Origin of the sequence: Pseudanabaena sp. SR411, from assembly GCF_002251945.1 — a bacterium.
Taxonomy (GTDB): Bacteria; Cyanobacteriota; Cyanobacteriia; order Pseudanabaenales; family Pseudanabaenaceae; genus Pseudanabaena.
The window spans coordinates 1-57,671 of sequence record NZ_NDHW01000027.1; the positions used below are offsets into that span (position 1 = coordinate 1).

Sequence of the window (57,671 nt, forward strand, 5' to 3'; positions counted from 1 at the left end):
GACACACAATACCAACACTAAAAAGATGAATATAAGCAAAGAATTGCTAGATGAATTGTTGCAAGAATGTAAAACTCCACCCGACCTATTCGGAGAAGGAGGAATTCTGAAGCAACTGACCACCGTCTAGGTGGAAAGAGCATTGGAAGCAGAACTATCAACTCATCTAGGCGACGAAAAGCACGAACTCAAACCAGCAGGACAAACCAACAGTCGCAATGGCTATAGCCAGAAAAAGCTCCAAGGCGAATTTGGCATAGCAGAAATCGCAGTCCCCCGCGATCGCCAAGGGGAGTTTGAACCGCAGATGGTGAAGAAAGGACAAAGCCGATTGTCAGGACTAGATGAAAAGATCATTGCCCTCTACGCACGAGGCAAGAGTGTCAGGGATATTCAAGCCCAGTTGCAAGAAATGTATGGTGTCGAAGTAGCACCAACACTTATTTCCAATGTCACTGATGCAGTGATCGATGAGGTAAAACAATGCGCCCTATCGCCCTCTTGATGCAGTCTATCCGATTTGAGTCCTACCCTTGCCTCAATCCAATAGGACTGTTGCGTTCAATAATATTATTTGTCCATCCTTTTGACTCTGAGGGGGGGAGGTTCTCGCCTACACGAGTGTAAACCTCATCTCCCTCGATGGTTACATCTGCCTTACTTTTTACGGGATCATTGTATCTCAGCGTAACCGTCAATATTCCCATTGTCACAAGCCTTATTCTACCGTTGCATATTGTCATTAAGTGAAACTTATTGCAAACAAGTCTATCTCGAAAACCATTGCATAGAAAGTGTTTCAGAGATGGGGGTAAAAGCAAGTTACATCTGCCCCTTCGGGGACGGCTGGACTCCATTGCTGAGTTTGGGTTGCCAATTTTTGCTCCCATCTCATGATGCGTGTGTGGGATTTGTTCAGAACTCTCCCACTGACCCTGATTCCCATCCCCTCTGTTCTTATCTTCAGTGCAAAGGAAACTATACTTGTTGGTGTTTTCAGCCTTGACATTGGTGTTCCTGTTCGTTCGTTGAATCGTTTGCCGCATCCTTTGCATAAATAATTCTGGATGGCGTTTCCGTCTTGGTGGTAATCCTTGACATTCTTGACTGTCTTTCCGCTTTGGCAGTGGGGACATTCCATACCTTTCTCCTTGACTCTGCCTCTTTCTTTTACATCTCACGTCTTAACTGACCAAGGTCTATTTATGAATCCGATTCATCATTTCCTATTTCTGCTATATCTACAGCATTCCTTGGCAAAATATCTCCTCCCATAACTTTAAGAAGTCCAGATAGATATTGGTTCATGGAGAAAACGTTGGTATAAACTGCCACTTTAGCTAACTCATCCGACCAATCTAATTGCCCTAGACCTACGCTAGTTTTAAAGCGAATTTCTCCATCTGACATATCCATCTCAAAGTTTCCAATCAGCATGCCATAGTTGGCTAGCATGATAAATTCAGAAACAGCTAGGCGATTTTCAGGAGTAGTTTTTACTGGACAAACAGAATAAAACACAAAAAGACGATTTTCTTCTTGGACTTGGGCAATACATGCCCAATCAGCCGTTGCCCCTTTAAAAGGTAGCCGAATCGCATGAATATTTTTGAAGGGTTTATGATACCAACCATCCTCTTCAAAAAAGCGAATCATACTGTCGTAAAGTGAAATCATTTTTCTTCTCTTTAAAAAAATTCTTAGCGATTCTCAGATATTTTGCAACTACAAGAAAACAGAAAATAGCCATTGGTTATAGATCGGACATCGCTTAGACCTCTTCATAGACTACTTTGACACGCCCTTCTTTGTCATCTATAGGAGCTTCTGCATACTTGTTTTCTAAATCAGTCAGAGTAGAACCTACTTTAGTTGCAAATTTATCTTCCACGCTTATGACTTTCAAAGTTACGTTTGGTGGGAATAGTACCTCACGCTCGGATAAAGTGTTCGATATGGCAGAAATGTCCACTCCCGACTTAACGTTTCTTATCTCCATAGCCAGCCATTTACCTGCTTTTGTACTATAGGCTTGATAAGGTCGTTTAGAAGTACTGATAAACTGTGAGTAATGTTCATTTTGTTTAAATTTACCTTCTAAAATCTTTTGCCTTTCCGTTTTAGGCTTTTTAATAAGATCGTTCACATATCTCGAATTGAGTCCTCCATGTTCGCCGCGATAAACAGAACCACCTTCATAAGGCTGCATCTTCCGTAAGCCCGAAACAGCTAAACTGACTAATGCTTTTGCTTCTTCTGGAACTTGTTTCATAAACTCTTTATTCTTAGAATTATTAAGGATTTTATTCATCATTGTATAGAAGCCATCTTGGGCATAAGCATTAATGGCTTCTAACTCTTGAGGCATTGGCTTCCCTTCAACTTGCCGCAGTAAATTATCCATTGGAGTGCCTGGCTTGAGAGCTTCGAGCATAGAAGTGTCTATATTGTCTATGAAATCATCTTGGTCTTTTGTATAGGTTGGACTATTGCGAATATTTTCTTGTTCGGTATCTTTAAGTTTTTTCGCCATTTTCTCTTGCAATGGCGAAAGTGTTTTCTTTTCACGCAAATCGGGGATATTGCTTACATCCCCACCTAGCGTTTCGATGATCTCTCTATTGTCAATCGTGTAACTCTTAAGGTCGCTTTTTAGGTCTGCCTTCAACGGGCTAGAAAGTGTTCCGTATATACCCGTATCAGGAATATCCACTTTGCTTAAATCTCGATCTAAATCAGATTTCTTCGCTCTAAAGTCTTTGCTTTGCCAATCATCAGTTGTGCCGGTCAAAAGAGTTTTTATCTTGTTTAATTCTTTCTTCTTTTCTTCCAATTCTCGTTGGGCTTTTTGAGCGCTGACTTTATCTAGCTTTTTACCTAAGCTAGCGTCTTTGGTCGCCTTTTGAATGTAAGAATCAATAAAGTTCTCCATCTTCTTCTGGATAACAGACTTTTTGTCATCAGGAGCATTTGCTAATTGATCTAAAATATAGAACTTGGCTGATGCCAAATCTAACTTTAGATATTCAGATTCTACCTTGAGCAATCGATCTGCTTCGTTCTTTAGTTCGATAAGTTTTTTGCGCCTTGGACTATTCTCCCATTGCGTTTTTGTTTTTTGAAATGCAAGCGAGCCTGGTTTTTTATCGTTTATCCAGACATCCACTAGACGCTTGATTTCTTCAAGAGTTTCTATCTTTGGATTCTGATGGTACTCATCAACTTTTGCAAGAATAGCTGGATACTTATGGCTACGCTTTCCTGCGTCCCCACCTACCTTAGTGATATCTTCTTTAGTGATCGTTAACTCTTGCATCGAATCTTTGACTTGTTTATCTCCAGGGAAATCTCCCAGAGTAGCTGTATTAGTAATATCGTCTTCTGACAAAGGGTCTAGAGTTGTATAGCCAATCGGCAGGTCATCAGGATAGTCTGTCAAACCTCCTTGGGTCTTAGCGACATGCATGATCTCATGGTAGCTGTGATCGTTATTTACGATCATCTGTCCTAAAGCAGCTAATCTTAATAGTTTTCGCTCCGACTCATCCATATTAAGATGCTTAGCGATATGGAAATACATATCTGTAGATCCAGATAAGCCAGATACTACTCGTCGAAGTTGATCCTGTTCTTTTGCTTTTTGTTTCGGGTTGACTTTATAATACTCACTTCCAGGTATAAACCTCCTATCTTTTTTTCCATTAACTTCTTGTTCTTTAGCAGCCTTCTGTTCTCTTTCTGACAAAGGAACCCCTAATTCTTTAAGGTATTCTCCTGTAATTGATTTTTGCTTCGGATCTTTATTTCCTTCTCTAGCCTGATTATTTACAGAATCTCTTCGTTTTAAGATCGCTTGGGAAGGATGTTCTCTCCCTAACTCTTCTATTGATTTACCCATTTCTTCAGACTGAATTTCTTCCCCTAAAGGTATTTTGGGATCTTTTCTTATAGCGTTTAATGCCTCGGCAATAGCAAAACGTGCTTGGTATACCATCCCCATTTTTTCGCGCAAGTTACCGCTTATGATTGCCTGATTAACATCTTCTAATAAAACCCCACCCAATTCTTCACCTTTAGAGAGAGCAAACGCCTTGTCAACTTTTTCTTCATCAAACCCAGCGGCTATCATTGCTACTTGCATCTTGCCTAGCATAATATTGGCTCCATCCATTGCATGTTTGTTTTTATATAATCCTGCTCCTAACTTTATTTCGAAATTCTTTTGATAGTCAGCATAGCTAGCATAATCTGCTTTTACAGCAGCCTTTGCTATGTCTGAATTTTTCTGAAACTGGGCTTTAAATTCGCCTTTGCGCTGAATCATTTTAGGTTGAAGCCTAGAGGGCACTTCTTTGATTTTTTGGATCTGGCTATTACTTTCTAATCTAGATGTTTTGTTACTGGTTGGATGCTGCAACTTCTCATGGATGTGGGGCGATCGCTGCACATCCCCCCCATTCTGCTGAACCACATGGGTTAGCTCATGAGTAATCAACTCCTGTCCCTCTTTACTACTAGGGTTATAAGTTCCTTTCCGAAAGAACACATCTTGCCCTGTCGTAAAGGCTTTCGATTGAATTGATTGATTTAATTGGTCAGATTGCGAATCTGTATGTATCTTTACATCGCTGAAGTCTGCTCCCATCGCCTGACCAATCTTGTCTTGCAGATTGTGATCTAGAGACTGACCACTACCTCGCGCACTCTGAATCGATGACTCTAAATCAGTTGAGGCTTCTCCCCCACCCAGATTTTCACGTCTCTGCACAAAAGACTTCATTTGCAATTCATCCTCTTCTTCCATTGAATCCTGTCGTTGGATTGAAGAGATTGGTTTCATTTGCAATTCATCCTCTTCTTCCATTGAATCCTGTCGTTGGACAGATTGATCCTGAGTTGGCGAATTTATCTGCTGAACGACTTTAGATGCAGTGGCATCTGCTTCCTGCTCATACTTATCATTTAGCTCACCAATACTCAGCTTGGCTTGGATCGTCGCCATCCTCTTAGCTTGAAGTGGCTTCAAGCGATTTATTGGTTTTGCTTGGACTGGCGTACCAGACGGCTCAATGCTGCCCTGATTTATTATTTTTTCAAGAAGATTATCACCGTTTCTAGATGACCGAGAGATAGCATCTTCATCAAAATCCATTTGAAGTGGTGCGAAATCTCTAGTTTGTAAAAATGAAGTTGTGGGTTGGACTGAAGTCGTCGATTGGGAAGGCTTTTTTGCGAAATCGGATATACGCGACATGTCACTAACCCCTCAATTTACTTACTCAGAAACTGCTTATATTTGATAATGCATATTTTCGCATAATCAAAAAAAATTAACGACAGTTTTGATTGTTTACTGCCCCATCTTGTAGGGTTGTGTTACATAACTTCGCATTTGTTAAATTTGTGTTGATTAATGACGCATTTTCAAGATATGCATCAACTAAGTTGCCTTCGCTGAGATTGGCTCCCTCTAGATTGGCAAAACCTAGCTTGGCGTTTGTCAAATTTGCTTTGAGTAAATTTGCACCTTCAAGATCGACAAATTGACGGACTGAAGTAAAGGGATCAACATAGCCATCAGCATAGGTATCGGTGAGGTTCGACTCTTGAAGGTTACTTTGCCTAAAGGAAGCTTCGAGTAAATGGGTATTACTAAGGTTTGCGCCCTGCAAATTTGCTTGACTGAAGTTGGCAAGGCGGAGATCGGCATAACTAAGATCAGAGTAGGTAAGATTTGCTTCTTGTAAATTTGCCCCTCTGAGATCAACACTGCGAAGATTTGCCCCTTGGAGGTTGGCTTTATTTAGATCTGCGCCAATGAGTTTCAGCCCATTCAAATCTGTATTTTGTAAATTACAGCCCTGACAGCGATTGGTTTCGATCAGACGTTGACGATTGAGCGCTTGGATGCGATCGCTACTAGGATCAGCCAAAGCAGACGAGGGCAACGCGATCGCCATAGCTACAAAAAATCCCGAAAATAACACCTTAGCCATAATGCTCATTTCCTGAACCTGATTGAGTAATAGCATCCATCGAAAATATAATGATAAATTAATGTGGATATGAAAAGCTGTCATTACATTCTGCTATGTATTCTGTGATGGCTGGTTCTAAATCTGTGATTGAAAACTTGGGAGTGCCAGTGATTTTGCGTTCTTTCTTTCAGTCAGTCAAGCAAGGTAAACGCTTTTGGTTGCTCATGATTGTGCTGCTAAACTTGCCGATCGCCTCTGTATTTATTGCACCAAAGGCGATCGCCCAAGAAAAGTTACAGGACTTTGACTATTGGGCTTCACTTTGCAGTTCATTGGTCAAGTCGCGTAAATATAAGGAGGCAGTTGAGGCTTGCAATCAGGCGATTACGTTGAATACTAATGAGCCGATCGCGTGGCTAGAACGTGGTGATGCGATGGTTGGTTTAGCAATGTATACCGAAGCAGTCGTGTCCTATGATCGCTTTATTAAGTTGCAACCAGACAATTCAGGAGCCTTAGCCAAACGCTGTGGCGCTTTGAATGAGTTAGAACGCTATGAAGACGCGATCGCCTCCTGTGAACTGGCTTTACGTCTTGATCAAAACTGGGCTGATGCCTCACCCGCAATGGTGTGGTATATCCAAGGGGCATTGTTAAAACGGGCGGGAAAACTTGCCGAGGCTCTAGAATCCCTTGAACTAGCAATTCGATCAAATCCTAATTATTCCCTTGCCCTAACGGAGCGTTGCGATATTTTTGTCTCTTTGGATCGGGCTGCCGATGCGCTCCAAGACTGCGATCGCGCGATCAAGGTAAATGCTAATTGGGGTCATGCTACACCTGCGATCGCTTGGAAAACTAAGGGGAAAGTCCAGAATCAGTTAAAACGCTTTGATGAAGCCCTTTTTTCCTACGATAAGGCTGTGGCGATCGAGCCAACCAATGCTCAGGCTTGGGCTGAGCAAGGGATGATTTTATGGAGATTGGGACGTTATGCTGAAGCTTTGGCTTCACAAGAGTGGGCACTTAAAGCAAAAGAGAAATATTCCCTCGCCTTGGCTAATTCCTGTGCAGCACTCAACCAACTTCGCCAATATAAAGAGGCTCTAGCAGCCTGTAACTCAGCGCTCCAAGAAGGTGATCAACAGTGGGACTATCTGGGTCCTGCTTGGGCATGGGATCAGCGAGCTAATGCTCTTAATGGGTTAGGCAAGTATGAAGAGGCTCTTGCATCAGCAAATCGGGCGATCGCACTTCAGCCCAGTCAAGCTAGCTTTTGGGGCAATCGAGCCGCTACTCTTTGGGCGTTAGGACGTTTTGACTTAGCACTTTCCTCGACGAACCAAGCGATCGCCCTTAATCAAAATTCATCCACAGCATGGTTCAATCATGGACGCATTCTGGCTTCCCTAGGACGTACCGAAGAAGCTTTAAAAGCCTATGACAAAGCGATCGAAGGCGATGCCAATATTGGTAGTCAAATCTTTCTTGCTGATATTTGGACAAATAAATCAGCTTTACTATGGCGGCTGAATCGTTTTCAGGAATCCTTTATGGCAAGTCAACAAGCATTGGGGATTAATCCTAAATCAGACACAGCGTGGTTTAATCGTGGTTTGGCTCTCATGTCGCTTGGACGCAATGCTGAAGCTGCTAATGCCTATAGTCGGGCGATCGCAATTGATGTCAAAAATTCAGACTATTGGACAGGTCGAGGATTAGCTTTACTGGCGCTAAACAGTAATGCTGATGCGCTAGTTGCCTTTGAACAAGCTTTGAAACTTAATCCTAGTCAAACTCAAGCCACAATCAACAAGGCGATCGCGATCGAGCGTTTAAAACCTAAGCCAGTAAAGCCATAGCGTATAGAGGAGGCGCGGCCCCCTCTATACCTGTGATCGCAACGCGCTATAAGTTAAATACCGGGGATTTCTGAAAGGTGACACTTTAATTCTTCAACCTCAAAGTTGGTCATTTGTTGCCACTCTTCGATCGTGAAGTCATAACCTTCGGCTTTTGCCATTTCCACAAAACTTTCAAGGTCGGGCGCTTGATTTAGCTTTGCTTTGAGGAATGAATCTGTTTTGGCGGCTCGATAGAGACGAGCCACTTGCTCTCTTGCCATAACCTTGATTAGGAGTAAAGTGGTGGGATATGCTTTGGACAAGAATGTATAAACAATGCAAACTTTGCCACAAATCACACCCGTGTAATTGATAATAGTCTAGCAAGAATAAGGCAAGCAATCTATGTCAAGGAAAGCTCCAAATATTTGGCAAAAATTATGGAAACGCATCACTGACGTTTGGGGGCAGTTTCTTAGCACTATCGATGGGCTGATTGGTAATAAGTTTGTTGAATTTTTAAACAAAACTGTTCCCACGCCCTTACGATTTCTAATTCCTTTTCTTAAGGATGATTTAGGCATTGAGCCACCTTCAATTACTTCTTTTAAAGGTATTGGGTTACCTGAAAAATACGAGACTAAAGAAGTTTTAAAAGAAATTGCAGTTGATCAAAGGGTAGGGACGATTTGGCAAATTAAGCCACAATTTCTACGTTATCAATGTCAAGAATCGAATCCATTTCGGTGTGAATATCCCCACGAAACCGTGGTCGATAATCCTAATAATAAATATTGTAAAAAATGTCAATTCCCAGCCAGCTTACCAACTGAAGTCAAGATTCGTGGTAGAAGCGGTGTTTATGAAATCGATGGCTATATTGGCATTCGCGGTACTGGTCGCATTTATAGAGCTACCAACCTAACCGATGGGGAATCATTTTTATTGAAAGAATATGTAATTCCTAAAAAATATTTTAACGAGCAGGAAACCAGAGCTTGCAAACGTAACTTTGAAGCCTCGTCAGAATTGAAACTCTCAGATGGGAGGAGACAGGACTCGCGGTTGATTACACCAATAGAAGCGATCGCGGATGCTCGTGAAGAGCGTTGTTATGTGATTCTGCAAAAAAACGACGAAGCGATCGCTCTAGCTGAATACTTAGCTATCTATGGCGCGATGAGTAATTGGCAGGTGAAATCTTTTCTCAATCAAGCTTTACAAACCCTTGAGTCATTACATTCACAGAAATATCGATTGCGTTCTGGTGTGGTGACTTCCGATTTACCTCATGGGAACTTAACGTTTTATAGCATTGCGATCAGACCAGATTTTCAGGGATTTACGGTCTATCTCAATGATATGGCGCTTTGGGAAGATCGCTTTTATCCACCCGATGTACAAACGCCTGCCTATTCTATCAATCGCGATTTGGAAGACTTGGGCTATATCGCTTTCTATCTCTTAAAAGGCGGGGTCATCGATTTAGAAAATCGTACTTGTTTAAATCCCCATGACCTAAATCATTGGGGCGATCAAGTTAATTTAGGGCTGAAAAAGTTTATTCAAAACTTAATCGGTTTTGGTGAAACTAGTTATAACAGCGCGGAAGTGGCGAGGCGAGCATTATTGCGTATACATATCTATCGCGAGGCTCTATTAGAGTTTATTGATCAAGAGGAAGTTGCGCCAGTTAAAAAGAATTGGTGGGGGTGGCTTACCAAAAAAGTAATTGCGATCGCGATCGGGGTGATTCTCTTATTACTACTGCTTTTCTTGCTATATTTCTGGTTAACCCAACCACCCAAAGCTGCCAACCTCAATTTCCCTTGCTGTATTAATCAAATATCTGATATTCCCGAAGGTAATTTTACTTATACGGCTGATAAGAATGGCACTTGGAATTACACGCTTTTACAAAATAATTTGATTGCTAAGGGTTCCACGCTCGAAGAAGAATTACAAAAACGTCAGCCAAAACTAAAACTTAGCTATCAGCCTGTAGATCTTGATAAAAGTATTGATAAAGGTGTCGATAAGACTTCCAATCAATTTCCGATCGCTCAATTACAATCTAACCAAGCTGATTTTGCTATTTCTAGTGTGCCTGATAATCTTGGTGGTAGCTTTATAACTCAAGATATTGCCTACGATGGCTTAACCGTGTTTGTCGCTTTTAGTTATGCCCAACGCAATAACAGCTTACCAACTGCACTGCAAGGTAAACTCACCTTTGCCAAATTACGCCAACTTTACACAGGGGAAATTATTAATTGGCGACAGTTGGGGGGACCAAACTTGCCTGTGAAACTTTATATGCCCCTAGATGAGGAGTCGGTCAGAATTTTTGAGAAACGGGTGCTAAAAGATGAAACTGCGATCGCCGCTTTTCGACAACTTGCTCAAGAAGGAAATAATGGCATTACCTCATTATCTATTTTTGATTCACTGCGACAGGTAATTCAAGACTTTGAGGATCGTAGTATTGGCAGTATTTCCTTTGGCTCAATTAGCCAAGTTTTTGGACAATGTTCAGTCTATCCACTCACACTAGCCGATGACAATAAATCCTTTGTTGCACCTCTAGTTTGGCAAACTGGTCGAGCAATTACTCCCGATGTTGATCTTTGTAATGAAAAAGGTAGCTATAACCAAAACTACAGCGATTTTATAAATCAAGTTTATCCCCTTGCCTATCCAATTTCAGTAGTTTATCCCCGCGATAACCGCCGACTACCGATCGCTGAACGTTTTGTCTCGATTATGAGAACCGAGGAAGCTCAAAATTTACTGAAACAAACTGGGCTAATCCCTCTAAAATTCCCGATTAAGTAGCAAATGAAAGGCGGCGCAAAGCGCCGACTTTTGTCCTTTTGGCAAAATAGCGGCAATTTATGAATTGCCGCTATTTTGTGGATTTTAATAAACTTGACTAGAGCTATAGCAGTCCTATATCATTTGTGGATTTTTTTGGTTTGTGGAAGGACACCCCATCGGGGTGTCCTTCCACAAACCATTTAGGATTGCTATATACTGTAGATGATGTATAAATTTAAAATATACATTTTATACGTTTACACATACATGGCAAAACGTTTATGCCAAATCACTCTGAAGAAGCAAAAGAACGTGCCGAACTTGCCAAGTTTGCTGCCAAAGTGTTACAGGAACCTTTACAGCTTAGGTTACTAAGCGAGAAGGTTCACGAACTCCTTAGCAATGATTTGCGACAACAGAAAGAACGGGTGGGTCGAAATTATGAGGGTAGGTTATGACCAGTAGTGGATTTACAAGAGCCGAGTCCTACGTCACCACCAATCATTTCTATGTAGAAATGTCGCCTGATTCGACGATTGTGGCATGTTTTACAGAATGTGGGGGCTTGAGTGCCAAGGTAAAGTACGACACCTATTTTGAGGGTGGCAATAATAATCAGCAAAAAATCCTCTTAGGTCATGCGGAGTTTTCTGAAGTTACCCTTAAACGTGGGGTAACAGATGATCTAAGCTTTTGGAATTGGTTTACAGCTACGACATCACGGCGACGCAATATTCGCATCTTGCTATTTAACCAAGCGGGTGAAACGAGGCAATGCTGGACTCTAATCGGTGCGGTTCCTGTTAGTTGGCAAGCTCCATCCTTGCAAGCTGATGGTAATGCTGTGGCGATCGAGGAGTTGTCATTAGCGATCGAAGGACTCACAGTCGCGACGACAGGTGGTGGAGCTGCTACTGTAGTGACAAGAGATGCAACAAATGGTTCTTTCCCTAGTTCTTAAGCTGTGACTGAAAATACCTCAATTCCTTTTGATGCTAGTAGTGATGATTTATCTGATGATATTCCATTAGGTAATTACACGCCTTTGCTTGTGCCACCGTCTCTGGGACAGTCATTTTTACAGCCAAAATTCATCTATCCTTTGGGAGCAGTCTCATTATTAAATCCCGATAATTTAGCGGCTGAAAATGATTTTGAGCCACTGAATAATTCCTTTGAAGACTCTCCTTTTTTCGATCAACCTTTACAATCAAATTCTCTAACTGCGGGTGATGGTCAGACCACAAATCAACCTGATATCCAAACAAAGGCTATTGTTTCTAAAAACAACCTACAGAGACAAGTACAGACTAAGCGATCGCCAATTGATTCTCCTAAAAGCGACTCAATTCAAAGGCAAACTCTAGATTCTTCTCAAGCACAGTCCCTTAATTCTCCACTGAATTTATCAAGTCAAGAATTTAGTGTCAATCCCTCAATAGACCATGATTTTCAGTCAAGTTTGGATGCAAATATATCAGAAAATACATCTATTCAAAGATCTGATGATTTATCAATTATCGACAGTACTAATTCAAACAGCGATCGCCCTGAGCAAATTCAAAGAACTTTTGATCGTTCTTCAGCAAATCTCCAAAATCCACAATTACCGTTAAATTCTAATTCGCCTGTTTTAGAAACAAGTATTGAGCAAAGTAATCAAAGTAATCAAGACAAGTTAGTTCAAAGGCAGACAGATACAGCTAATTTAGCTTTTGCAAATAATAATCTTTTAGAAGGCGATCGCCCTAATCAAACAGAATCTAATTTATTTACGGTTGATACTAATCAATCTCCTGTAGTACAAAGACAATCTGAAATTTCTAATACAGACAATATTTCTCAGGGCGATCACGCTCAGCAAATTCAGCCATCAATTGATTTATCTACTTCTGATATCACTCTGACAAGTGATAATATTCAGCAAATACAAAGATATCCTGCCACGGATAATATATCTCAGGGTAATCGCCTTGAGAAGATTCCAAAAACTTCTGATAGTTCTACAACCAATATTCGCAATCCACAAATTCAATTAAATTCTAACTTGCCAGCTACAGGCAGTGATACAGTTATTAATTCTTTTGTAAGTGATCGCACTATTCAAAGAGAATCAACTCTTGTTGATACCGATAATATTCCTCAAGCTTCACAAGTTCCTCAAGCTGATGCTCTACAGGGACAAGCGAATATTCCTCCTGTAAATAATCCTGTAAATAATATTTCTCAAGTAGATCTTACTCAGCCAATTCAAAGACAGCCTGATTTGTCTAGCTCTGACCGCATAATTTCTACAGACAAAAACACTCAACCAATTCAAAGATCTTCTGAATCTCGCATTTTAGATAATGTTGCTGAAGGCGATCGCACTATTCAGCAAGAACCTGATTTATCGCCTGTCGATAGAAGGCTGATCTCCCAAACTGATGAAGTACAGAGACAACCTGATATTTCTTCAGTAGATAGTATTTCTCAAGGTGATCTCACGCAACAAATTCAAAGACAAACTGATTTATCTCTCCCTGAGAATACTATTACAAGTACTAACACGCAACAAACTCAAAGATTTGCTGAATCTTCTGTTTTAGATCGTGTTTCGGAAATCGATCGCACTATTCAGCGAGAACCTGATTTATCTTCTGTCGATAATACACAATCATCTCAATCAGATCCTTTACAGAAACAATCTGGTATCTCTAATGAGAATACTATTCCTGAAATTAATCCTGCTATTCAACGAAAATCTAATTTAGCAGCTACTAATATTACCCAATCCCCTCAAGCTGACGCGATAGGAACCCAATCTAATATTACAGTGGATGATATTTCTCAAGGCGATCGCACTATTCAAAGAGAACCTTTAGGAACAGTTACCAATATTCCACAATCTGATGAAGTACAAAGACAAACTGATGTTGATCGTATTTCTCAAGGAGGTTACACTCCACAAATCCAAAGACAGTCTGATCTTGCTAATGCTGATAGTTCCATAGACAGCAGCAATTCGACAACCAGCAATATTCAGCCAATTCAAAGACAGCCTGAAACTCCTGTTTTAGATAGTATTTCTCAAAGCGATCGCATTATTCAACGAGAATCGGAATTATTTACTGTTGAGACTACACAGATTTCTCAGACTGATGAAATCCAGAGGCAACCTGATATTTCTTCGGTAGATAGTAGTACTACAATCAACAGCACTCAATCAATTCAAAGATTTCCTGAAACTTCGATTGCGTCTGAAAGCGATCTTCCTATTCACCAATCATCTACCTTGTCAAATACTGATATTAGTCAATCCCCTCAGACTACTAGTGTCCAGAGGCAAACTGATCAGACTAATATTGCAGATTTACCTGACTCGGATAGTTCTTCTACAAGCAATAACTCCCAACAAATTCAAAGCTCTTTGGAATCTGCGGTCTTAAAAGATGTCCCTGAAGGCGATCGCACTATTCAACGAAAATCCAACTTGGTTCCTACTGATGGGACAATGATCCCAACTGATGAAATCCAAAGACAACCTGATGTTTCGGTAGTCAATAGTATCTCTGAAAGCGATCGCACTCAACCAATCCAAAGACAATCTGATCTATCCGTCGCTAATAGCACTTCTACAAGTGACAACATTCAGTCAATCCCAAAAATTTCTGAATCTCCTGTTTTAGATAATATTACTCAAAATAATCGTACTATTCAGAGAGAGCCTGATCTATTCAATAACGTTAATATTGCACAACTATCGCAAACTGATCACATTCAGCAATCTGATGTTGCATCAGTAGAGAGTATTTCTCAAAGCAACACTATTCAACGAGAAACTGATTTATCTCCTGTTGATATCAAGCAAAATGCTCAGACTAATGAAGCCCAAAGACAAACTGAGCTTAACGTTATAGATAGTTCTTCTCAAAGCGATCTCACTATTCAGCAAGAACCTAATTTATCAGCTAAAGATGTTACACAAGTTTCTCAACCCAATTCTTTACAGAAACAATCTGACACTTCTACGGCAGATAATATTTCAGAAGGTGATCACCATCAACTAATTCAAACAAAACCTGATATATCTACTTCTGATAGTTCTACCAACAGAAATTCACCACAACAAAGACTTGGTAATGTTGATATTTCTACAGTAGATATCATCTCTGGTGATATTCAAAGAGAATCTAATTTATCTCCCGATCCTACCCAATCCCTAAGAACTGATGATGTTTCGGCAGTAGATAGTATTTCTCAAGGAGATCTTACTCAACAAACACAACAAACTGATTCGTTTATTGCTGATCAGACTACTACAGTCAGCGTTATTCAACAAATTCAGAGAGAATCTGATTTGCTTCCTGTTAATATTAAGCAAGATGATCAGATTAATCAAGTTCAGAGACAACCTGATCTTAATTTGCTAGATAGTTTTGTTCAAAGCGATCGCACTATTCAACGAGAAATTGATTTGTCTGATGTTGAGGAGATTACGCAATCTCTACAAACTGATTCTTTACAGAAACTATCTGATGATTCTAAAGTAGATCATAGTATTCCCCCAAGTGATTATACTCAACAAATTCAAAGACAGCCTGATTTATCTGTCTCTGATCGCACTTCTACAAATGACAACATTCAGCCAATCCTAAAAACTTCTGAATCTCCTGCTTTAGATAATATTACTCAAAATAATCTTAAAATCCAAAGGGAACCAGATTTATCTGCTGTAGATAATAAGCAAGATTCCCAGACTAGAGACGTACAGAGACAATCTGATGTTTTTATAGGCAACGATATTCAGTCACTTCAAGGTGCTTCTGAATCTTCTATTTTAGATAGCTTTTCTGAAGGCGATCGCGCTATTAATCGAGAATCTAATTTATCTAATGCTGATATTACGCAAATCTCTCAGACTGATGCGATACAAAGACAAACTGATATTCCTACTGTAGGTAGTACTTCTGAAGGCATCCAAAGAGAATCTAATTTATCTCCTGTTGAGCTTACACAATCTCCTCAAACTGATGCGACCCAGAGAATACCTGATGTTTTGGCAGTAGATAATATCTCTCAAAGCGATCGCACTCAACAAGTTCAAAGACATTCTGATATAGCATCTGTTGGGATTTCAAAAGATACTCAAACTTATGGCATACAAAGACAAACTGATATTTTGGCTGTGGATAGTATCGCTGAAGGCGATCGCACTATTCAAAGAAATACTGATTTATCACCTGCTGATATTACACAAACTTCTCAGGCTGAGGATATCCAGAGACAACCTGATATTTCTATAGTGGATAATAATATTTCTGAAGATACTCGCACTCAACAAATTCAAAGAACATCTGATTTACCTGACTCAGATAGCGCTGTTAGAAGCAATATCCAGCAAATTGCAGCTTCTGAACCTCCTGTTTTAGATAGTCTTTCTGAAGGCGATCGCACGCAACAAATTCAAACAAAAGCTGATGTCTCGACTATATCGACTTCTGATATTTCTACAAACAGAGATTCGCAACAAATTCAAAGATTTAGTGATACTGATAGTTCTGATGTAGACATTAATTCTGAAGATATTCAAAGAAAAACCAACTTATTTCCTGTTGATGAGCTTACACAATCTCAGAATAATACGATACAGAGACAGTCTGACGTTTCTTTAGTAGATAATACTGACCAAGGCGATCGCGCTGTTCAGAGAGAAACTGACTTATTTAATAATGTTGATACTACACAATCACTACAAACTAATGACATACAGAGACAATCTAATATTTCAGTAGATGGTATTACTCAAGGAAATATTGCTCGACAAATACAACAAACTGATTCATCTATTTCTGATAGCAATGCTACAAGCAACGCTGTTCAACAAATTCAGAGACAAGCTGATTTACCTCCTCTAGAGATTAAGCAAGACTCTCAGACTAATGAAATACAAAGACAGACTGATATTTCTTTGGCAGACAGTATTTCTCAAAGCGATCGCACGCAACAAATTCAAAGACAGTCTGATGTTCCCATAGACAGTAATATCCAGCCAGTTTCAAGTTTTTCTGAGTCTCCTATTTTAGATGGTATTGCTGAAAGCGATCACTCTATTAATCGAGAATCTAATTTATCTAGTACTGATATTATGCAAATCACTCAGACTGATGCGATACAAAGACAAACTGATATTTCTAGTGTAGATAGTACTTCTAAAGATATTCAAAGAGAATCTAATTTATCACCTGCTGATATTACACAAACCCCTCAAAATGAGGGTATCCAGAGACAAACTGATATTTCTACATTAGACAATAATATTTCTGAAGATACTCACACTCAACAAGTTCAAAGAATATCTGATGTGTCTGACTTAGATAGTAATTTTGCCAACAACATTCAGCAAATTGAAAGAGCTTCTGAACTTCCTATTGTAGATAGTCTTTCTGAAGATAATCGCACTCAACAAATTCAAACAAAAGCTGATGTATCGACTTCTGATAATTCTACAAACAGAAATTCGCAACAAATTCAAAGATTTAGTGATACTGACATTTCTGATGTAGCTATTAATTCTGATTTACTTCCTGTTGAGATTACACAATCACCACAAACTAATGACATACAGAGACAATCTAATATCTTAGTAGATGCTATTACTCAAGGAGATCTTGCTCAAAAAACTGACCTGTCTATTTCTGATAGCAATGCTACAAATAATAGTCAACAAATCCAGAGAGAATCTTTTGCAGATCATACTTACCCAAGCGATCGCTCTATTCAAAGAGAACCAGATTTAGATTTATCTGCGGTGGATATTAAGCAAGATTCTCAGACTAATGAAATACAGAGACAGCCCGATATTTCTTTGGCAAACAGTATTTCTCAAAGTGATCGCGTTATTCAACAAGATCCTGATTTATCACCTGCTGATATTACCCAAACTCCTCAACCTGATGGTATTCAGAGACAAATTGATGTTTCTACAGTAGATAATAATATTTCTGAAGGCGATCACACTCAGAAAATTCAAAGAGCCTCTGATTTGTCTAACTCAGATAGTAATTCTGCCAGCAACATTCAGCAAATTGCAAGAGTTTCTGAACTTCCTATTTTAGATAGTTTTTCTGAAGGCGATCGCACGCAACAAATTCAACCAAAAGCTGATGTACCGAATTCTGATATTTCTACAAATAGAGATTCGCAACAAATTCAAAGATTTAGTGATGTTGACATTTCTGCTGTAGATAGTAATTCTGATTTGTCGTCTATTGAGATTACACAATCACCACAAACTAATGACATACAGAGACAATCTAATATCTCAGTAGATGCTATTACTCCAGGAGATCTTACTCAACAAATACAACAAACTGATTTGTCTATTGATGCAATACAGAGACAGTCTGATGTTGTTTCTATGGTAGATAGTATTTCTCAAGTTGATCGCATTCAACCAATTCAAAGAGATTTAGATCCTTCAGATGTAGATAATGTAGACCGTACTTTAGCAATTGATCATACTAATTTAATCCAAAGAGATACGGATTTAGTTAATCTAAATCCTGAAGTGAGTTCTCAGATATTGGATAATTTTGAGCATGATAATCTTCAACACATACAGAAAAAAGCTGATCCGAAAAAAGATGAAGCCATCAATAGCGAAACTCGATTAGAGCACAATGACAATCAAACCATCATTCAAATGCTAGCTGATCCTAGTAATTCTAAAGATTTACAACTTCCCAAAGCCATTGAAAATCTGGTTCATACTGAGTACTTAGGCAATTTTTCATCACTGCCATCACTCCAAATCCCTAGCCCCATGACATCACAAACAGTACAGCGATCGCCAACAGATCGACATGCTCCAAGCAATTTGTCCAATAGTTTAAACAACTTTGCCAAAACAATCCAACCCAAGCAAGACAACAATTCTGACAATAGCCAGACAAGTTCTATGGGCTGGTCAAACATATCAGAATTGCTAGCTAACTTACCACCTCCAAAGGTTAGTTCATCCACAAGCTCGCTAAATAAACAGACAACTAGTACTAGCGATCGCAGTCCGCTAGCAAGTCCGTCAAGTCCATCAAAAAGTTCCACTAGCAATCAAACAACCATTCAGCGATCGCCCGATCAAACTACCTATGCAGATAGTGATATTGATCAAGACCTATACTTAACCCCAGCAGGATTACAAAAAGGAAATCCAAACAAAATTACGAATAATCGCTCTAATACAATTCAACGCGAACTAACATCTGAAACTTTGCCAGAAGCTAAGGTCTCTGTTAATCCTCATCAAAATCAAGATAATGATAGTTATGATGAAGAGAACTTTGACAAAAATCTTGAAACCCTTGCTCAAGAGATATATATTTTGTTGAGGCAACGTTTAGAAATAGAAAAAGAACGACAGGGAGGTAAATATCAAGGACGATTACCTTGGTAACTACATATACAACGATTTGCGCCCAAACCCAAACCAAGAAATTTTTAAAAAGTGTTGCGAAGCAACACTTTTTAAAAATTTCTTGTAATTCGAGGGTTTAGCACAGGACAAGTTTTTTAGATTTTTTAGGAGCTTTGAGGAATATAGATTATGACAGCAGGACCACTTGTTAAAGCAATGCTCACCACCACCGATGCAGGAGCAGCAGCCATAAATTTTCAGTTTAATCCTACCGAGCTTCAATTTCAGCGATCAGTAAGTCTCAACCGATCCGCAGGTGCGCGTACTGCATCAGGCTTACCCAAAGTTACTTTTGCCTATCCAGAGCCAGTCAGTCTCTCTCTAAGCAATTTAACCTTTGATACTTACGAAGCAGGAACAAGCGTTCTGACATTAATTGACCCGATTATTAAAGCTACAGACTTTACAGGATCGCTAGAACGACCACCAGTATATGTTTTTGCTTGGGGACAGAATCAATATCTTAAATGCTTTGTCAAATCTGTTAGCTATAAACTAACCATGTTTCTGGCCGATGGTACACCTGTTCGCGCAGTTGTCGATATGTCGCTCGAAGAAGTCGATACTACTCAACTCTAAAAAATATTTTTCAACCATTCACAAAGCTAAATAGAGAAACCAATGCCAGCAACATATAAAGCCAAACCTTCGCTCCAAATTGACGGAGTTAATGCTTCAGAAGATTTACTCAACGATATTTTGCAAATATCTGTTGAGGAAAGTCTGCATCAACCAGGAATGTTCACAATTATTGTTAATAATGATTATTTCCCTGGAAGTACTGATACAGCTTGGGAACACCAAAGTCAATTTGCAATCGGTAAAAAAATCAAAATAGGTTTCACTTCTAGTACTACCGAAGATCCTGATTTTGTAAAAGAGGAGACTGGATATGTCTTAGAAGGTGAGATAACAGCTATAGAAACTGAGCTTAACGAAAAATCTCAGGCTCCAATCATCGTCCGTGGGTATGACATCTCTCATCGTTTACATCGAGGTCGTTTTAATCGCTCTTTCCAAAATGTTAAAGACAGTGATATGGTCTCCCAAATAATTGGCGAAGCTGGCATTACTGCTGGGACAATCACGGCAACGACTGTTGTCCATGAGTATGCTTTTCAAGAAAACCAGACCAATATGGAGTTTTTGCAAGAACGAGCAGCTCGTAATGGCTTTGAGTTATATGTTCAGGATGGGAAATTAAACTTTCGCGCTCCTAGTCAAGACCAAACTCTTGAGCTGAAATGGCTAGAAGATATTCATAGTTTTCGAGTGCGTGTTACTAGTTCTGAGCAGGTCAGCTCTGTTGAAGTCAGAGGTTGGGATTATGTTCAAAAGAAAGCGATCGTCTCTACCGCAACAACAGGATCAGTTCTTACAACAACTGATAGCGGCACAGGTAAGCAAGCCAGCACTAAATTTAATAGCTCACCGAAAATGATTGTTGTTGATCAGCCAGTTTTTAGTGTTAATGAAGCCCAAAAAATGGCTCAGTCACTATGTAATGAATTAGGTGGTGAATTTGTCAATGCGGATGCTAAGGGAGAAGGGAATCCTGCAATTAGACCTGGAAGAGTAATAAAATTGTCTGGTATCGGTAACTATAGTGGCAGTTACTATGTTACTGAAACTCACCACTTGTATCATGAGCGCAATTTCATTACCCATTTCAGCGTGCGCGGCCTTCGTGGGGGTAGTTTATTCTCGATGTTGTCATCGAAGCCTCATCTACAGCCAGGGCAAACGATGTTAGTGGGGATAGTGAGCAATAATAACGATCCTAAAAAATGGGGACGAGTTAGAGTTAAGTTTCCTACGCTTACAGAAGAGCATGAGAGCAATTGGGCTAGAGTCGTGAGTGCAGGTGCAGGTACAAATAGGGGCTTTGACTGTTTGCCAGAAATAAATGATGAGGTTTTAGTAGCTTTTGAGCATGGTGATATCCACCGCCCCTATGTGATTGGTGGAGTATGGAATGGTACTGATGCTCCCCCAACTGTGGTCACAGACAGTGTTGTAGGCGGAAAAGTACGCTTACGGACTTTTAAAACTCGCGTTGGTCATCAATTGCAATTTGTTGAAGAAGATAAAGGAGCCGTCAAAAAGGGAGTTTATCTCAATACTATTGATGGTCATAATCTGCGACTAGATGATAGTACCAAGTTTGCTGAATTAGAAACTACTGGCGGGCATAAATTTCGGGCTGATGATAGTAGTCAGGTGATTAGCCTAACTTCTACAGGCAACATTACAGTTAAAACTGGGACAACTGGTATGACTAAAGATTTAACAATTAATGCGGCTAATATTACCTTGACTGCAACCACAAACATTACCCTTAAAGTGGGTGCTAACAAAATAGTGATTTCTAACACAGGCGTAGTCATCGATGGACTCCAAGTTCAAATAAAAGGTACTGTTTCAGCCAAAATGGAAGCCCCAATGGTCAATGTAGAAGCTCTTGGTATCAATACAATTAAAGGTACTTTAGTTAAGATTAATTAGATGAGTTGTACGATCGCAAATACTTATAGCAGAGAATCAGCAATTCTCATTATGAAACCGATTTCGGTTTGGTTTTTAGCGCAAAGCGCTGTAAATTTAATAGCTAATATTTGCAGTATTGTTACCGCATTAATCCTTTTAGACAGTTCTGCTTTACACAAACTTTATCCATTCCTCAATCCCTAATCTCTTATGTTTCCAGCAGCAAGGTTATCAGATAAGACTGTCACAAATGATACTATTATTGGACCTGGAGCACCTACAGTATTGATTGGAGGGATGCCCGCAGCCTGTGTTGGCGATGCTGTAGTTGGCAATTTAGTAGTAGGCTCGATTGTCATGGGTTCTTTTACGGTCTTAATCGGCGGACGCTTCGCAGCGAGAACTACCTCTCAAGTAGTTGGGATCAATGTCAATGCTCCACCCACACCGATAACTACTTTTGTGGGCAAAGCAGAAATGACTGTTCTAATTGGGGGATAAGCTCTGAACTTAATTTTTATAATATCCCCATATGTAAAGACATTTTTAGCCAAACAAATTTATGAGTGATTTAGAACAAGATTATCTGGGTAGGGGCATTTCGTTCCCTTTGCGGATTAATGTTCAAGGTGAACTAAAAACGGACGGCGGCGATCGCAATTTGGAAGAGTCGATCGCGACAATTTTGAATACTAAGTTAGGAGAGCGGGTATATCGCCCCAACTTTGGTTGCCGTCTCTCAGATCTCACTTTTGCGCCGATGAATCCGCAGACGATTCTCCTAGCCAGAATCTATGTTGAGGAAGCACTCAATAGATGGGAACCTCGGATTAAGGTTACAGGAGTTTATGCAGAGCCTGATCCGATTAGAGGGCGCTTAGATCTGAAAATCCTCTATGAAATAAAGGAAAGCCATGATAGGCGCAGCATGGTTTATCCGTTTTATTTACTGCCCCCAAATGGCAATTAAAGAACCCAATTTTTGACGCGGCTTAGCCGCGCCAAAAATTGGTAGTCCTAAGTAAGGATAGGCTGCGCGAAGCGCAGCCTATCCTTACCCATTCAAATCCTTTGCAGGGCTACCCAAAAATTGGGTTCGACTTTTTGAAATTATTTGGTATTTAATCGCGAAGGGTAAAGATAGCTAGTAAAATCTAATCATCGCCAAATTCACCTAAGAGCATTGTGTAATGACGAAAGAGTTTGATTTTCTTCCCAATTTGCCAAAATCTGATCTTGACGATCGCACCTTCGCAGAATTGGTGAATGAGTGTCTTCTCAGAATCCCGCGCTATTGTCCAGAATGGACAAACTATAACCCTAGCGATCCAGGTGTTACTCTGATTGAGTTATTTGCTTGGCTAACCGATCAGATGTTGGTGCGGTTTAACCAAGTGCCGCGCCGTAATTACGTTGCTTTTTTAGAATTATTGGGGATTCGGTTACAGCCACCTGCACCTGCTCAAACTGAGGTGACTTTTTATCTGAGTGCCTCCTTACCAGAACCCTATACAATTCCTGCGGGGGTTGAAGTGGGAACACTGAGAACTGAAACTGAAGAAGCGATCGTATTTAGTACCGATCAACCTTTGGTAATTGGTAATCCCCGCATTTTACACTTACTAGCTGCACCTAGAGCTGAAGAAAATCCTGAGTTTTTGCGCGATTTACTCTTAGACGTATGGACAGAAGATCGTGAAGAGGAGTGGTCAGGACAGGAAATTGCTCTATTTAGTGACCCACCTCAACCAACTAATTGCTTTTATGTAGTTTTTGATGGAGAGCAACCGATCAATGGCAATGTGATTGCCCTCAAATTGAAGGGAGAATCGGCAACGACGACAGGGATTAATCCCAATAATCCACCTCGATTTTGGGAAGCATGGAATGGTAATGCATGGCAACCTGTACTCCAAAAAGAGAGTGATGATCGCACGAAAGGATTTAGTTTTAGTGAACTAGCCAGAGAGGGAACAAATCCTTTGCAGGGTGCAGAAGTGATCTTTCATTTGCCTCTAACATGGGATGTAAGACAGTTCTCCACCTATCGAGGACGTTGGTTACGCTGTAGCTATGTTGAACCAACAGCCAATCAAGCAGCTTATAGTCGATCGCCCCATATTATTGGCATGTCGGCAAGAGCGATCGGGGGAACGGTCAAAGCAACTCAATGTCATGCCCTAGAAAACGAAGTTTTGGGAGAGAGTAATGGCAAATCAGGACAGGTTTTTCAACTACTGCACCAACCAGTATTGCCGCGCCAAGCCGATGAATATTTACTAGTCACCCCACCCGTCGGACTGCCACAAATATGGCAAGAAGTTGCCGATTTTTCCGAATCTACGGAAAGCGATCTGCACTATATTATTGATTCCACTTCAGGGCAAGTTCAATTTGGTCCCTTTGTACAAACGCCTAACTATCAGAGTCAGCATACATTGCAACGTTTACGGATTCAAGGTGAACCGATGCAAAGAGTTGTGGTAGATCAGTCCAAGGCGATCGCCTTGAATACGAGGTCAACTGGTACTCAATATGGCGCGGTTCCCCCTAAAGGCTCGATCATTCAAATGGTGAAATATCGTACAGGCGGAGGGTTTCGCGGTAATATACAGCGTGGCAGTTTGCGAATAGCCAAAAATGCTATTCCCTATGTAGCCAGCTTAACCAATCATATTTCGGCGAGTAATGGTGTTGATGCGGAATCCCTTGATGATGTAGCAGTGCGCGTTCCCAAGATGCTCCGAACTCGCGATCGCGCCATTACCCAGACAGATTTTGAATACTTGACTATGATTGCAGGAGATGGGGCTGTGGCGCGGGTCATCTGTGCGCCTACGAGGAGGAGGCAAGAGGCGGGAACTGTTAAGTTGCTAGTTGTTCCCAGAGTCCGCACTGAAAGCATTGATCAAGGTCAAGGGATTGCGCCTGATCAGTTTATCTTAACCCCACCTCTAGTTGAGCGAGTATTGGGCTATCTAGATGAACGGAAGATGCTAGGCATCCAAATTCAACTAGAACAACCTGAATATGTGGGTGTCTGTGTTCAGACTGAGATTGCTCTAGAATCTTCCTATAGCAATCCACAGGTACAGCAAGATATTGTGCAGCAGCTTAAGGTGATGCTCTATCGTTTTCTTAATCCCATTACGGGCGGAGTTAAGGGGCAGGGTTGGGAATTCGGTCGTCCTGTTTATCCGTCTGATATTGTCAAACTGTTACAAAACTTTCAAGGTGTGCGCTTTTTAGGTACAGTACAACTATTTGAGTTGCGCTATGAAAACGGCGAATGGATGAGGCGACTCGCACCGCAACCAATGATTGATCCTGGTTCAGTTGGATTGATCTGCTCTTGGCGCAGTCCTAGATTACGCTCTAGCCACGTGATTAATATTGTCAATTAAGACAGCATCTAAACACCACCTCCTATGACTCAAAAAAGCAAGCTCCAAGCACTAAGCATTCGCCTAATTTCGATGAAGTCTCCTGATGCCAATGAAGAGACTTTAGCCAGTGCTGATAAGTTGGGTAATGCACAGGGTAATCTGTTACAGGCTAATAGTGATAGTGTGCGATCGCCTACTAATTGCAAACTGCTGGTTAATCCCAATGAGCCGAGCGAAATTGTAGTCAAACTCAAAAATTCCAGTAATCGCTCGCTTCTGACCAACTTACGGGTCGAAGGGGACTTCCCATCGGATTGGTTGCAAATTGGGATGGAAGGGAATCAGTTGCCTCCCTATGCAGAAATGGAAGCCGTACTCTATTTCCAAGTTCCTGCGGACTTTTTTGAAAACCAAGAAGCGATCGTGCAAGGTCAGCCCCTCACGATTAATTATCAGGGGCAGTTACAAATTTATGGTGGTTATGCGAGTTCAGATTCAGATTCAGGATTCTCACCTAGACTAGAACTATTTGATATTGAGCCATTTCGGCTTTATGTGCGTCCGTCTAGTTTATATCTGGACTTCTTACCTGATGCTTACCGTGAAGTAGATTTTGTAGGACGCTTGCTGAAGATCTTTGAAGAAGCCCTAGAACCCGATGTGCAGATCTTAGACACGCTCTGGGCTTATCTCGACCCGATGCTAGCTCCTGAAACTATGTTGCCATTTCTTGCTCATTGGGTGGGATGGGAAACATCACCATATCTTGATGTTGAGCGGCAACGCTACTTGATCAAGCAAGCCATGCAGATTTATCGTTGGCGGGGAACTCGTCGGGGGTTACGCTTTTATATCCATTTGTTTACAGGGTTACCCCTTGATGAACATTTGCCTGAAGCAGAAAAGCACATTAGTATTTTTGAAATTACAGGACGGGGTTTTGTGCTTGGTGAAGCTATCCTCGGACAAAATGCTTCAACAGGTGGTGGTAGACCCTTTCATTTTGTGGTGAGAATTCGTAATGATTTACAAAATGCTCTTGACTTGCCACTTATCCATCGAATTATCGAGCGGGAAAAACCTGTTTTTTGTACCTACGATCTAGAAGTTATTTAAAGATATCCTCACGAAGCGCCGATATCTTTAAAATCCTAAAAATGTATTGATAAAAATAATTGATAAAAAATCACTAAAAACCTATGAATGACTTTCCCTATCCCATAATCAAGTCCTTTGAACGGCTACAGGTATCAGATGGATTGATGATCAATAGTGAACGATGGCGGCTCGCTCACGAGTATCACCAGCATCGCCAAAATGTCCAGTATCAATCCCTATTTTTACCAGGAATTATCTGTGGTTTAGGAGTTGCTCCGATCGCTGCACCTGCGGATTTACCAGCCAAATTTCGGGATGGGCGTTGGGTACAAATTCAACCAGGCATGGCGATCGATCTGCGCGGTAATTTTATTGTTGTGCCAACGCCCCTCGATTTTCGGATTTCCACGACTGCTTACGATGCCGAGATTACGATTGTTTATCTAGTCCTTAGTTATGTCGATCCCGCCAAACTCAAGCGAGCTAGTGGCAATGAAGTACTGGTGGAAACATTTCGAGTTAATGAGAAGACTGACTTGCCCCTTGAGACGGATATTGAAATCTGTCGAATAGCGATCGCGGAAGGGAAGTTAGAGATCCAAACGCCAATGGATATATTTTCTCCCAGCGTATCGCAATTAGATATGCGCTATCGTTTACAAGCTCAAATTCGTCCTCAAAATTTGGTTCGAGTAGCGACTTTTGGAAACCATCAACAAAACACTATTCAAGAACATCTCCATTTTCTCGGTCAATCTTTATCTAGTCTTGCGCCGAGCCTTAGCCTAATTGAGCCAATCGGTAAGCTAGATATTAGTGCCGAACTAACATTGAGTAATCTCAGTCCCTACCATCTCATTTATTTAACCCATGCTCAAGTCTTAACTATTAATGATGCTACGCAATTAGCTTTACGAGAATATATTGCTATTGGTGGGGTGATTATCATCGAAGCCGCAATTAGTAATAGCCCGTTAGAGAATCTATTAGAAATTTATAATGAACTACAAAATGCTAGCAACAAGCTCAGAAGAACTAGCCAAGTTCAATCTATGGCTCAACAATCTGATCAATCGAGCCTTCAGGTGGAACTGCAATCTGAGCTAGAAGCGATCGCGATCGAAATTGATGTGGCTACTCAAGATTTACTTAATTCCTTCCATGGTCGGATTCCTATGGAAATATCAATGCAAGCTTTTTCCGATTTAGAGCGCACACATCCGCTTCGGAGTCAGCCCTTTCTCCTCCCGAACTTATCAGCGATCCTCCAGCAGCCAATGCAGATTCTCACGAATGGGGGGGTAATTGTCATACTCGGCAAACTATCACCGATCTGGAGTGGTCAGTCAGATCAAGCCCTGACAAGGGAAACCATTCGTAATTGCCAAGAATTGGGAATTAATATTCTCAACTATGCTGCTCAACGCTATGGGATGTATCAAGCAATGCAAGTGAATCCTCAATACCAAAACAACCTTAATCTTCCACCAGAATCTGATCAGCGCCGTATCACGAATATGGTTGATACAACCCCTTAAAACATTTAGACGTTCCCACTTATCCAAGGTTATCTATCTATGTCTTCGATTCGGCAAATTTTTCCCATTGTGCTAAGCATTCAAATTACTGTGGCAGTTGGGATCACAGGTTGGATTTCATTTAATAGTAGTGAACGCGCCATTCAAAAATTAACCCGCGAGCTTTGTAATAACTTAAATTATCGCGTGGAGCTAAAAATCAATGCCTATCTCAAAGAGTCGGTGCGAATTAATCAAGCCTTGACAACCGCTCTTCGCAACGGCAGTGTCAACCCAAACGATATTAGTGAAGTTCAAACAGAGATATTTAATACATCAAGGGAGCTAAACAGTCAAAATATTCTATTTTATGGCAATGAGAGTGGCACAATGGTTGGCATTGAGCGCCAAAATGATGCCAATTTTTTACTCCGCATTCGCGAAGATAACACCAGCCCTAATCGTCCTACGTATGAACTAAGCAATAATGGGATACGCGGCAAAGTGATTATGAATGAAGTGTATGACCATCGCACGCGCCCTTGGTATATCGATGCTAAAAAGTCTGGCAAGGCAATCTGGAGTTCGATTTTTGTGAGTACAACCGACGGTGAATTGACTACCACCAAAGCTACCCCCATCTACAATGCTAGTGGTGGGCTTCAGGGGGTAGTAGGCATGAATATTTCCCTGAAACAAATCAAGCAGTTTATGCTGCAAACTCGTCCCAGCGATCAGTGGCATGTATTTTTGGTTGAAGGTAATGGCAATCTAGTTGCCACCACTTCTGAAGTTCCTGTATTTGAGAAAAATGGAAATACAGTTAAGCGTTTTGAACTTGCTCAAAGTAAAGACCCACGCCTACAAGATGCTGGGTTGGCTTTGCGAAAACAGTTAGGCTCAACTCAAAGCATGGAAAATTTACAGGTAGTTGAATTTAATTCTAATGGCGAAAAATATATTTTGAGTATGCAGAAGTTGGCTCAAGATTTAGAGCTAGATTGGTCGGTGGGAATTATTGTACCGAAGTCAATTTTTATGCAGGAGATTGATACCAATAACCGCGTCACTTTAGTTATTATTATGATTCTGTTAGCGGTAAATATTTTGATTGGTTTGGCGATCGCTTCGTGGCTATTACGTCCGATTAAAAATCTGATGACTGCGGCAAAAGAGATTGAAGAAGAATCTTTCAATTCTGAAGCATTAGATTCAGTTGCTCAGCGTCAAGACGAGCTGGGGCAGATGGCGCGAGTATTTCAAGAGATGGGAAGTACCATTGCTGAACGGCAAAATGGGATGAAGGGGCAACTTTTTAAGCTCCGACAAGAAAAGGACGAAGCCAAAAAGGAGGTGATTCGTTCTCGAATCGAGCAATCTCAATCACTACAGGCTCTACTGACTCGAGCTAGAGCATCTCGCACTGACAGCACTAGTACTACTTTGACGAGCATTGATAGTGCATTCATTCATCGATGTCAGCAAGAATTATTTGATTTAATTGGACCAGTCGCTAAAATAATTTTAAAGAAAGCTTTAGACCAAAATCCGTCGCAATCACAATTAGTTGAAGAGATCGCCAGACAAATTCCTAATCAATTACAATCGGAGCAATTTCGCCAAAGATTTGTGAGCGAAAGATAGCAGAGTGGCACTTAGAGCCACTCTGCTATCTTTCGTACTAACTATCCAGATAACATTAAGAGAATAAATAGAGCGATGTCAGCAAATCAAATCGGCTTAGAGATACCTCAAAAAGAACTGAATTTTAAAATCGGTTCTGCAAAAAATTCTTTTCCCGTAGTTGTTGTTAATGATAGCAATCAGTTTTCTAGCTTTCAAATTGAACTCATTGCCGCAGGTGCAGATATTCAAGAAGTTGGCTATGAGTGGTATACGATTTCACCTGATGTGAGTGTGAAGATCCCCCCAGGAGATTTGGTTGAGTTTATGGTTTCGATTATTGAAACCCCAATCTCAGGCTTCACAGGAATTATGAATATTACAGTTCGAGCTTTTTCGATCGAGTTACGTGAAGAAAATCGTGAAGTATTACGCATCAATCTCCAAGAAGGTGCAGGGCGATCAATTTTAAAGGCGGAAATACCTTCTCAAAAACTTCAGGCTATGCCCCTTGATGATCTCGAAATTCCAATCTTAATAGGCAACCCTAGTCAGCAAAATACGAATGTTAGCTTAACCTGTCGCGATCTGCCAGATTCATGGTTTCCTAGAGGCAATACTCAACAGTTCACTGTCAAGGCTGGGGCGCAGTTTCGGGCTGCTTTTGTATGTAGTTTGCCCTTTGATCATGATGCGATCGCCAAATCCTATCCCTTTACCATTGATATTTCCCACACTAATGGCTTACCTTCGCAATTAACATCTAGCTTAGAAGTATTGCCAAAAGGTGAGTTAGCCGTAATCTGTTCACCAAGGTTGCAAACTATTCCCGCTAAGCGATCGTGGAAGTTGTGGTGGAAGTTTTGGCAATCTTCACCAGCGATATTTACGCTCACAGCCAACAATGCGAGCAACCTTCCTCAAAAAATTAGTTTTGATCTAGAGAATGTTAATTCTAGTGACTATGAAGACTTTTCCTTTGAAGTATCGCCCAATGATGCTGAGATTGAACCATTCAGTAAAAATGATCTCCAACTTCAAGTTGATAAATCACGACCTTGGCTAGGAACATCTCAAAAATTAAATCTGTTAATTAAGGCAAACTGGCAAGATACAAGAGTTAACACCATTGATGAAGTCCAAGCGATTGAAGTTGTTGTTAAGCCAGTAGTTCCGCTTTTCTTAATAATTCTGATTTTAGCAATCATTCTCTTTTTAATTGGTTGGTTGTTTAATCCTAATAATCCATTCCCACCACATCAGGGAGCGGTTACTTCTGTTCAGTATGACGGTATTGGTGGTAATGCGATCAGTAGTTCTAACGATCGCACAATCCGTAAATGGAATGTGTCAGGATTTTATCGACCCTTTGTCGGCTTTGACCTAGGTACTTTAACGGAAGCTCAGAAAGCTATTCGCACAGTTCGCTATCGTCCTGTTAATAATAATTTTGTGGCGGCGGGACTAGAAAATGGTGAAATTCAGATTTTGGATAGTCAAGGAGACAATAAACGCCCGATCGCCACATTTACTAATCAAGCAGATGATCGCGTATTTGGCTTAGAGTATACCCTCGATGCTAGAAACTTATTTAGTGGTCATGGTAGTGGCACGGTACTGCGCTGGGATCTCCAAAATCTGTTTACCAATCCGCCCACCCAACCAAGTCAGGTTAAGAAATTTGATTTTGCAATCATTGCGATCGCTTTAGTTGGTCAAGATGACAGCACTTTGGCGATCGCTGGTCGTTATAACCAACTTGTTCTTTGGAATTGGGGCAACAATACGGTTAAGCAAATTCCCTATCCCAATGTCGGCGGACAGGATGATTATATTCAAAGTATTTCTGTCCCCGATCTCAAACGCAATTTACTGGCTACAGCCGATAATCAGGGCTATATGTCAGTTTGGGATCTTAGTACCTGTTTGCAAAGCGATCGCCCCTGTCAATTAGTCGATGGCTGGAAAGATGCTCATAATGCTAAACCTGTGCGATCGGTTGCCTTCAGTTCCCAAGGTTGCTATTTAGTCAGTGGGGGTGATGATGGTCAAACGAAGCTGTGGGCTTTAACTGCCAATGGCAAACGCACCAGTAATATTAACGGCAAAACTTTAGAAACTGCGCGTTCTTCCGTTAGTGCTGTCGATATCCATTTGCTTGGGAAAGATATTGTGACCATCAGTGGCACAACGGAAGGAAGAGTACTTGGTCAAAAAACAGACCGACTTTTTAACCTAGGATGTGATGTTGAGTAGGGCGAGTTCGGGATAATTTAAAACTGGGTTTGAGAGAGGGTGTGCTATGCACACCCTCTCTCAAACTCGAAACAACTATGAAGCCTTATTTATGACCCACATTCCGATCTTCAAAGAAGATCAAAATAATTAGAATAGGAAAAAAGCAAGGTTAGGAAAGAGGAGGGAGATATGAGTAGCGAAATAACAGTGCAAAACCTAAACCATCTGGGAATCGTAGCAGGAATAATCGATGAGATCGGTATAGAGAAGAACATCAACGAAAGGCTTGGCAAAAACAGCCGAGAGAAAGTAAGCGCAGGGGTAATCGTAAAAGCAATGCTGATCAACGGATTAGGATTTGTATCCGCGCCTTTGTATATGTTTGAGAAATTCTATAAAGGGATCGTAGTAGAACATTTATTAGGAGCAGGAGTAAAAGCGGAATACTTAAACGATGACCGACTAGGGCAAGTCATGGATGATATATATGCCGAAAACGTTAGCTGAGATCTTGCGCCATTCCTAATAATCTTAAGTGGAAATGGGTTTGAGAACAATTTTAAAACCATAACGAGCAGCAATATCAGCATTAATTCGGATGTATCGGAGAAGTTTTAACTAAAGAGCTAACCACCACTAACTCTAATTCTATACTATTCTTCACCTCGCTACCCATGGACAACTCTCCACTGACGACCCTAAAAACTCCTTCATTATTTTTGGCGATGGCGAAAAAACGACAATTTCAGATATTCGGAAATGGGCTTTAACCAATGTTGATTTAGTGGTGTTGAGTGCCTGTCAGTCTGGACTAGGTGACAAATTAGGTAATGGTGTAGAGATCCTCGGCTTAGGATTTCAAATGCAAGCCGCAGGAGCAAGAGTGGCGATCGCTTCTCTCTGGAAAGTTGATGATGCAGGCACACAAGCACTCATGACTGCTTTTTACGGTGAACTTCAAAAAGGTGATGTCACGGTCACGGAAGCATTACGTCGAGCGCAAGTTGCCTTGATCAAATCACCAAATTATAATCATCCTAATTACTGGTCAGCGTTCTTTGCGATCGGGAATGGATTGTAATATCACATTGTTTCTTAGCTATCCACAAAAAAGGTGAGTACAGTCTCATCAACACCTTTCAGCTTAAGAGGTTCACGCTTGCGAAGCTCCTCATCATTTAGATAATCTGCAACCGTCGCAGATACAAGAATGCAATCAGGTTCCGCCGCCGATTGGATACGTGCAGCAATATTTACCGTGGGTCCGATCGCCGTATAGTCCGATCGCTCCGCACTGCCAAACATCCCCACCACAGCCGTACCTTGATGAATGCCACAGCGAAACCGCACTGTGGGAATGCCCTGAGCCGCCCATTGCTCATTGAGTTGAGCTAGCGATCGCTGCATATGTTTTGCAGTTTGGACAGCACGGCGGACTTGCTCATTGGGGCTGCAATCTTCGGGCGCACCAAACAGAGCCATAATGCCGTCCCCCATAAACTTATCGACCGTGCCACCATTAGCAAAAATTGCTTCGGTCATCGCTCCTAGATATTGATTGAGCAACTCAGCAACACGACGCGATCGCAAGGTATTGGCGAGGGAAGTAAAGCCCACAATATCCGTAAAGAGAACCGTAATCATCCTAGGCTCAGGACGCAAATCCAGACTGAGTTCACCAGTGGCGGCTTTAGAAACAAGACTCGGAGGAAGAAACCGCTTGAGAACTGATTCGGTGAGGTAGAGATTGAGTTGAGCCACGCGCCGTTCGTTGGTTTTGAGAGCGAGTAAATTGCGAACTTCTGCCAACAATTCGCGATCATTAAAAGGCTTGGCTAGATAGGCATCAGCCCCCATTTCTGTACCTTCGATGCGGGTTTCTTCATTAGCTTTTGCCGTGAGCAAAATCATCGGAGTACCTGCTAATTGCTCATCAGCACGAATCATCGCAATTAAGTCTAAACCAGAGACTTGCGGCATCATTAAATCCGTCACGATCAAATCGGGGCGGTGTTCTTGAGCTTCGGTATAGCCATGCGCGCCATTGTGTGCGGAAATTACACTATAGCCAGCTTGATTGAGAACGCGCCGTAAATATCCACGCAGGTCGCGATTATCGTCAACGATTAAAATTTTCCCTGTGGGAGTATGGGGGATCTCTTCATGCTCATGCTCATGAACGAATATATCTTCTTCTAAACTGAGGTCAGTTTCTAAATCGGCAAGCTCCACTGAAGCTCTAGATATTTGTAAATCCGCAGGTAGGTTGGTGACTTGATCGGGGGGTAAATGCTTTTTACCAATGGGAATGATAATGGCAAAGGTTGTACCATGACCATAGTCTGAGGTGACGGAAATATTGCCACCATGCAGATTGACTAATTCTTTGACTAGAGCTAGCCCTAAACCACTGCCTTCATAGCTGCGATTAACGGAACCTTCAGCTTGCCGAAAGCGATCAAATAGAAATGGAATTTGATCTTGACGAATGCCAATACCCGTATCATGGACACTAAGAATACAATGCTGACCATCTCGATCAGTGCTGATACTGACCGTAACACTGCCATTGCTAGGCGTGAATTTCATCGCATTGGAAAGTAAATTATAGAGAACCTTATCGAATTTCTCCAAATCTAGATAGATTTCTGGACATTCGCTAAACTCACTAAACAGATGAATATTTTTGCGATCGCAATAGGGACGAAAAGAATCAATGGTTTGACTGGTAAATTCGACAAGATTGCAAGGGCGGAAACAAGCCTGCATCTTTCCTGCGTCGAGGCGTTGGATATCTAGTAGTTGATTGACTAGACGCAGTAACCGCCGACAGTTGCGTAAAGCGATTACAGATTGTTCAAGGGGGAGTGGTTGAGATTTCTCGATTGCTGCTTCTAAGGGACCAATGGTGAGGGTGAGGGGAGTGCGGAATTCGTGGGAAAGATTTTGGAAGAATTCAGTTTTTTGATGATCGAGGGCAAGCAGTTGCTGGGCTTGTTGGCGAGTTTTTTGAAAGAGATGAGCTTGTTGGACTGCGATCGCGGCTTGCGCGGCCACCGCTTGGACTAAGGACACCTCCTCAGGTTGCCAATGACGAGGCAGTTTATTTTGACGCATGGAAATACTCCCAATAATCTTACCTTCTGACAACAAGGGGACGATTAGAAGCGATCGGGCAATGGAGCGTAATGGTAAATCGACAATATTCCATTCTGGATTTTCGCGCAAATCAGAGATAGCAACGGGCTGCTTTGATTCAATTAAGGCTTGAAAGACGGGATTTGCCGAGATATTGGCAATGGATTGTGGCAGGGCAGTTTCATTAGGGTTTACCCTGTCATGGATTATCTCATCGGGATCAAGCAAATGTAGCCCCACGCAACGCAAATAACTATCTTCTTCTGTCCATAGAGACAAAGCACAACTTTCAGAGTTTAAGGCTTGACCTAATTGTTGGGTAATTGATGCAAAAATCTTTTGAGGATCGAGACTTGATCGAATAGTACTGGTAATCGTATTGAGGAGAGATTCTCGTTTGGCAAGCTCTTGAATGCGATCGTAGGCTCTGGCACGGGAACTGACGATCGCAGCTTGATCGGCGGCTAATTCAATTAAGTCTAATTCATCGTTACTCCATAAATGTGGACTTTCGCAGTGATACAGCGCTAACATTGCCAAGCATTCTTTTTGGACTTCAAGGGGAACAAATAGAACTGATTTAATATTCGCTTTGGCATAAATAGATTTATCAGCTTCCGAAATACGCTGATCGCTATCAATATCATTAATTGCCACAATCTGAGATCGCAATGTGAGTACCTTTGCTAGTTGTGGCAACCCAGTGATCGGTTGACTGGAATAAGCAAAATAGTCTTCTGAAAGTACTCTGTTCTCAACTAGCCGTAAAATGCTACCTGAAACATCAAAATTACGAGCGATCGATTCGGCGATTGTGGCAATAATTTCCCGATATGGAGCGGCACTATCGGCTGATGAGGCGATCGCATTCAGGAGTGATTGTTGTCGCAGAGTGCGGCGTAAATCAGCAGTACGATTTCGCAAAACATTGTGCGTATCAATGGCTTGACGTACTACATTTTTAAGTTCTAATTCATCCCAAGGTTTGGTGACATATTTGAATACCTTGCAAGTGTTAATTGCTTCAACTAAATCCTCAACATCGGTATAGCCCGTCAAAATAATCCGCATCGTATCTGGATATTTAACCGCCATTTGGCTCAAAAATTCAGTTCCACTCATGATCGGCATTCTTTGATCAGAGATAATTACGGCTACTTCTCCTTCGCGATCCAGTAATTCCAGTGCTTCTAAGCCACTATTCGCACGTAAAACTTCATAATCTCGATAAAAAGTCCGAAATAGCAAATCCAAGTTATCGGGTTCATCATCGATAACTAGCAACTTAGGTTTGGGGGCGATTTGCGAACCCATGGAGCTACTTCTTCCTAAAATTTTGATGCCAAAATACTTTGAGTTGAGAAACTAGTGAGTTTTATTTTGCTGATGGCATAATAAAAACTCAAAAACCTTACTGGGTCTGTTTTTTATTTTGCGAATAACCACATACTCATTGGCAAACTCCTCTAAAAAAAGTATCGGTAAACACTAATGCGAATGAACATGGAGTTGGTAAACTGGGCTTGGTTCTGAATATACTTCCTTTTGCATCATAACCGATCCTCCTTACGTGTTTTTGCCTAGGATTTACCTAGGATTCGCCCATTATTTGCTCAGTTTTTGCCAATATATCTCTTTAAATATCCAAAGGTTGGAAACTGATTAGCGACTCAAGTTTTGACGTTGGATGAGAGCAGATTGAGCCTCTTCACGATCATCGAAATGGATCTTTTCCCGCCCGATAATTTGATAGTCTTCATGCCCTTTACCCGCAATCAGAATCGTATCGCCTGACTGAGCTTCAGAAATAGCTGTTTGGATACATTTATGCCGATCGCCTTCGACAGTCATCGGTTTATCGCCGATATTCGCATTCACACCAACTACGACATCATCAAGTATTCTTTGGGGATCTTCAGTACGGGGATTGTCGGAAGTTACATAAACGCGATCGGCTAGTCTGGCGGCGATCCCACCCATTAATGGGCGCTTAGTGCGATCGCGATCGCCACCACAACCGAATACACAAATTAATTCGCGCTGCGTAAAGGGACGCATTGCCTTGAGCAGGTTTTCTAGGCTATCAGGGGTATGGGCATAGTCCACGACCACGGTGACATCTTGATCGTCGCTGACCTGTACTCTTTCCACACGGCCGGGGACGCTCTTAAATTCGGGTAAACGGCTGACTAATTCTGTCAAACTTAGCCCCATGTGCAGAGCCGTAGCGATCGCTGCCAAGATATTCTCGACATTAAAGCGCCCAACTAGGGGTGACTGAAATGCGATCGCGCCCTGTGGTGTGTGCAAAGTTCCCGTCGCGCCATTGGGCAAATAGGTCAAGTTCTCAGTATAAAAATCCGCTTGGGAATTACTAATGCTATAAGTCCATATGGGTTTATCCGTAATCATTTGCGCCAAACGCTGACCGAAGGGATCATCAAAATTAATAATGGCTCGACCTTGCAAATAGGTGTCACTGAATAGCAAAGCTTTCGCCTGAAAATAGTCTTCTAGATTTTTGTGATAGTCCAAATGATCTTGGGTCAAGTTGGTAAATACGGCGACTTCAAAGGGGCAACCCAACACGCGCCGTTGGTCTAACGCATGGGAACTAACCTCCATCAAGCCCATGTCACAACCTGCGGCGATCGCTTCGGCAAGTTGCGCCTGTAAGTCCACGGCAAAGGGGGTGGTATGGTTTGCGGTTTTGGAATAGCCAGCCCAACGGGTATATAGTGTGCCGAACAACGCCACTGCATATTGAGTTTGCAATAAAAATTCGATCAGGTGCGTGGTTGTCGTTTTGCCATTTGTGCCTGTTACACCTACCAGTTTTAGCTTTTGAGCAGGATAGTCAAAGAATGAAGTCGCGATTTTGCTGCAAGCGACCACCACATCATCAACGGCGATCGCTTTGACTTGATCTTGCTCTGATAAATTATCAAAAGCCTCACGAGAAACAATTGCGGCGATCGCTCCCTGTGCGATCGACTGTGGCGCAAACTTGCCCCCATCTACTTGAGTTCCTGTCATGCCAATAAACAAGTCCCCCTCTTGGCAAGCCCTTGAATCTGTTATTACACGCTTTATTTCTAGCCCATCTAGTTCAGGCTGAGAATTTTGATACCCTGCCAATGCTAGCAATTGTCCTAAACGCATAATTCTCAATCCTTTCTCACAAGCACAAAACATCTCAGAATTCTTACACAAAATCTTGATTTGTGACAACCCAAAAAAAGGGAGGGTGGCGCTTCGCGCCACCCTCCCTTTTTTTGGGTTTTATTTAGAGATATGATGACTATACTCGGCGATCGCCTCTGGATAAATAATATGCTCCTGAACTTGAATGCGTTTTTGCAGATCTTCTAAACTATCTTCTGGCAACACAGGAACCGCAGCTTGCTTGAGGATTTTGCCGCTATCAACTTCGAGACTGAGTAAATGCACGGTGCATCCCGTAATCTTGACACCATAGTTAAAGGCTTGCTTGATCGCATGGATACCTTTAAAGCTAGGCAATAAACTAGGATGAATATTTAAAATGCGTTCTGGAAAAGTATCAATTAAAACTTGGGTAACGATTCGCATCCAGCCAGCCATGATCACCAAATCAACGTTGTATTGCTGGAGAAGTTCAATAATGGCGCGATCAAGAGATTGACGTGATTTGTAATCGCGATGATTGACTAAAATTGCAGGAATACCAAACTTTTCAGCGCGTTGTTTGGCAAAAGCATCAGGTTCGTTATAAATCACTAAGGCAATTTTGGCTGGCAATTTTCCCTGCTCAATGGCACGAGCGATCGCCTCAAAATTGCTACCACTTCCCGAAGCTAGCACGCCTAGAATCGCAACAGAATTGGAACTAGATGAATTGTCGGGTAGAACTGGCGAACTCACGAATCTTTAAGACCTCTAAACAAAAAGCGCAGACACAAGTTTACTATTATAGATGCAGAGCGAAGCGCTGCATCTATATAGCTAATTTTGCCATGACTAGTTTATCGAAAATGTCTCTTTCTACTCAGGAAGATCGCGATCGCCTTACTTATCCCCTCAGCATTGCGCCCATGATGGATCGCACCGATCGCCATTATCGCTATTTCATGCGCCAAATTACACGACGGACTTTGCTATATACCGAAATGGTCACTAGTGCAGCGATTAAGCATGGCGATCAAGATTATTTATTAGGATTTTCTCCAGAAGAAAAGCCTCTCGCTTTGCAGGTTGGTGGTGACAATTCTCAAGATCTGGCGGAATGTGCGCGGATTGCTGAAGCAATGGGCTATGACGAAATTAATTTGAATGTGGGCTGTCCAAGCGATCGCGTCCAGAGTGGCAACTTTGGTGCATGTTTGATGAAAACGCCTGATTTAGTCGCCAAATGTATTGAATCCATGATCGCCGCCGCTAAAATTCCTGTATCGGTCAAACATCGAATTGGGGTTGATGATTTGGATACTTACGAAGATATGCAAAACTTTGTCAGGATTCTTTCAGAAGCAGGTTGTCAGCGCTTCTCAGTTCATGCGCGGAAAGCATGGCTCCAAGGTTTAAGTCCCAAAGACAATCGCGAAATTCCGCCTTTGCGTTATGCCGATGTACATCGATTAAAGCAAGAATTTCCACATTTATTTATTGAGATTAATGGAGGGTTTACCACCTTAGCGCAAGCTCACGAGCAGTTACAGCAAGTTGATGCAGTAATGATTGGACGTGCTGCTTATGACAATCCCTATCTATTTGCAACTAGCGATCGCGAGTTTTTTGGGGATGAAACTCCCATGCGTAGTCGAGTGGAAGTTGCTGAGGCAATGATTCCCTATATTGATCAATGGACAGCTAAAGGATTGAGGTTACATAAAATCACACGTCACATGCTGCAATTGTTTCATGGTCAAGCAGGTAGCCGCCTCTGGAAGCGAATTATCACCGAGAAGTCCTGTATTGTTGGTGCTGGTTCTGAAGTGATTCGCGAAGCGATCGCCGCAGTTAAGAGGTGATGTTCATTTACTTTTCTGATTCTATTCTCAAACTCATTGGCTGACCCCATATAATCTTTTCGTGGGTATAAACGACCATCCCCGGTTTCGCACCTTTTGGCTTAAACACATATTTGGGAATCGTGCAGACTACAGGGACTTGATCGCTTTGTCGAGCGCGACTGTAATAGGCGGCATAGTTAGCGGCGGTTTGCAGATCTTGATCATCGGCGATCGCTCCCGCAGGTAAGCGCAGCAACACATGACTGCCAGAAATTTCTTGAGCATGGAGCCAGAGATCATATTCCCCCGCAATACGGAAGGAAATCAAATCATTTTGATAGTTGTTTCTGCCTACCCAAACTTCAAATCCATTGGGAGTGGTGAATCGATGACAATCGGGAATTTCTTCTTGCTTGGTGCGATTACTTTTATTTTTGCCACCTTTGCTATTATTTTTCGTGCGTGGCGCATATTCGGCAGTGACTTTGAGATAGCCCTGCTGAGCGAGTTCAGCCCGAATTTCCTGTAAGGCGGCAAGTTCACTCTGTTCCAATAGACTCACGGCAGTAGAAACCTGCTCCAGATAAGCGATTTCCTGTTGAACTGCTTCTAACAGTGGGGTGATCGCAAGGGCAGCTCGCTTTTGTTTTTGATGTTTTTTATAAAAAGATTGAGCATTCTGTTGAGCATTCAGGGTGGGATCGAGGGGAATTACCACAGATTTTTCTGTATGAAAATCTGTGAGTTTTATCTCTTTCATGCCAATTTCCCAGAGATGCAAATGCGCCATCAGCAAATCAGCCTTATCTTTGAAATCGTCAGCTTGAGTCGAGAGTTGCAGCCGTTCTAGAAACTCATTCTCTTTAATCGTTAACTTTGCTAACTGATTTTGAATCGCTTGACTAATTTGTTGATGCAATTGCTGAAAGGCGACTTGTCCCGTTTGTTGAGAATAGTAGCGATCGCAGAATTCATTAACTGATGGTAGCAAAGGTTTTAGATCCCCCCCAGCCCCCCTTAAAAAGGGGGGAGAATTATTATCTTCTTCCCCCTTTTTAAGGGGGATTGAGGGGGATCTGTCGTGACTTAGGTTAGGGGTGAGGGCATATCCTTTTCCTTCTAAATGTGGATAAAACTGCTTTTGCGCAATAGAAGTTAGCCACATTCGCCAAGCTTGATATAGTGCTTCCCATTCAGAAAGCTTTAAATCAGCAACATTTTTGTCGCCATTGATATTAGATATTGCCAATAGCGATCGCACTAGCGATGAACTGACTCCACGATAATTACTGAGTAAATTGCGTTTAATCTCCTTTGGGATCAAAATCAGGCGATCGCGCCATGAGTCAAAGGATTCACTCAAACTAGGAATAGCTTCGAGTAATGCTGGCGGTAATTCGTAGCGATCGCCTGTTTGAATTGGACGCACTCGCGACTGCTTGCTGCTGACTTGGTGGGCAGCAGTGACGATTTCGCTATTGGCGTTGACGAGAATCGCGTTGCTATATTTACCCATTACTTCTAGATACAGATGCCATTGCACCTCATCATCAGGTCGCTTAGCAAATTGCAGATCGATCACGCGCTCCCAAGGACTAGTAAGTTTTACCGAGACAAGGGCAAATCCTGCGACTTGATGCAAAATTTGTTGACTAAATGTGAAAGTATCAGGCTGCTTGGGTGGTGGTGCACTAAGATGTAATCTCGCTGCTTGTGGATGCCAAGATAACAACAGCCATTGTTTCTTTTCTAAAGTTCGTAATTGCAAATGAATCGTGTGGCGATCGCTTTGATGCACCTGCTCTAGTCTTGCAGGCACACAAGCTATATTTAGCTCATGGGTCAAAGCTACAAGGGTGGTTAGGTCAGCAGGTTGCATTGTCTTAAGCTCATATTTAAACCAATTCACAAACGTGTGACGACACTTTTGTGAATTAAAAAACTTACCCAGTAAGGGTTTTCAAAACACAAAATGGTGTAGCCATTTTGTGTTTTGGTATTATAACTGTCGTCATTCTTGAATAGTGTGAGGCGGCGCTTCGCGCCGCCTCACACTATTTGGGTTTTCATAAAATTAGAGTGGACGCAAAGCGCCCACTCTATAGTTAAACAAAGGGGCGCTTCAAGCACCTTTGTTGATTAATTATTTGTCAGGATCGGTGCGGGGGCGGATTTGTTCAGCTTCGGGACAATCATCAGAAACAGGGATATCGTTGGATGACATTCCTGTTTTGGTAAACGAAGATAATCTTTGTGTCACAGCGCCAATACTCTCTAACCTGACCATTTCTTCCCAAGAGCAGACCTCGTCTTCATCCTCAGTCTCGTAACGAATCGTTACCACGTCACCTTCAATATCCAATATCTTGGCTCTTTCTAGCCAACGTCCCTGATCCCTCAGGTAAATCCAAACATCGCTCTTGGCTTCACAAAGTTGATATATTTTGCGATGTAGCATTCGCTTATGTCCTCAGGGTTACATAATTTTTAAGGTTAGAGCATACCTCGATAAGGTAAAAAAACTAACCATTATCATTGTAAACGACTACACAAGCATTTGAAATTTTTTAAACTTTAGTTATGAATAAAAATTTAGTTAAGCTCAGCAAATTTGTGAGCCTTGTCTTGCGACATCAACCAGAGGCAATAGGTTTAAAGTTAGACGAAAATGGCTGGGCAGAGGTCGATCGCTTCATTGAACTAGCAAAACAGAATGGCAAAAATATCTCAATAAGTGTTCTTGAGGAAATAGTTGAGACAAATAATAAAAAACGATTTGCGTTTAATGAGGACAAGTCTAAAATTCGGGCTAATCAAGGACATTCCATTGAAGTGAATTTAGATTTACCACCCCAACAACCTCCTGATCAGCTATTTCACGGGACAGCAACGAAATTTATTGAGTCCATTCGTCACCAAGGATTAATCGCTGGCAACCGACAACATGTGCATATGTCAAGCGATGAAACTACTGCGATCGCTGTTGGACAGAGACATGGCAAGCCAGTGGTTTTAAAAATTAAGGCCTTGGCAATGCATCAAGATGGATTTGTATTTTTTTGCTCAGAAAATTCAGTATGGTTAACAGGGTTTGTTCTGCCACAATATCTGGAATTTCCCATTGAATAATTAGTGGCGTACCATTAATTATTCAATGGGCTGATCTTAGCGCTGCTCTTTGAACTGAATAACCACACGACGATTAAAAGCTTGATCGGTTGCCGTAATATCTTTACGCAAGGGTTGCAACCAAGATAACGCCTCAAAAGTAACTTTGTAGTTACCATCCAAACCGCGATCGCGCAGTAAGTTCACGACTTCATTGGCTCTTGCTTGTGAGAGGTCAAGATTATAGTCGTAATCACCCATTTTGTCGGCATGACCACTAACTTGGATGATTCCGCGTTTTCCTTGGATTTTTGTCCAGAAATTATCAATTTTAGCTTCTTCACTAGACATAAGTTGCGACTCATCAGAGGAGAAGAAAACTACTACTTCTACGTCTGGATTCGTAATAGGCAAAATTGAACTATTAATACTGCGATCACCAGTCTTATTTTGGGTTATAGAACCTGGATCGTTTTTAAGTTCATTTTTTGGGATATTTTTTGAATTATTTAAATCACCAGAACTAGCATTCTTAGGAGAATTATCTATAGTAGTTTTCTCAGAATTATTGCTAGAACTGTCTCCAGTTATTTTTTTAGGACTATCTCCTACTACCTTGCCCGAATTATTGAGAGAATTATTTGCATTATTTCCAATATTGTTACTAGATGATTTGTCTAGTGGTTTGTCGGAATTATTACTAGATAGCTTGTCAGGCTTACCATTGAGCTTTGCTGGATTGGTCGCTTTACTAGAGTTCGGAGTACTATATTTGGGAGCGCTAGTTAGCAAATTATTGTTGGTTTTATTCGTGAAATCTGGCTTTGGCTCAAGTACTGATTCCTTAATCACCTTTGGTACAGCTAGATTTTGCAATTTATTTTCATCCGATCGCTTAATCAAAATGCCAAAGGCGATCACTGTCCCAATAAAAGCTGCACCAATCAACAAAGCTGCCAATATCTTCCATAGGCTATTTGGTGCAGCGATCTGATTATTTACAATTTCCTGCTCTTGATCCACGAGCACCGCAGCTTGATTACTTTCCTGAGCTTTAATCTCAAAATCGAAAAGCTGTTTCTTCACAAAAGGAGCGATCGCCATGGCAGTTCCGACAATTACAGCTTGACGAATGCGTTGATTGCCCACTTCTAGCTCAAACCATTGGGAATCATCGCGCATTACAAAATCAACTTTGGCAGGCAAACCTTTAGGATAGGATTTGACACAATTTCCTTGATCGTCATAAATTGAGCCACTATCAGCAATAACTTGGTTTTCATTGACCACTTCTGCAAAAATTTGCGAGAGACTGGTCATTTCACTAGCAATTTTATAATCCCAAATATCAATATCTATACCAGTATCAAAGTCATCTAACTCTTGCAACTGATAGCGATCAATATCATTCCCAATCCCAATCAAGATCAACTTTAAATAGTTTCTTTTCCCAACTGCAATTTCTAACGCTAGTTCCTTGGTATAGTTCTTGACCTGTTCTAAATCATCAATCCTGCCATCGGTCAAGAATACATAAAGCCCCTGCTGAGCTTGCCTATATTGATTGACGAAATAGGCGATCGCAGGTAATAGCTTTGTGGTCTTACCCAGCTTAAAAGTTGAGGGCCCCGCGATCGCTAATTGCTGACAACTCGCATGATCAAACTCGCCTAATACTTGAATCTCATCACCTTCACCACAACCCCAATAGATGAGCGAAGTCTTCCCAGTTCCATCCAAACTACCCGCCAAATAAGCCGTAAAATCTTGAACCAATGGCTGCAAGATATTTTCTGTATAGTTAATCTCATAGCCACGTTCTTGAATCTCCGCAAACGCGCCACGCTCAATCTTGCGAATTGGTTCTCCATCCTCTAAATAAGCTCGCAATCGCCCCTGCTTAATATAGTCAGTTAATAATTCAGGATCGACACGCGCTTCTACCTTACGCCCATAAGCGCGTTTCATTGAGGCGCTAGCATCTAGAGCCAGCCCAGTTCGCCAACCTTCAGCAAATTTCCCCTGCGGCTCCATGGCGATCGAGAATTCCACTCGACATTCAGCCGACTCAGAAGTTGTCTCTGGGATATGTCGCCAAACATTTACCTCACCAAACTCGGCAGCTACCAAATTAGCTGGCATTTGCCAGTTTTTTGATTCAGATCTTAATTCGTTCCTTCCTTTATTCTCGATTTTACTATTATCGATTTTACTTTTTATTTCACCATTGTCTGCACGTTCTAATTCAATAGGCTCGGAATTATTTTCATGTAGCATGGCATTCTATTTCTCTTGCTTTTATTTTTAATTATCTAGATAACCCTAGCCTCCTCTTACAAAGGAGTTACCATGTACACACAAAGCTTGCTATCTACGTTTCAAGGTTTAGATCCCCCAATCCCCCTTATAAAGGGGGGAGAATTTTCTTCTTCCCCCTTTATAAGGAGGATTGAGGGGGATCTTTGGTAGCTCACGATATCGTGGATAATTTGTGTGTACAAGTTTTCTGGTCTTCCCCCTTTGCCAGGGGGAATTAAAGGTGGTAATTCATACAAAATCGACAACATCTTTCCATTGTTCAGATTCTGTAATCAGAGGAGCCTCTAACTCTGGAGGCAGCGCTTCCGTAATGTCTTGCGTCACATTTCCACCCGAAAACTCTAGGGTAAAGGCTGTAGAACCCGCAGGTAGCTTGAAACGCATCAACGCAGGTACACCAAAGTTATATTCTTCGCAAACTACTCCTGCCTGATTCAGAATTCTGCCATAATGCGTGACTATCGTTTCCGCAGATACAAATTCTTTGAAAATCTGTTCCAAAATCTGAATATCGTCTGCAACTTGATAGTCCCATAGGTCAATTTCCCGACCTGCGGCATCTTTGACAAAGCTACCTTCAAACATATTATCTAGTTCTTCTAGTTGCTTTTCATCAATCTCTTTGCCAACACCAATCAACAAAAGTTTGATAAATGGTTTAGTTTGATCAGCAATCTCTAGTGCGTATTTAAAGCAGTATTCTTTTACATCTTCAAGATCTTCGATAATGCCATCGGTGATAATTAGACAGATCGCCGCAGGTTGCTTTACCCCGATCGCAGGTGCATCTTTATATTTGTTAATGAAATATCGTAAAGGCGGTAATAGTTTCGTTCCTGTTCCCCAAGGAATTTTTGGCCCTTTGATCGCAATTTGCTCGATCTCTTCACCACCAAAGCTGCCCAGATCTTCGATCAGTTCACCTGCTGCACCACAAGCCCAGTTGATCAAGTCAACTTTGCCCGTCGCGGCAAAGTTGGCGAGATACTTGACCATCACCCTTGCTACTGGCTCAACGACGTTTTGTGTAACAGCCGCACTAGCAAAAAAGCTACTGACAACACCACTGATGCCATACATTTTTTTCATCGAGGCAGAACCATCTAAGGCTAAGCCAACTCTTGCGCCTTCAATGTCTGGAACCATCAGAATAGTTGCAACGATGTCAATATCTCCGTTGTTTTGGGGATAAACATTGACTTCACCAAAGGGTTGAACGACACTTTTTAACTGCATACTCGGACTCTCTGATATTTCACATCAAAATAGTAACGTATATGGCTTTAACTAGTGGCAATTTCGCTAAAAACCAAAAGTATTATATACCTCACATTAAATTCATTATTTAGCCGCTATATAGCAATCCTAAATGGTTTGAGAGAGTGCGCCCCTTCGGGGCGCACTCTCTCAAACCATTTATCATGTGTGAATATGCTTGACCATTAAGTGACGCTGCTCTCGGCGAAATCCTAGTTTAGTATAGAGAGCTTCGGCTGGCTCATTCCAGTGATCGACAACTAGAGACAGCGATCGCATTCCTTGGCTTCTTAAGTAATTTTCAATCACCACAAATGCTTGCTTACCAAGCCCTTTACCACGATAGTCTTCACGGATATATAGCTCATCGACTAGTCCACAGCGTCCATGATATTCCATACTAAAAAAGCTAGTTAGCGCCACATAGCCAATCGGACGATCTCGATCGCACATCAACCAAATCACGCCAAATTGTTCATCACTAAGCAGCGCAATAAATGCTTTGATAACGCCATCATCAAACGTTATCTTCTCAAACTGATAGAACTCCTGCACAAGTTCCATTAATGGATCGATATCAATAAATTGTGCTAAGCGAAAATTGAGGTCAAGTTGGCTCATATCCTATACATTCACCTTGTAGTTTAAATTTAATTCATCACCAGCCACTCCACGTATTCCCCAATTATGGCTTGGAGTCTCGATCAAAATAATTTCAATATCTAATGGAGAAATATCTAATTTTTCCTTTAGTCGCTCAAATAATAACCGATAGAGACTTTTCTTTGCTTCTACAGTACGTCCTGCAAACAACAGGATCTCGATAATGATATATTTTTCAGAGCGATCGCTTGGATATTCAAAGTCTTCAACTTGCAATGGAAAGAATCTCTGAAACTTCTTTTCAGGTGGATAGTTGAGAGCCTCAACAACGCAAGCATGAATAATAGTCGATAGAACTTCACGATTTTGCTGAATGAAATCAGCATTTCCATAGATTTTAGTTTGTGGCATGTTATTTTGATTTGGGTAAAAAGTAGCTAAAGAAGTAAAGCCCACATAACGGGTATATTATACGAAAACTAGCCCTCTGTGCTTTATAGCTGTCGCCTTCTTGTTAGGACATAAAACCCAAATAGTGTGAGGCGGCGCGAAGCGCCGCCTCACACTATTTGGGTTTTGATTTGTCCTGATATAGGCGGCTATAGCTATACTGTCATTTATTTTTGGCTCGAAACTACGCGCATAATTTCTTCGATATTAATCGGTTTACTGACGTAATCATCCATCCCTGCATCGATACAGGCTTGGCGATCTTCGGGCATCACACCCGCAGTCATCGCTACAATCCTTACTTGGCTCATTAATTCAGTACGAATAATTTTGGTGGCTGTTAATCCATCCATTTCTGGCATTTGCAAATCCATTAAGATCAAATCATAGGTATGATTTTTTACAGCTTGTAATGCTTCTAATCCATTGTTAGCAATATCAGCGACTTCATAACCAAGTCTTTTGAGCAGTGAGCGAGCAACCATTTGATTAACCTGATTATCTTCTACTAATAGAATTCTCAAAGGTGATTTTTCAGTAAATTGTTTATTGATCGCCGTTTTCTTGATAGAAGATTCTAGAGGCTGTCTAATTTTTTCACTAGTTGAGACTTCGATCGCAAAGTGAAAGGTTGCTCCTTGGGTATCTAGCGACGGTTGCCAGTCTGTGAGAGGATTGCCCCCAACTTGACCAAAGCTTTCTACCCAAATTGTGCCATTCATTAACTCGACGAGGCGTTTGCTGATCGCTAGTCCTAGTCCAGTACCACCATATTTCCGACTAACGGAAGCATCGGCTTGGGTGAAGGGTTGAAATAAGTGATTAATGCGATTGCCTTTGATACCAATACCTGTATCTGCGATCGTAAACTTGATCTGATACTTTGCCCTCTCCTCTAGCCCCTCTCCCAGAAGAAGAGGGCAATCAAGGGATTTTTTCTCGTCTCCCTCTGGAATCAAGTACTTGCCACTGACTGCAATCGATATTTGCCCCTGTTGGGTAAATTTCACTGCATTGCCAACGAGATTTAGTAAGATTTGGCGCAGACGAGCATAATCGCTGATCACGGTGGTGGGGACTTCAGGGGCGATCGCATATTGGAGCGTAATTTGTTTATCATCTGCTTGGCTTTCCAGCAACTTACAAACTCCAATCACAACGTCTTCCAATGCAAATTCCCATTCTTCGATGGCTAATTTTCCTGACTCAATTTTAGAGAAGTCCAGAATATCGTTGATAACGGTTAAAAGGGCTTCACCACTATCTTTAATCGTTTTCACAAAATCTGCTTGTTCTTCCGTCAGTTCAGTAGTTTCCAGAAGTTGTGTCATCCCAATCACACCATTCATCGGTGTGCGGATTTCATGACTCATATTTGCTAAGAATTCACTCTTGGCTTTGGTGTCAGATTCGGCTTTTTCCTTAGCATTAGCTAGTTCTGTTTCAAATTGTTTGCGCTCAGTAATATCCAAGTTTGTCCCAAACAGCCGCACGACTTGCCCTTGATCGTTAATTTCTACTTCAGCACGTCCTTCATGATAACGAATAGATCCATCGGGTCTAATGATCCGATAGTCGATGACGTAGGGAGTTCCATCCGCGATCGCTTGTTCTATATATTGCTGTAAGATAAACCGATCATCAGCATAAATTAGCTGAAGATAGTCTGCATAGGTGGGTTCTGGCTGTTTAGAATCAAGCCCAAACATATGGAAAAGTTCTTTTGACCAAGTAATTTTCTGGCTTTGAATATCAAACTCCCAATTGCCAATATGGGCAATCCCTTGAGCCTCAACCAAGGCGGCTTCACTTTTTTGTAATAGTTCTTCGGCTTGTTTGCGTGCAGTAACATCTAAGATCACTCCATGCCAAGCAATATCTCCATTTTTTTGTACGACTGGGCGCGAATTTGCCTGCAACCATTTCAGTTTGCCAGATGGTGTGATAATTCGCCATTCATGATGAAACGGTTGCAAATTCTTCTTGCTATAGGAGGAAGCTTTGTAGTAACCATCAAGATCTTGGGGATGGATCTGATCGAGGTAAACGGATGCATCGTTAAGTATTAGCTCAGTCTTGATTTCATGAATTTCCTCAAATATCGCACTCATATATTCAAACTTAATTGAATTATCGGCACGGGTGATCAGGATATATATTGCTCCTGGTGAAGATGCCGCAATTTCTCTAAATCGAGATTCACTGGCTTGGAGGGCAATTTCTGCTTGTTTGCGATCACTAATATCGATGACAACTCCATGACATACAGGTTCGCCAGTCTCAAGCCGTTGTATTCGTGCTTTTGCATTGAGCCATTTAGTTTTGCCAGAGGGAGTAATAATACGCCATTCATGCTGAAATGGCTGTAAGGTTTCGGTGGAATAGGCTGCAGCTTGTTGATATTCAGCAACATCGTCGGGATGGGTTTGATTTGCGATCAAGTCTCCATTTGCAAGCATGTCGGCAATTGGCAGTTCATGAATTTCTTCAGCGGCTGGACTGAGATATTTAAATTCTACTGTTCTGTCAGCATTGATACTAAGTGTAAATATAATGGCTGGGGAAGCGGCAGCAATTTCCTGAAATGTAGCTTCACTCTGTTGTAGAGCAATTGCGGCTTGTTTGCGATCGCTTATATCAATCACCACTCCATACCAAGCAATATCACCGTTGTCTCGCAGTTTAGGGCGAGAGCTTCCCTTTACCCATTTAATTATTCCTGATGGATTGACGATTCGCCACTCATGACAGAATGGCTGTAATGTTTCTAGACTTTGCTGCATGGCAGCATGATAGCCAGCAACATCATCTGGGTGAATACGATTCAGGAGGATTGAAGCATCGGCTAGGACTTCTTCCACCGTTAGCTCATGAATTACTTCGATCGCCCGACTCATATGTTCAAAGTAAGTAGAGCCATCAGGTCGCATGACGATGATATAGATATTGGCAGGTGAGGATTCAGAAATTTCGAGGAAACGGGTTTCACTTTGCTTTAAGGCAATTTCAGCTTGTTTGCGATCGCTAATATCGGTAATCGTGCCAACTAACTTAATCACCTTTCCCTGTTCATCACAGACTGCCTCGCCTCGGCTGATGATGTAACAAATAGCTCCATCAGGTCGAATAATGCCATGCTCGACAGTGTAGGGTGTGCCATGTGCGATCGCCTCTTCAACGGCTGCACGCATTTGAGGCTGGTCATCTTTGGGAATAATATCAAAAAAGTTTTCATAGCTGGGTAATGGCACATTTGGGTCAAAGCCCAAAATGCGAAACTGTTCGGCTGACCAAGTATTTGTTCCAGTTGCCACATCAAACGACCAACTTCCCACGCGGGCGATGCGTTGTGCTTCAATCAAAGCATCTGTTTTGTCCGCAACCTGTCGTTCTAAGTCAAGCTCATAATTCAAGCGCATTTGATCAGCTTCTCGCAGATCGATCATCATTTGATGCAAAGCTTCTTTCAAAGCCTGCACTTCTGTAATCTGTGTATCTGAAATTGGTTGTTCAAGACGATTTTCAGAGAAAGATTTGGTGGCTTGAGTAAGACGAGAAAGCGATCGCCCAATGCGTCGAGATGTCCAAATGCCAATTCCCACCGAAACCATTAAAGCAAAAACACATAAAAGACCTGTAAGGTAAGCATTTGCTTGAATTTCAGTGATGAAGTCAGACTCAGGAATCACGGTTACCAAATGCCAATACAGCCCATATTTGTCTTGATAAGGCGTAATCTGTACAAATTGGCGATATCCCTCAATAGTCAACGCAAACTGTCTGGATTCCTTGAGATTATCGAAACTACCAAATTGCTGAAGTAGTTGTTTAGAAACTTCCCTTGTCAATTTATCTTGACTGTTGATTGCCGTGAGTCGAGTAAGCTGTCCATCTATCCGTTTCAATCCCGAAGCTTCCGTAGCCACAGATGTCGCCACAAGCTCACCCGATCGCTCGATGATAAATATCTGTCCAGTGGGCGTAAATTTCAACTGAGAGAGAAATAGGCTGATATCTGACAAGAGATAGTTAGCAGTAAAAAAACCATAAAATTTGTCATTGGCATCATAGACTGGAGCAATCGCAACCGTTTGTAATATAGGGAGGACTCTTGCTAAAGATATGGGTGTCCATGCTTGTTTACCAATATCCTTTGCTTGCTTGTACCAAGTTACATCACGAAAGTCATCGTTTAATTGTAAAAAAAGTTGAGAGGGTTTTCCTTCTTGATCAACTGCATAATATCGGCGCTGATTGGGAATGACTTCGTTAAAGAAAATTGAGCCGAGAGGAATGGACTTACCTGTGGCTTTTTCGGCAAGTTGTTGTACTTCTTGGGAGTCAATTCGCAAATAGCCAACCACTGTACCTTCATCACTCCAAAAACTACTTGCTGGCAGTGATGGGTTTAAGAGAATTTGTTGCCAGAGTTGTTGTCGCAGTTGTTCTTGATCATCAAGCTTCAGGGTTCCTTGCTTCACTGCTAACTGATTAGCCGCCACAATCTGCTGCGATCGCTGCAAGTAACTATCGAGGCGATCGCATACTCGTTCTGAGGTTTGGCGCAATAGCTGATTAGCTAAATTCTCGATCGCCTGCTGTCCACTCTGATATGACAAATAGCTGACTAATGTAACAGTCCCCACAACTAGCGTCACAAATGGAACAACTAGCACCAAGCTGAGTGGAACTTTGGAGAATAGCGATCGCTTGTGGGAAATGCTCATTAAGACAATTTTAAAGTCATTATTATAACGCAAAACAGCCTTGTGTGCAGTCTTTGACAGTTTTTGACAGCAATTCTCATTATGAAACCGATTTTGGTGTTTTCAGCGCCGAAGGCGCTGAAAACACCAAAATCGGTTTTTTGAAAGCCCGCCAACGGCGGGCTTTCAAAAAACCGATTTTTATAATGAGAACTGCTGAGTTTTTGATGGCGCGGCTTCACTGCGCTACCAAAAAAATTTCTTTAGCGCGTGTTTGAGAAGTTAATATACATGCATTTTTTAGCTAAAGCCAATGTTTTAGCCCCCTAAATCCCCCAATTCTGGGGGACTTGAATTTGGTTCCCCCCAGAATTGGGGGGCTAGGGGGGCTAAAGCAAAACTTCTCAAACACGCTCTTAAACTACTAAAGTTTTTAGCATATAGAGGAAACTAGATTCATAATTGCTTGGATATTAATAGGTTTACTGATGTAATCATCCATGCCTGCCTCAAAACAGGCTTGGCGATCTTCGGGCATGGCATCGGCAGTCATGGCGATAATTCGCACATTACTTCTTAACTCTGTGCGAATTGTCTTGGTAGCAGTTAAACCATCCATAATCGGCATTTGGACATCCATTAGGATTAGATCATAATCATGGGTTTTCACTGCTTGCACAGCTTCTAATCCATTGTTGGCGATCGCCATTGATTGATAACCAAGTCTGGCAAACATTAATTTTGCAATCTTTTGATTAACGAGATTGTCGTCTACTAGCAGAATTCGTAAGGGATGTTTTTCTGCCATTTTGTCATCAATCCCAAACACTTGTGCGAAATCAGCTTGAGGTTGGTTGATTGTCTTGTGAATTGATAGAGTGACGGTAAAATAGAAGGTTGCGCCTTGCGGTGAATTACGCGGTTGTGACTTCCAAACTAGGGGTGGACTGCCACCAACTTGACCGAGGCTCTCTACCCAAATTGTGCCACCCATCAGTTCTGTTAGGCGTTTGCTGATGGCTAAGCCCAGTCCAGTACCACCATAGTTTCGACTAATTGAAGCATCGGCTTGGGTGAAAGGTTGAAATAATCGATCAATGCGATCGCTTTGAATGCCAATACCTGTGTCGGCGATCGCAAAACTTAGCTCATAGTCTTCCCTATCTCTTACCATCTCTTGTTGCACGCTCTCTCTGGGAGAGGGGCTGGGGGTGAGGACTTTCCCACTAACTAATATCAAAACTTGACCATTTTGAGTAAATTTAACAGCATTACCGACTAGATTGAGGAGAATTTGACGTAGACGGGCGCGATCGCCAATTAAATTCTGGGGGATATTAGGGGCGATCTCATATTGGAGATCAACTTGTCTAGCGATCGCTTGATTTTCTAATAACTTGCAAACGCCTCTGATCATTTCTTCTAGGACAAAATCTTTGGCTTCTATTTCTAACATTCCTGATTCGATCTTTGAAAAATCGAGAATGTCATTGATAATTGTCAAGAGAGCTTCACCACTATCTTTGATTATTTTGACAAATTCCTGTTGATCGGTTGTTAGCTCGGTCATTTCCAGAAGTTGCGTCATGCCAATCACTCCATTCATCGGTGTGCGAATTTCATGACTCATGCTTGCCAAAAATGAACTCTTTGCTCTAGTAGCTTCTTCGGCGGCGGCTTTTGCTTCAGCTAGCGCGATATCAGTTTGTTTGCGCGTGGTGATATCTACTACGCGCACGAGGTTGAAACGATTTGCGCCAAAGGTGATTTGTTTAGCAGAAAGATCACCCCAAAACTCACGTCCTTTACGAGTGATATATTCTACTTCTAAGCTCCAGAATCCTTTTTGATCTACTTCTTGATTGATTTGGGCAAGTTCTTGCAGAGTAAATTGTCGCTTTTGGAGAATATGACCTTCAATATCAATCAAATCATTTTTACAATCTACTTCAAATAGTTTCACCGCTTGCTGATTGCAATCGATGGTACGCAGAGTCTCACTATCGACTAAAAACAGCGCATCACTAGATTCATTGAAGATTATTTCTCGCAAATCTCGGCTGTGAACTAGTTTTTGTTCTAGTCGTTGGCGATCGCTAATGTTATGGGCAAGGGATAGGATTGATATCAAATTCCCAGACTCATCAACTAATGCGGAGTTATACCATTCACAGTAGATGATGGAGCCATCTTTGTGATAGTTGCGATTCTGACAGGTGACACTAATTCCACTTACTAGTTTCACGGCTTCCAGCATGACGCACTCTAAATCATCTTCATGAATGAACTGCCAATCCTGCATAGTCTTACCCAAAACTTCTGCGGCACTCCAACCAAATATCTCCTCGGCTTGTTTTGACCAATAGATGACCCGAAATTCTTGATCCCATCGGATAGTTGCTAGGGGTGAATTTTCAATGTGATAGTTTAATTCATTAAGAGTATGCTGCAAGACAATTTCAGCTTGTTTGCGATCGCTAATGTCTAAAAGCAATCCATCCCAAACTAATCCATTTGCTGTATGTTGAGGACGAGATTTACCTTGAATCCATTTCAGCTTTCCTGATGGAGTAGTTAGCTTCCATTCATGCTGCCAAGGGGAAGTCGTTTGCACAGCAATAGCAACAGATGCTTGCAGTACTAGTAAATCATCAGGATGGATCAAATTCCATATTGAGTTTGCATCTTGAAGAATTTGCTCAGGTTCTAGCTCTAACAATTCCACTGATCCAGAACTAACATAGGTAAAAGCTCCCATCTCATTCTCTAAAGGAGAGTACCGATAAACCATACCTGGCATATTTTTTACCAGAGTTTGAAATCGAGTTTCACTAGCTTGGATTGCTTCTTCTGCTTGTTTGCGATCGCTAATATCAATATGGATCAATACCACTCCATAATGCTCTGAAGCGATCGGCGCGGCACTGACGCTAAACCAACGTAAAACCTCATCAGCACATACAATTCCCGTTTCTACATCATAAATAGGAACTTGATTTCTTAAAGCTTGAATACAAGCATATTCTTCGACTGGCATCACTGAGCCATCAGGACGGATCACGTTAGAGCTTGGCTCACGTTCTCCACATTCTTCTTGCTGCAATGGCTGTGGTTCTCCAAGCCAGTCTTTCGCAATGTCATTGCCCTCAAGGATATAACCATTTTTATCGGTAATGGAAATGCCGATCGGTGCTGTTTTGAAGAGAACCTTGTACTTTTCCTCTGATTCTTTAAGGGCAATTTCCCCGCGATCTAAGGACTGATGCACCTGTTTTGTCATTTGATTAAAGGACGTAGACAAAGTGCTAAGCTCGGCGATCGCATGATTTTCTGGTAAAGACTCTTGCCACTTTCCTTTGGCGATCGCCTTGCTAGCCTGACTCAATCGCAAAATCGGCTTAGTAATCCAACGAGTTGTGATGATACTAAGCCCAGTAGCAATGATTAAAGTTATTCCAGATAACAGAATTGTCCAGACTTTGTTAGCTTGGATCTCTGCAATCAAGTCCGACTCAGGTATAACCACCACAATCAGCCAATCCAGACCATTGCGATCTCGGATGGGTAATACTTGGGCTAGTTGGCGATCGCCATTGATTTCAAACTCAAATTGCTCTAGTTGACGAATATTTGCTAAATTGCCAAAGCGATCGCGTAAGTATTTCGCCGAATTATGAATCTGAGGATTTTGGCTATCACTTGCTTTTAGTAATTTTTGTTCGGTTCCATTTTGCAAAATTTGGTATGGCTTTTGAGAAGTGGATGAGGTAGCCACCAATGTCTGATTGCGCTCCATGATAAAAACGGTTCCTGATTGCATATCAATGCTTTGCAGAAATCGACTTATTTCTTCAAGGGTACGAATTCCATAGGTGACACCCAATAACTTTCCATTGCTGAGATCATAGATCGGCTCCGCAAGGGCGACTAATAGTTCTCCTGTGTAAATATGGGGATATACAGGAGTCCAAGCTGCTTGTTTTGACTGCACAGCCACTTGATACCAAGGACGCTGACGCGCATCAAAGATAACGGATGTTTCAGTTACTTGAGCTGGCGAGCCATCAGGATTTGTGGTAAAGGTTCTATATCTACCACCACCATTGGGAGCAGCCCGAATGCTAAAAGTGCCATCCTTCAGCAGTTCTACGGCTCGATGTCCTCCCGAAGTAGTTCCAAATCCCACGATCGTAATCGGTGACAAGGAGTTAAGCTGCATCTGTTCCCAAGCCTGTCGCTCTTGGCTAGAAAAGTCATCAAAACTCCATACATTTCGACGTAAAGCACTAATATTGTTTTTGTTAGTTTGATCGATGGCTTGTAGATAGGTGGTTGTTTTCTCTGTAACACGGGTACTGATTTCTGTTTTGAGTCTATTTGCTAGCTTATGAATCGACTCTTGTCCACTGCGATAAGATAAATAAGCAACTAGCCCCACCGCTCCAAAAACTTGCACCGCAAAGGCAAATAACATCAGCCATTGCAGAGGGATGCTACGAAAAGAAGCGTTTTTGCGGTCAATAATCATTAGAGCTAATTGCAGATTTGTAATATTTTCGCATTATTTTGAAGATATTTACTAATCAGTAAATATCACTGACCGATTCCGTCCTTGCTGTTTTGCATAATAGAGCGCTTGATCGACTTGATTGATCAAGACATAAGGCGATCGCTCTAGATTAGGAATGTCAGAAGCTATACCCATACTGATTGTGACCATATCACTCACATCTGAATCTTGATGCGGAATTTGTAAATCAGCGATCGCTTCATGCAGATTTTTAGCTACAGCGATCGCCCCTTCTAAATTAGTGTTCGGCAAAATCACAATAAACTCTTCACCACCATACCGTGCAACCAGATCGGCAGGTCGGCAAACCAACTGATCCACAGCTTGAGCGATTCTGAGCAAACATTCGTCCCCCAATTGATGTCCATAATGATCGTTATATCGTTTGAAATAATCCACATCAAACATGAGCAGAGATAAAGGCTGTTGCTCTCGATGGAGTCTTTGCCATTCGTAGAGAATCCGCTCATCAAAACAACGGCGATTGGCAATTTGCGTCAATCCATCCAGATTTACCAATCTTTGGAGTTCCTGATTCGCGTTTTTGAGGTCTGATTCTACATGAGCGAGAGCAATTTCTGATTGTTTGCGATCGCTAATGTCAATCGCAAAGCCATACCAAGCAACATCACCATTGGCTCGGCGTTCAGGCATCGCTTGAGATTTAATCCATTTTATTTGTCCTTGAGGTGTGACAATCCGCCACTCATGGTGAAATATTTGCATCGTTTTGAGACTTTCCCCCATGACTTTCTCATAGCCAGCCAAATCATTGGGATGGAATATTTGATGACGGAGATTAGGACAGCGTTTTAAATCCTCAACACTTAGACCTAGTAATTCTTCACTAGCTGGACTAGCATATTCAAAAAATGTATTACCATCGGGATTTCTAATCAGAATATAAATAGCTTCTGGGGAAATAGTCGCAATTTTTTGAAATCTCGCTTCGCTCTCTTTGAGTGCTAGTTCGGCATATTTGCGATCGGTAATATCTATGGAAATTGAGGCGATCGCACAGGGCTTATCCTGATTATCCATAATTGGGAACTGCGTCACCCAAAAAGTCCGCATTCCATCAGGAAG

The 57,671-nt window shown here is 41.6% G+C and carries 34 protein-coding genes and 3 pseudogenes (1 of these 37 running past the window's edge); 20 read left to right on the top strand and 17 right to left on the bottom strand.

Annotated elements, in window-relative coordinates; all coding sequences use genetic code 11:
* Positions 1-25: 25 nt before the first annotated feature.
* Positions 26-521: pseudogene (locus B9G53_RS00575) on the top strand (transposase); the annotation flags it as partial.
* 299 nt (positions 522-820) lie between these two features.
* Here B9G53_RS00575 and B9G53_RS28270 read toward each other — a convergent pair.
* The 4 genes and pseudogenes from B9G53_RS28270 to B9G53_RS00595 all read right to left on the bottom strand — a co-directional run.
* Positions 821-1,141: pseudogene (locus tag B9G53_RS28270) on the bottom strand (IS1 family transposase); the annotation flags it as partial.
* Between the two features lie 62 nt (positions 1,142-1,203).
* Complete coding sequence (locus tag B9G53_RS00585; RefSeq protein ID WP_141211659.1) at positions 1,204-1,677, bottom strand: YbjN domain-containing protein; 474 nt, start codon at positions 1,675-1,677, stop codon at positions 1,204-1,206.
* A gap of 94 nt (positions 1,678-1,771) precedes the next feature.
* The gene (locus B9G53_RS00590; RefSeq protein WP_094528383.1) at positions 1,772-5,254 is read right to left on the bottom strand and encodes a DUF4157 domain-containing protein; all 3,483 of its coding nucleotides are present in this window, start codon (positions 5,252-5,254) and stop codon (positions 1,772-1,774) included.
* A 76-nt stretch (positions 5,255-5,330) separates the two neighbouring features.
* Positions 5,331-6,080: a pentapeptide repeat-containing protein gene (locus B9G53_RS00595; RefSeq protein WP_094528384.1), complete on the bottom strand. Its 750-nt coding sequence runs from the start codon at positions 6,078-6,080 to the stop codon at positions 5,331-5,333.
* 11 nt (positions 6,081-6,091) lie between these two features.
* Between B9G53_RS00595 and B9G53_RS00600 the strand changes: the two genes are divergently transcribed.
* Positions 6,092-7,840 carry a tetratricopeptide repeat protein gene (locus B9G53_RS00600; RefSeq protein WP_254923496.1) on the top strand — a complete coding sequence of 583 codons (1,749 nt, stop codon included), beginning with the start codon at positions 6,092-6,094 and terminating at the stop codon, positions 7,838-7,840.
* Positions 7,841-7,893: 53 nt separating this feature from the next.
* On the opposite strand, the gene B9G53_RS00605 is transcribed toward B9G53_RS00600, so the two are convergent.
* Positions 7,894-8,103: a Nif11-like leader peptide family natural product precursor gene (locus tag B9G53_RS00605; RefSeq protein WP_094528385.1), complete on the bottom strand. Its 210-nt coding sequence runs from the start codon at positions 8,101-8,103 to the stop codon at positions 7,894-7,896.
* Between the two features lie 124 nt (positions 8,104-8,227).
* Between B9G53_RS00605 and B9G53_RS00610 the strand changes: the two genes are divergently transcribed.
* The 15 genes and pseudogenes from B9G53_RS00610 (at position 8,228) to B9G53_RS00680 (ending at position 32,524) form a co-directional block, all read left to right on the top strand.
* Positions 8,228-10,657: a PstS family phosphate ABC transporter substrate-binding protein gene (locus B9G53_RS00610; protein WP_094528386.1), complete on the top strand. Its 2,430-nt coding sequence runs from the start codon at positions 8,228-8,230 to the stop codon at positions 10,655-10,657.
* A 263-nt stretch (positions 10,658-10,920) separates the two neighbouring features.
* Positions 10,921-11,097, top strand: a complete 177-nt coding sequence (locus B9G53_RS27055) for a hypothetical protein (RefSeq protein WP_176453039.1) — start codon at positions 10,921-10,923, stop codon at positions 11,095-11,097.
* Complete coding sequence (locus B9G53_RS00615) at positions 11,094-11,600, top strand: phage tail protein (protein ID WP_094528387.1); 507 nt, start codon at positions 11,094-11,096, stop codon at positions 11,598-11,600. The genes B9G53_RS27055 and B9G53_RS00615 overlap by 4 nt, the downstream gene beginning before the upstream one ends.
* Before the next feature lie 3 nt (positions 11,601-11,603).
* A complete protein-coding gene (locus B9G53_RS00620) occupies positions 11,604-19,073 on the top strand; it encodes a hypothetical protein (protein ID WP_094528388.1) in 7,470 nt (2,489 codons plus the stop codon).
* Between the two features lie 150 nt (positions 19,074-19,223).
* Positions 19,224-19,673 carry a hypothetical protein gene (locus tag B9G53_RS00625; protein ID WP_094528389.1) on the top strand — a complete coding sequence of 150 codons (450 nt, stop codon included), beginning with the start codon at positions 19,224-19,226 and terminating at the stop codon, positions 19,671-19,673.
* A gap of 42 nt (positions 19,674-19,715) precedes the next feature.
* Positions 19,716-21,599, top strand: coding sequence for a VgrG-related protein (locus B9G53_RS00630; RefSeq protein WP_094528390.1), 1,884 nt, complete (start codon positions 19,716-19,718; stop codon positions 21,597-21,599).
* A gap of 192 nt (positions 21,600-21,791) precedes the next feature.
* Positions 21,792-22,082 (top strand): PAAR domain-containing protein, encoded by a 291-nt coding sequence (locus B9G53_RS00640; protein WP_094528392.1) that lies wholly within the window; start codon positions 21,792-21,794, stop codon positions 22,080-22,082.
* A gap of 61 nt (positions 22,083-22,143) precedes the next feature.
* The gene (locus B9G53_RS00645; protein ID WP_094528393.1) at positions 22,144-22,551 is read left to right on the top strand and encodes a GPW/gp25 family protein; all 408 of its coding nucleotides are present in this window, start codon (positions 22,144-22,146) and stop codon (positions 22,549-22,551) included.
* 220 nt (positions 22,552-22,771) lie between these two features.
* Positions 22,772-24,985 (top strand): putative baseplate assembly protein, encoded by a 2,214-nt coding sequence (locus B9G53_RS00650; RefSeq protein ID WP_094528394.1) that lies wholly within the window; start codon positions 22,772-22,774, stop codon positions 24,983-24,985.
* 24 nt (positions 24,986-25,009) lie between these two features.
* Positions 25,010-26,083, top strand: coding sequence for a phage tail protein (locus tag B9G53_RS00655; RefSeq protein WP_094528395.1), 1,074 nt, complete (start codon positions 25,010-25,012; stop codon positions 26,081-26,083).
* Between the two features lie 83 nt (positions 26,084-26,166).
* The gene (locus B9G53_RS00660; protein ID WP_094528396.1) at positions 26,167-27,603 is read left to right on the top strand and encodes a hypothetical protein; all 1,437 of its coding nucleotides are present in this window, start codon (positions 26,167-26,169) and stop codon (positions 27,601-27,603) included.
* 39 nt (positions 27,604-27,642) lie between these two features.
* On the top strand, positions 27,643-29,226 hold the full coding sequence (locus tag B9G53_RS00665; RefSeq protein ID WP_094528397.1) for a cache domain-containing protein: 1,584 nt from the start codon (positions 27,643-27,645) through the stop codon (positions 29,224-29,226).
* Between the two features lie 75 nt (positions 29,227-29,301).
* Positions 29,302-31,461 carry a hypothetical protein gene (locus B9G53_RS00670; protein WP_094528398.1) on the top strand — a complete coding sequence of 720 codons (2,160 nt, stop codon included), beginning with the start codon at positions 29,302-29,304 and terminating at the stop codon, positions 31,459-31,461.
* Positions 31,462-31,632: 171 nt separating this feature from the next.
* Positions 31,633-31,932: pseudogene (locus B9G53_RS00675) on the top strand (DUF4277 domain-containing protein); the annotation flags it as partial.
* Between the two features lie 166 nt (positions 31,933-32,098).
* Positions 32,099-32,524, top strand: a complete 426-nt coding sequence (locus B9G53_RS00680) for a CHAT domain-containing protein (RefSeq protein WP_094528399.1) — start codon at positions 32,099-32,101, stop codon at positions 32,522-32,524.
* A 14-nt stretch (positions 32,525-32,538) separates the two neighbouring features.
* Here B9G53_RS00680 and B9G53_RS00685 read toward each other — a convergent pair whose 3' ends face one another.
* The 3 genes from B9G53_RS00685 to purN form a co-directional block, all read right to left on the bottom strand.
* A complete protein-coding gene (locus B9G53_RS00685; protein WP_094528400.1) occupies positions 32,539-35,895 on the bottom strand; it encodes a response regulator in 3,357 nt (1,118 codons plus the stop codon).
* Positions 35,896-36,243: 348 nt separating this feature from the next.
* A complete protein-coding gene (locus tag B9G53_RS00690; RefSeq protein WP_094528401.1) occupies positions 36,244-37,743 on the bottom strand; it encodes a UDP-N-acetylmuramoyl-L-alanyl-D-glutamate--2,6-diaminopimelate ligase in 1,500 nt (499 codons plus the stop codon).
* 120 nt (positions 37,744-37,863) lie between these two features.
* Complete coding sequence (gene purN / locus B9G53_RS00695) at positions 37,864-38,484, bottom strand: phosphoribosylglycinamide formyltransferase (protein WP_094528402.1); 621 nt, start codon at positions 38,482-38,484, stop codon at positions 37,864-37,866.
* 92 nt (positions 38,485-38,576) lie between these two features.
* On the opposite strand from purN, the gene dusA reads away from it, so the two are divergent.
* Complete coding sequence (dusA, locus tag B9G53_RS00700; RefSeq protein WP_176453040.1) at positions 38,577-39,590, top strand: tRNA dihydrouridine(20/20a) synthase DusA; 1,014 nt, start codon at positions 38,577-38,579, stop codon at positions 39,588-39,590.
* A 7-nt stretch (positions 39,591-39,597) separates the two neighbouring features.
* Here the strand turns inward: dusA and B9G53_RS00705 are convergent, their stop codons facing one another.
* Both B9G53_RS00705 and B9G53_RS00710 read right to left on the bottom strand, forming a co-directional pair.
* Positions 39,598-41,451, bottom strand: a complete 1,854-nt coding sequence (locus B9G53_RS00705) for an NFACT family protein (protein ID WP_094528403.1) — start codon at positions 41,449-41,451, stop codon at positions 39,598-39,600.
* Between the two features lie 264 nt (positions 41,452-41,715).
* Positions 41,716-42,030, bottom strand: coding sequence for a DUF6679 family protein (locus B9G53_RS00710; RefSeq protein WP_094528404.1), 315 nt, complete (start codon positions 42,028-42,030; stop codon positions 41,716-41,718).
* 122 nt (positions 42,031-42,152) lie between these two features.
* Here B9G53_RS00710 and B9G53_RS00715 point away from each other — a divergent pair, with 122 nt between their 5' ends.
* Positions 42,153-42,701, top strand: coding sequence for an RNA 2'-phosphotransferase (locus B9G53_RS00715; protein ID WP_094528405.1), 549 nt, complete (start codon positions 42,153-42,155; stop codon positions 42,699-42,701).
* A gap of 36 nt (positions 42,702-42,737) precedes the next feature.
* Here B9G53_RS00715 and B9G53_RS00720 read toward each other — a convergent pair whose 3' ends face one another.
* The 5 genes from B9G53_RS00720 to B9G53_RS00740 form a co-directional block, all read right to left on the bottom strand.
* The gene (locus tag B9G53_RS00720) at positions 42,738-44,957 is read right to left on the bottom strand and encodes an OmpA family protein (protein ID WP_094528406.1); all 2,220 of its coding nucleotides are present in this window, start codon (positions 44,955-44,957) and stop codon (positions 42,738-42,740) included.
* Positions 44,958-45,227: 270 nt separating this feature from the next.
* A complete protein-coding gene (locus B9G53_RS00725) occupies positions 45,228-46,235 on the bottom strand; it encodes a VWA domain-containing protein (protein WP_094528407.1) in 1,008 nt (335 codons plus the stop codon).
* Positions 46,236-46,418: 183 nt separating this feature from the next.
* Positions 46,419-46,877 (bottom strand): GNAT family N-acetyltransferase, encoded by a 459-nt coding sequence (locus B9G53_RS00730; RefSeq protein ID WP_094528408.1) that lies wholly within the window; start codon positions 46,875-46,877, stop codon positions 46,419-46,421.
* Between the two features lie 3 nt (positions 46,878-46,880).
* A complete protein-coding gene (locus B9G53_RS00735) occupies positions 46,881-47,270 on the bottom strand; it encodes a tautomerase family protein (RefSeq protein ID WP_094528429.1) in 390 nt (129 codons plus the stop codon).
* Between the two features lie 206 nt (positions 47,271-47,476).
* The gene (locus B9G53_RS00740; RefSeq protein WP_094528409.1) at positions 47,477-52,036 is read right to left on the bottom strand and encodes a PAS domain-containing protein; all 4,560 of its coding nucleotides are present in this window, start codon (positions 52,034-52,036) and stop codon (positions 47,477-47,479) included.
* Positions 52,037-52,089: 53 nt separating this feature from the next.
* Here B9G53_RS00740 and B9G53_RS00745 point away from each other — a divergent pair, with 53 nt between their 5' ends.
* On the top strand, positions 52,090-52,293 hold the full coding sequence (locus B9G53_RS00745; protein ID WP_141211660.1) for a hypothetical protein: 204 nt from the start codon (positions 52,090-52,092) through the stop codon (positions 52,291-52,293).
* Positions 52,294-52,448: 155 nt separating this feature from the next.
* On the opposite strand, the gene B9G53_RS00750 is transcribed toward B9G53_RS00745, so the two are convergent.
* Entirely contained in the window at positions 52,449-56,543 is a 4,095-nt protein-coding gene (locus B9G53_RS00750) for a PAS domain S-box protein (RefSeq protein ID WP_094528411.1), read from the bottom strand.
* A gap of 51 nt (positions 56,544-56,594) precedes the next feature.
* Positions 56,595-57,671, bottom strand: partial view of a diguanylate cyclase gene (locus tag B9G53_RS00755; protein ID WP_217901478.1) — the 3' portion only. The gene runs 816 nt beyond the window's last position; the window shows 1,077 of its 1,893 coding nt (coding positions 817-1,893); its start codon lies off the right edge, out of view; it ends in the stop codon at positions 56,595-56,597.

Excerpts from the sequence above, each read along its gene's own strand:
- B9G53_RS00585 (WP_141211659.1), bottom strand. The coding sequence starts at position 1,677 with ATGATTTCACTTTACGACAGTATGATTCGCTTTTTTGAAGAGGATGGT.
- B9G53_RS00590 (WP_094528383.1), bottom strand. The coding sequence starts at position 5,254 with ATGTCGCGTATATCCGATTTCGCAAAAAAGCCTTCCCAATCGACGACT.
- B9G53_RS00595 (WP_094528384.1), bottom strand. The coding sequence starts at position 6,080 with ATGACAGCTTTTCATATCCACATTAATTTATCATTATATTTTCGATGG.
- B9G53_RS00600 (WP_254923496.1), top strand. The coding sequence starts at position 6,092 with ATGTATTCTGTGATGGCTGGTTCTAAATCTGTGATTGAAAACTTGGGA.
- B9G53_RS00605 (WP_094528385.1), bottom strand. The coding sequence starts at position 8,103 with ATGGCAAGAGAGCAAGTGGCTCGTCTCTATCGAGCCGCCAAAACAGAT.
- B9G53_RS00610 (WP_094528386.1), top strand. The coding sequence starts at position 8,228 with ATGTCAAGGAAAGCTCCAAATATTTGGCAAAAATTATGGAAACGCATC.
- B9G53_RS27055 (WP_176453039.1), top strand. The coding sequence starts at position 10,921 with ATGCCAAATCACTCTGAAGAAGCAAAAGAACGTGCCGAACTTGCCAAG.
- B9G53_RS00615 (WP_094528387.1), top strand. The coding sequence starts at position 11,094 with ATGACCAGTAGTGGATTTACAAGAGCCGAGTCCTACGTCACCACCAAT.
- B9G53_RS00625 (WP_094528389.1), top strand. The coding sequence starts at position 19,224 with ATGACAGCAGGACCACTTGTTAAAGCAATGCTCACCACCACCGATGCA.
- B9G53_RS00630 (WP_094528390.1), top strand. The coding sequence starts at position 19,716 with ATGCCAGCAACATATAAAGCCAAACCTTCGCTCCAAATTGACGGAGTT.
- B9G53_RS00640 (WP_094528392.1), top strand. The coding sequence starts at position 21,792 with ATGTTTCCAGCAGCAAGGTTATCAGATAAGACTGTCACAAATGATACT.
- B9G53_RS00645 (WP_094528393.1), top strand. The coding sequence starts at position 22,144 with ATGAGTGATTTAGAACAAGATTATCTGGGTAGGGGCATTTCGTTCCCT.
- B9G53_RS00650 (WP_094528394.1), top strand. The coding sequence starts at position 22,772 with ATGACGAAAGAGTTTGATTTTCTTCCCAATTTGCCAAAATCTGATCTT.
- B9G53_RS00655 (WP_094528395.1), top strand. The coding sequence starts at position 25,010 with ATGACTCAAAAAAGCAAGCTCCAAGCACTAAGCATTCGCCTAATTTCG.
- B9G53_RS00660 (WP_094528396.1), top strand. The coding sequence starts at position 26,167 with ATGAATGACTTTCCCTATCCCATAATCAAGTCCTTTGAACGGCTACAG.
- B9G53_RS00665 (WP_094528397.1), top strand. The coding sequence starts at position 27,643 with ATGTCTTCGATTCGGCAAATTTTTCCCATTGTGCTAAGCATTCAAATT.
- B9G53_RS00670 (WP_094528398.1), top strand. The coding sequence starts at position 29,302 with ATGTCAGCAAATCAAATCGGCTTAGAGATACCTCAAAAAGAACTGAAT.
- B9G53_RS00685 (WP_094528400.1), bottom strand. The coding sequence starts at position 35,895 with ATGGGTTCGCAAATCGCCCCCAAACCTAAGTTGCTAGTTATCGATGAT.
- B9G53_RS00690 (WP_094528401.1), bottom strand. The coding sequence starts at position 37,743 with ATGCGTTTAGGACAATTGCTAGCATTGGCAGGGTATCAAAATTCTCAG.
- dusA (WP_176453040.1), top strand. The coding sequence starts at position 38,577 with ATGACTAGTTTATCGAAAATGTCTCTTTCTACTCAGGAAGATCGCGAT.
- B9G53_RS00705 (WP_094528403.1), bottom strand. The coding sequence starts at position 41,451 with ATGCAACCTGCTGACCTAACCACCCTTGTAGCTTTGACCCATGAGCTA.
- B9G53_RS00710 (WP_094528404.1), bottom strand. The coding sequence starts at position 42,030 with ATGCTACATCGCAAAATATATCAACTTTGTGAAGCCAAGAGCGATGTT.
- B9G53_RS00715 (WP_094528405.1), top strand. The coding sequence starts at position 42,153 with ATGAATAAAAATTTAGTTAAGCTCAGCAAATTTGTGAGCCTTGTCTTG.
- B9G53_RS00720 (WP_094528406.1), bottom strand. The coding sequence starts at position 44,957 with ATGCTACATGAAAATAATTCCGAGCCTATTGAATTAGAACGTGCAGAC.
- B9G53_RS00725 (WP_094528407.1), bottom strand. The coding sequence starts at position 46,235 with ATGCAGTTAAAAAGTGTCGTTCAACCCTTTGGTGAAGTCAATGTTTAT.
- B9G53_RS00730 (WP_094528408.1), bottom strand. The coding sequence starts at position 46,877 with ATGAGCCAACTTGACCTCAATTTTCGCTTAGCACAATTTATTGATATC.
- B9G53_RS00735 (WP_094528429.1), bottom strand. The coding sequence starts at position 47,270 with ATGCCACAAACTAAAATCTATGGAAATGCTGATTTCATTCAGCAAAAT.
- B9G53_RS00740 (WP_094528409.1), bottom strand. The coding sequence starts at position 52,036 with ATGAGCATTTCCCACAAGCGATCGCTATTCTCCAAAGTTCCACTCAGC.
- B9G53_RS00750 (WP_094528411.1), bottom strand. The coding sequence starts at position 56,543 with ATGATTATTGACCGCAAAAACGCTTCTTTTCGTAGCATCCCTCTGCAA.